The sequence below is a fragment of the Pseudomonas sp. BMS12 genome (assembly GCF_001592875.1).
Lineage (GTDB): Bacteria > Pseudomonadota > Gammaproteobacteria > Pseudomonadales > Pseudomonadaceae > Aquipseudomonas.
In genome coordinates this window covers 53,014-108,229 of the sequence record NZ_LSOF01000003.1, presented here as the reverse complement: position 1 = coordinate 108,229, position 55,216 = coordinate 53,014, and the positions used below count along the sequence as shown (strand labels likewise).

General features: G+C 65.4%; 52 protein-coding genes and 1 other RNA gene (1 of these 53 cut by a window edge). 35 read left to right on the top strand and 18 right to left on the bottom strand.

Translation table 11 applies throughout. The features are described from left to right. From AYB31_RS01565 to AYB31_RS01555, 3 genes are all read left to right on the top strand, one after another. Positions 1 to 366: the final stretch of a heme biosynthesis HemY N-terminal domain-containing protein gene (locus AYB31_RS01565; protein ID WP_068825099.1), read on the top strand. It extends 873 nt beyond the left edge of the window; 366 of the gene's 1,239 nt are visible here — the last part of the coding sequence; the start codon falls outside the window, past its left edge; it ends in the stop codon at positions 364 to 366. Between the two features lie 97 nt (positions 367 to 463). Further along, entirely contained in the window at positions 464 to 955 is a 492-nt protein-coding gene (locus tag AYB31_RS01560) for a disulfide bond formation protein B (protein WP_068825097.1), read from the top strand. Positions 956 to 1,132: 177 nt separating this feature from the next. Next, complete coding sequence (locus AYB31_RS01555; protein ID WP_068825096.1) at positions 1,133 to 1,606, top strand: Rsd/AlgQ family anti-sigma factor; 474 nt, start codon at positions 1,133 to 1,135, stop codon at positions 1,604 to 1,606. Positions 1,607 to 1,638: 32 nt separating this feature from the next. Here AYB31_RS01555 and AYB31_RS01550 read toward each other — a convergent pair whose 3' ends face one another. Next, entirely contained in the window at positions 1,639 to 2,277 is a 639-nt protein-coding gene (locus AYB31_RS01550) for an FKBP-type peptidyl-prolyl cis-trans isomerase (protein WP_068825094.1), read from the bottom strand. A gap of 111 nt (positions 2,278 to 2,388) precedes the next feature. Between AYB31_RS01550 and AYB31_RS01545 the strand changes: the two genes are divergently transcribed. Next, positions 2,389 to 3,447: an AlgP family protein gene (locus tag AYB31_RS01545; protein WP_068825092.1), complete on the top strand. Its 1,059-nt coding sequence runs from the start codon at positions 2,389 to 2,391 to the stop codon at positions 3,445 to 3,447. Here the strand turns inward: AYB31_RS01545 and AYB31_RS01540 are convergent. Next, positions 3,444 to 3,893: a TIGR02444 family protein gene (locus tag AYB31_RS01540; protein WP_068825090.1), complete on the bottom strand. Its 450-nt coding sequence runs from the start codon at positions 3,891 to 3,893 to the stop codon at positions 3,444 to 3,446. The two genes, AYB31_RS01545 and AYB31_RS01540, sit on opposite strands and share 4 nt — an antisense overlap. Before the next feature lie 39 nt (positions 3,894 to 3,932). Between AYB31_RS01540 and AYB31_RS01535 the strand changes: the two genes are divergently transcribed. The 4 genes from AYB31_RS01535 (at position 3,933) to AYB31_RS01520 (ending at position 9,036) form a co-directional block, all read left to right on the top strand. After that, positions 3,933 to 5,843: an ATP-binding cassette domain-containing protein gene (locus AYB31_RS01535; protein ID WP_068825088.1), complete on the top strand. Its 1,911-nt coding sequence runs from the start codon at positions 3,933 to 3,935 to the stop codon at positions 5,841 to 5,843. Between the two features lie 80 nt (positions 5,844 to 5,923). Next, the gene (locus AYB31_RS01530; RefSeq protein WP_068825086.1) at positions 5,924 to 6,556 is read left to right on the top strand and encodes a LysE family transporter; all 633 of its coding nucleotides are present in this window, start codon (positions 5,924 to 5,926) and stop codon (positions 6,554 to 6,556) included. Positions 6,557 to 6,688: 132 nt separating this feature from the next. Next, positions 6,689 to 8,575 (top strand): cytochrome c/FTR1 family iron permease, encoded by a 1,887-nt coding sequence (locus AYB31_RS01525; RefSeq protein ID WP_068825084.1) that lies wholly within the window; start codon positions 6,689 to 6,691, stop codon positions 8,573 to 8,575. An 11-nt stretch (positions 8,576 to 8,586) separates the two neighbouring features. Continuing rightward, on the top strand, positions 8,587 to 9,036 hold the full coding sequence (locus AYB31_RS01520; protein ID WP_068825082.1) for a YaiI/YqxD family protein: 450 nt from the start codon (positions 8,587 to 8,589) through the stop codon (positions 9,034 to 9,036). A 67-nt stretch (positions 9,037 to 9,103) separates the two neighbouring features. On the opposite strand, the gene AYB31_RS01515 is transcribed toward AYB31_RS01520, so the two are convergent. Both AYB31_RS01515 and elbB read right to left on the bottom strand, forming a co-directional pair. Continuing rightward, complete coding sequence (locus tag AYB31_RS01515; protein ID WP_068825080.1) at positions 9,104 to 9,574, bottom strand: thioesterase family protein; 471 nt, start codon at positions 9,572 to 9,574, stop codon at positions 9,104 to 9,106. A gap of 105 nt (positions 9,575 to 9,679) precedes the next feature. Further along, positions 9,680 to 10,345 (bottom strand): isoprenoid biosynthesis glyoxalase ElbB, encoded by a 666-nt coding sequence (elbB, locus tag AYB31_RS01510; protein WP_068825078.1) that lies wholly within the window; start codon positions 10,343 to 10,345, stop codon positions 9,680 to 9,682. A 161-nt stretch (positions 10,346 to 10,506) separates the two neighbouring features. Here elbB and AYB31_RS01505 point away from each other — a divergent pair, with 161 nt between their 5' ends. The 3 genes from AYB31_RS01505 (at position 10,507) to ppk1 (ending at position 15,085) form a co-directional block, all read left to right on the top strand. Continuing rightward, positions 10,507 to 11,736 carry a sterol desaturase family protein gene (locus AYB31_RS01505; protein WP_068825076.1) on the top strand — a complete coding sequence of 410 codons (1,230 nt, stop codon included), beginning with the start codon at positions 10,507 to 10,509 and terminating at the stop codon, positions 11,734 to 11,736. 117 nt (positions 11,737 to 11,853) lie between these two features. Next, on the top strand, positions 11,854 to 12,861 hold the full coding sequence (hemB, locus tag AYB31_RS01500; protein WP_068825074.1) for a porphobilinogen synthase: 1,008 nt from the start codon (positions 11,854 to 11,856) through the stop codon (positions 12,859 to 12,861). A gap of 19 nt (positions 12,862 to 12,880) precedes the next feature. Continuing rightward, positions 12,881 to 15,085 carry a polyphosphate kinase 1 gene (gene ppk1, locus AYB31_RS01495; RefSeq protein WP_068825072.1) on the top strand — a complete coding sequence of 735 codons (2,205 nt, stop codon included), beginning with the start codon at positions 12,881 to 12,883 and terminating at the stop codon, positions 15,083 to 15,085. Positions 15,086 to 15,477: 392 nt separating this feature from the next. Here the strand turns inward: ppk1 and ppx are convergent, their stop codons facing one another. After that, complete coding sequence (ppx, locus tag AYB31_RS01490; protein ID WP_068825070.1) at positions 15,478 to 16,980, bottom strand: exopolyphosphatase; 1,503 nt, start codon at positions 16,978 to 16,980, stop codon at positions 15,478 to 15,480. Positions 16,981 to 17,266: 286 nt separating this feature from the next. Between ppx and trxA the strand changes: the two genes are divergently transcribed. The 4 genes from trxA to AYB31_RS01470 all read left to right on the top strand — a co-directional run bounded on the left by trxA (position 17,267) and on the right by AYB31_RS01470 (position 21,792). Beyond that, positions 17,267 to 17,593, top strand: a complete 327-nt coding sequence (trxA, locus tag AYB31_RS01485; RefSeq protein WP_068825068.1) for a thioredoxin TrxA — start codon at positions 17,267 to 17,269, stop codon at positions 17,591 to 17,593. 237 nt (positions 17,594 to 17,830) lie between these two features. Next, entirely contained in the window at positions 17,831 to 19,090 is a 1,260-nt protein-coding gene (rho, locus tag AYB31_RS01480; protein ID WP_068825066.1) for a transcription termination factor Rho, read from the top strand. A 121-nt stretch (positions 19,091 to 19,211) separates the two neighbouring features. Continuing rightward, complete coding sequence (gene ubiD / locus AYB31_RS01475) at positions 19,212 to 20,678, top strand: 4-hydroxy-3-polyprenylbenzoate decarboxylase (protein ID WP_068825064.1); 1,467 nt, start codon at positions 19,212 to 19,214, stop codon at positions 20,676 to 20,678. A 145-nt stretch (positions 20,679 to 20,823) separates the two neighbouring features. Further along, positions 20,824 to 21,792 carry a CDP-6-deoxy-delta-3,4-glucoseen reductase gene (locus AYB31_RS01470; protein ID WP_068825062.1) on the top strand — a complete coding sequence of 323 codons (969 nt, stop codon included), beginning with the start codon at positions 20,824 to 20,826 and terminating at the stop codon, positions 21,790 to 21,792. 51 nt (positions 21,793 to 21,843) lie between these two features. Here the strand turns inward: AYB31_RS01470 and AYB31_RS01465 are convergent, their stop codons facing one another. Next, positions 21,844 to 22,824: an NADPH:quinone oxidoreductase family protein gene (locus tag AYB31_RS01465; protein WP_068825060.1), complete on the bottom strand. Its 981-nt coding sequence runs from the start codon at positions 22,822 to 22,824 to the stop codon at positions 21,844 to 21,846. Between the two features lie 160 nt (positions 22,825 to 22,984). Between AYB31_RS01465 and AYB31_RS01460 the strand changes: the two genes are divergently transcribed. Further along, positions 22,985 to 23,392: a flagellar basal body-associated protein FliL gene (locus tag AYB31_RS01460; protein ID WP_068825058.1), complete on the top strand. Its 408-nt coding sequence runs from the start codon at positions 22,985 to 22,987 to the stop codon at positions 23,390 to 23,392. Here AYB31_RS01460 and AYB31_RS01455 read toward each other — a convergent pair whose 3' ends face one another. Next, a complete protein-coding gene (locus tag AYB31_RS01455) occupies positions 23,393 to 25,255 on the bottom strand; it encodes a sensor domain-containing diguanylate cyclase (protein WP_068825056.1) in 1,863 nt (620 codons plus the stop codon). A gap of 51 nt (positions 25,256 to 25,306) precedes the next feature. Beyond that, positions 25,307 to 25,756 carry an EVE domain-containing protein gene (locus AYB31_RS01450; RefSeq protein ID WP_068825054.1) on the bottom strand — a complete coding sequence of 150 codons (450 nt, stop codon included), beginning with the start codon at positions 25,754 to 25,756 and terminating at the stop codon, positions 25,307 to 25,309. Between the two features lie 200 nt (positions 25,757 to 25,956). Here AYB31_RS01450 and AYB31_RS22100 point away from each other — a divergent pair, with 200 nt between their 5' ends. Next, complete coding sequence (locus AYB31_RS22100) at positions 25,957 to 26,085, top strand: hypothetical protein (RefSeq protein WP_269085680.1); 129 nt, start codon at positions 25,957 to 25,959, stop codon at positions 26,083 to 26,085. Positions 26,086 to 26,135: 50 nt separating this feature from the next. Here AYB31_RS22100 and AYB31_RS01445 read toward each other — a convergent pair whose 3' ends face one another. From AYB31_RS01445 to AYB31_RS01430, 4 genes are all read right to left on the bottom strand, one after another. Further along, positions 26,136 to 26,735, bottom strand: a complete 600-nt coding sequence (locus AYB31_RS01445) for a 5-formyltetrahydrofolate cyclo-ligase (protein ID WP_068825052.1) — start codon at positions 26,733 to 26,735, stop codon at positions 26,136 to 26,138. Between the two features lie 8 nt (positions 26,736 to 26,743). Then, a non-coding RNA gene (gene ssrS, locus AYB31_RS01440) (6S RNA) lies at positions 26,744 to 26,922 on the bottom strand. A gap of 34 nt (positions 26,923 to 26,956) precedes the next feature. Beyond that, positions 26,957 to 27,271: a cell division protein ZapA gene (locus AYB31_RS01435; protein WP_068825050.1), complete on the bottom strand. Its 315-nt coding sequence runs from the start codon at positions 27,269 to 27,271 to the stop codon at positions 26,957 to 26,959. After that, the gene (locus AYB31_RS01430) at positions 27,268 to 27,477 is read right to left on the bottom strand and encodes a TIGR02449 family protein (protein ID WP_068825048.1); all 210 of its coding nucleotides are present in this window, start codon (positions 27,475 to 27,477) and stop codon (positions 27,268 to 27,270) included. Before AYB31_RS01430 ends, AYB31_RS01435 begins: the two co-directional genes overlap by 4 nt. Before the next feature lie 157 nt (positions 27,478 to 27,634). Here AYB31_RS01430 and AYB31_RS01425 point away from each other — a divergent pair, with 157 nt between their 5' ends. The 10 genes from AYB31_RS01425 (at position 27,635) to gcvP (ending at position 39,974) form a co-directional block, all read left to right on the top strand. Beyond that, positions 27,635 to 28,189, top strand: coding sequence for a YecA/YgfB family protein (locus AYB31_RS01425; RefSeq protein ID WP_068825046.1), 555 nt, complete (start codon positions 27,635 to 27,637; stop codon positions 28,187 to 28,189). Between the two features lie 13 nt (positions 28,190 to 28,202). Further along, a complete protein-coding gene (gene pepP / locus AYB31_RS01420) occupies positions 28,203 to 29,537 on the top strand; it encodes a Xaa-Pro aminopeptidase (protein ID WP_068825044.1) in 1,335 nt (444 codons plus the stop codon). A 4-nt stretch (positions 29,538 to 29,541) separates the two neighbouring features. Continuing rightward, positions 29,542 to 30,726, top strand: coding sequence for a 2-octaprenyl-6-methoxyphenyl hydroxylase (gene ubiH / locus AYB31_RS01415; protein ID WP_068825042.1), 1,185 nt, complete (start codon positions 29,542 to 29,544; stop codon positions 30,724 to 30,726). A 9-nt stretch (positions 30,727 to 30,735) separates the two neighbouring features. Next, a complete protein-coding gene (locus AYB31_RS01410) occupies positions 30,736 to 31,218 on the top strand; it encodes a DUF4442 domain-containing protein (protein ID WP_068825040.1) in 483 nt (160 codons plus the stop codon). Between the two features lie 9 nt (positions 31,219 to 31,227). Then, positions 31,228 to 32,445 (top strand): 2-octaprenyl-3-methyl-6-methoxy-1,4-benzoquinol hydroxylase, encoded by a 1,218-nt coding sequence (locus AYB31_RS01405; protein ID WP_068825038.1) that lies wholly within the window; start codon positions 31,228 to 31,230, stop codon positions 32,443 to 32,445. A gap of 102 nt (positions 32,446 to 32,547) precedes the next feature. Further along, positions 32,548 to 33,549 (top strand): extracellular solute-binding protein, encoded by a 1,002-nt coding sequence (locus tag AYB31_RS01400; protein ID WP_068825036.1) that lies wholly within the window; start codon positions 32,548 to 32,550, stop codon positions 33,547 to 33,549. Between the two features lie 100 nt (positions 33,550 to 33,649). Next, positions 33,650 to 35,269, top strand: a complete 1,620-nt coding sequence (locus AYB31_RS01395) for an ABC transporter permease (RefSeq protein WP_068825034.1) — start codon at positions 33,650 to 33,652, stop codon at positions 35,267 to 35,269. A 169-nt stretch (positions 35,270 to 35,438) separates the two neighbouring features. Beyond that, a complete protein-coding gene (gcvT, locus tag AYB31_RS01390) occupies positions 35,439 to 36,521 on the top strand; it encodes a glycine cleavage system aminomethyltransferase GcvT (RefSeq protein WP_068825033.1) in 1,083 nt (360 codons plus the stop codon). An 84-nt stretch (positions 36,522 to 36,605) separates the two neighbouring features. Beyond that, positions 36,606 to 36,995, top strand: a complete 390-nt coding sequence (gene gcvH, locus AYB31_RS01385) for a glycine cleavage system protein GcvH (RefSeq protein ID WP_068825032.1) — start codon at positions 36,606 to 36,608, stop codon at positions 36,993 to 36,995. Positions 36,996 to 37,097: 102 nt separating this feature from the next. After that, entirely contained in the window at positions 37,098 to 39,974 is a 2,877-nt protein-coding gene (gcvP, locus tag AYB31_RS01380) for an aminomethyl-transferring glycine dehydrogenase (protein WP_068825030.1), read from the top strand. A gap of 277 nt (positions 39,975 to 40,251) precedes the next feature. Here the strand turns inward: gcvP and AYB31_RS01375 are convergent, their stop codons facing one another. Further along, the gene (locus tag AYB31_RS01375; RefSeq protein WP_068825028.1) at positions 40,252 to 40,560 is read right to left on the bottom strand and encodes a DUF2388 domain-containing protein; all 309 of its coding nucleotides are present in this window, start codon (positions 40,558 to 40,560) and stop codon (positions 40,252 to 40,254) included. A 340-nt stretch (positions 40,561 to 40,900) separates the two neighbouring features. Here AYB31_RS01375 and AYB31_RS01370 point away from each other — a divergent pair, with 340 nt between their 5' ends. The 5 genes from AYB31_RS01370 to AYB31_RS01350 all read left to right on the top strand — a co-directional run bounded on the left by AYB31_RS01370 (position 40,901) and on the right by AYB31_RS01350 (position 49,192). Next, the gene (locus AYB31_RS01370; RefSeq protein WP_082805171.1) at positions 40,901 to 43,204 is read left to right on the top strand and encodes an Orn/Lys/Arg decarboxylase N-terminal domain-containing protein; all 2,304 of its coding nucleotides are present in this window, start codon (positions 40,901 to 40,903) and stop codon (positions 43,202 to 43,204) included. A 53-nt stretch (positions 43,205 to 43,257) separates the two neighbouring features. Continuing rightward, positions 43,258 to 45,555, top strand: coding sequence for an Orn/Lys/Arg decarboxylase N-terminal domain-containing protein (locus AYB31_RS01365; protein WP_068825026.1), 2,298 nt, complete (start codon positions 43,258 to 43,260; stop codon positions 45,553 to 45,555). Between the two features lie 70 nt (positions 45,556 to 45,625). Further along, positions 45,626 to 46,957 (top strand): putrescine-ornithine antiporter, encoded by a 1,332-nt coding sequence (gene potE, locus AYB31_RS01360; protein ID WP_068825024.1) that lies wholly within the window; start codon positions 45,626 to 45,628, stop codon positions 46,955 to 46,957. 39 nt (positions 46,958 to 46,996) lie between these two features. After that, the gene (locus AYB31_RS01355) at positions 46,997 to 47,911 is read left to right on the top strand and encodes an amino acid ABC transporter substrate-binding protein (RefSeq protein ID WP_068825338.1); all 915 of its coding nucleotides are present in this window, start codon (positions 46,997 to 46,999) and stop codon (positions 47,909 to 47,911) included. A 297-nt stretch (positions 47,912 to 48,208) separates the two neighbouring features. Then, on the top strand, positions 48,209 to 49,192 hold the full coding sequence (locus AYB31_RS01350; RefSeq protein ID WP_442961783.1) for an acetoacetate decarboxylase (ADC): 984 nt from the start codon (positions 48,209 to 48,211) through the stop codon (positions 49,190 to 49,192). Between the two features lie 175 nt (positions 49,193 to 49,367). Here AYB31_RS01350 and grxC read toward each other — a convergent pair whose 3' ends face one another. Together grxC and AYB31_RS01340 are read right to left on the bottom strand one after the other, a co-directional pair. After that, positions 49,368 to 49,622: a glutaredoxin 3 gene (gene grxC, locus AYB31_RS01345; RefSeq protein ID WP_068825020.1), complete on the bottom strand. Its 255-nt coding sequence runs from the start codon at positions 49,620 to 49,622 to the stop codon at positions 49,368 to 49,370. Positions 49,623 to 49,635: 13 nt separating this feature from the next. After that, positions 49,636 to 50,154, bottom strand: coding sequence for a carboxymuconolactone decarboxylase family protein (locus AYB31_RS01340; RefSeq protein WP_068825018.1), 519 nt, complete (start codon positions 50,152 to 50,154; stop codon positions 49,636 to 49,638). Between the two features lie 129 nt (positions 50,155 to 50,283). On the opposite strand from AYB31_RS01340, the gene AYB31_RS01335 reads away from it, so the two are divergent. Continuing rightward, a complete protein-coding gene (locus tag AYB31_RS01335) occupies positions 50,284 to 51,108 on the top strand; it encodes an AraC family transcriptional regulator (protein WP_068825016.1) in 825 nt (274 codons plus the stop codon). A gap of 63 nt (positions 51,109 to 51,171) precedes the next feature. On the opposite strand, the gene AYB31_RS01330 is transcribed toward AYB31_RS01335, so the two are convergent. Further along, positions 51,172 to 52,050, bottom strand: a complete 879-nt coding sequence (locus AYB31_RS01330) for a LysR family transcriptional regulator (RefSeq protein ID WP_068825336.1) — start codon at positions 52,048 to 52,050, stop codon at positions 51,172 to 51,174. Positions 52,051 to 52,157: 107 nt separating this feature from the next. On the opposite strand from AYB31_RS01330, the gene AYB31_RS01325 reads away from it, so the two are divergent. Next, the gene (locus tag AYB31_RS01325; protein WP_068825014.1) at positions 52,158 to 53,153 is read left to right on the top strand and encodes a zinc-dependent alcohol dehydrogenase family protein; all 996 of its coding nucleotides are present in this window, start codon (positions 52,158 to 52,160) and stop codon (positions 53,151 to 53,153) included. An 84-nt stretch (positions 53,154 to 53,237) separates the two neighbouring features. Continuing rightward, positions 53,238 to 53,981 carry a hypothetical protein gene (locus tag AYB31_RS01320; protein ID WP_068825012.1) on the top strand — a complete coding sequence of 248 codons (744 nt, stop codon included), beginning with the start codon at positions 53,238 to 53,240 and terminating at the stop codon, positions 53,979 to 53,981. A gap of 99 nt (positions 53,982 to 54,080) precedes the next feature. Here AYB31_RS01320 and AYB31_RS01315 read toward each other — a convergent pair whose 3' ends face one another. Continuing rightward, positions 54,081 to 54,605, bottom strand: a complete 525-nt coding sequence (locus AYB31_RS01315; protein WP_068825010.1) for a ProQ/FinO family protein — start codon at positions 54,603 to 54,605, stop codon at positions 54,081 to 54,083. A 123-nt stretch (positions 54,606 to 54,728) separates the two neighbouring features. Next, positions 54,729 to 55,202, bottom strand: a complete 474-nt coding sequence (locus tag AYB31_RS01310) for a nuclear transport factor 2 family protein (protein WP_068825008.1) — start codon at positions 55,200 to 55,202, stop codon at positions 54,729 to 54,731. Positions 55,203 to 55,216 lie beyond the last annotated feature (14 nt).

Below are 55,216 nucleotides of genomic sequence, written 5' to 3'. Positions count from 1 at the left end.
GCTTTGTACAAGGCCCTCAAGCGTGGGTATGACCGCCGCCTGATGCATCTCTACGGTCAGCTGCGTGGGCGCGATCCGGCGCGACAACTGCAAACCGCCGAGGAGCTGCTCAAGCAGCACCCACAGGATACGGTGCTGCTGCTCAGCCTGGGTCGCCTGTGCCTGGTCAACGGCCTGTGGGGCAAGGCCCGCGAGTATTTCGAGATCAGCCTGGAATTCGAGCGCGGTAGCGAGGCCTGTGCCGAGCTGGCCCGTCTGCTGGCCAGCCAGGGCGAGATCGAGCGCAGCAATGAGCTGTTGCGGGAAGTGCTGGCCCAGCAAGGTCAGCAGCTGCCGGCCTTGCCGCAACCCGCCGCGAACTCCTGAACGGAGCTGCTGCGGCAGTCCGGCCGTGCGGCGCCTTGAAAGGCCGCGCGGCTTTCCTCTACCGTAAGCGCCTTTCTCGCCCCGCAGCGGAGTCATCATGGCGCCGGCCAATCCACGCTTGCTGTTCCTGCTCGCCTTTTTCGGCTGCGTGGCGCTGCTGGGCGGTGCCTTGTATCTGGAGCATGGGGTCGGTCTGAATCCCTGCCCGCTGTGCATCGTCCAGCGCATCTTTGTCATCCTCGTTGGCCTCACCTGTCTGATCGCCGCCATCCACGCACCGCAGCGCACCGGGCGCCGTGCCTATGCCGTGCTGGTGCTGCTGCTTGCCGTCGGCGGTGGAGCCACTGCCGCGCGCCAGGTGTGGCTGCAGGGCGTGCCTGCCGACCAGCTGCAGGCCTGCCTGCCGAGCCTGGAATTCATGATCCAGGCCTTGCCATTGCAGGACATCGTCAGCCTGGTGTTTCGCGGCACTGCAGACTGCGCCGAAGTGACCTGGACACTGTTTGGCCTCAGCCTGCCGGAATGGAGTCTGCTGGCCTTCCTCGGTATCGCGCTGTTCGCTCTGTTTCAGCTGCTGCGCCGGGGCTGATCGGGCCCGGACGTTTTTACCGATCAGCATGACTTGATGCCTGCGCCGAGTGGGCATACTCTGGCCCTACGTTTCGCCAGTAATCCGGCGAGTCGTCCCCCGAGAATTCGCGAGCTGACAATAAAATGTCTCGGGGCTGGCGTATTCAGCATTCACCAGTAGGGAAGTGAGGACATCATGCTCGAGACCTGCCAGAACGCCCAGGAGCGCTGGGGTGGCGTGCACCAGTTGATCGACCGCTGGTTGCAGGAACGTCATGAACTGGTCAGCGCCTTTGCCGCGCTGAATGATGCATCGCAAGCGTCTGCAGCCAACACCGCTGCCGTACAGCGCTTCTGCGAGATTCTGGTCGACTATGTGTCCGCCGGACATTTCGAGGTTTATGAGCAGCTCAATGGCGAGGCCAAGGCCTTTGGCGATCAGCGGGGCCTGGAGCTGGCCAAGCAGATCTACCCGCGCATCGAAGCCATCACCGAAGTGGCGCTGGCGTTCAATGACCGCTGTGATAACGGCGATTGCCGCGATACCACCTCCCTCAGCAGCGAATTGAAACGTCTCGGGCAGATGCTGCACGAACGCTTCGAGCTGGAAGACTGCCTGATCGAAGTGCTGCACAACGCCCATCAGCAAGCGGCCGCGGCGCCGCTCTGATCCCTCGGCATGAGCTCACCCCGGTGGTGGGCTCAGTTCGCCACCTCCAGTAGCTCAACCTCGAATACCAGCGGCGCGTTTGGCGGTATCAGATCGCCGGCACCTTCTTCGCCATAGGCCTGTGCGGCCGGTATCACCACGCGCCAGCGTGCACCCGTCGGCATCTCCTGCAGGGCTGTCTGCCAGCCGGGAATCAGTGCCGCCAGGCGAAACCACTGCGGACCTTCGCTCTGGTCGAACAGGCTGCCGTTGGCCAGTTCGCCACGGTAGGTGACCTTCACCCGGCTGCCGGCGCTTGGTCTGACGCCCTGTCCGCCGCGCAGCTCGCGCACCAGTACACCGCCAGCCAGTTCGCGCACGCCGTAGATGGATTTCTCCTTCGCCAGGAAGCGTGCCTGGGCCTGCTCGGCTTGCGTCTGCCGATGCTCTTGCAGCCGTTCTTCGTGGTCTTGCAGCAGGTGGTCGATGCGTGCCTGTGGCAAGCGCAGCGGTTCGTTGCGATAGGCCTGCTGCAGTCCTTCGAGCAGGGCATCTAGCTGCAGGTCGGGGACCTCTGCGCGCAACCGTTCGCCCAGTCGTGCGCCCAGGCTGTAGGCCAGGTCGTCATTCTGCTGGGCAGCATTGGCCAGCGGTTGGGTCAGGCACAGAAGCAGCAGTGCACGGCGCAGCATTGGGGTTCTCCGGAGTGGATGGCGACGATTCTTTCTGTTGCCGGTGACGGCTAGCGACCGGCGAGTCAGGCGTCTAGTATGGGGGCACCAACGTCCGTTAGGAGGCACGTCATGCCGGCCAACAACAAGAAGTCCGTTACTACCCCTTTGCATCTGCTGCAGCAACTTTCCCACAGCCTGCTTGAGCATCTGGAAAAGGCCTGTACCCAGGCGCTGACAGACGCGGAGCAGATGCTCGCCAAGTTGGAGAAGCAGCGCGGCAAGGCCCAGGAAAAACTGCACGAGGCGCGCGCCAAACTGCAGGATGCGGCCAAGGCCGGCAAAGCCAAGGCGCAGCAGAAGGCCAAGGCCGCTGCCAGCGAGCTGGAAGAGCTGCTCGAAGGCCTGAAAGCACGGCAGACCGAGACCCGTGGTTACATCGCGCAACTCAAGCGCGATGCCCAGGAAAGCCTGAAGCTGGCCCAGGGCGTGGGCAAGGTGCGCGAGGCTGCCGCCAAGGCGCTCGATAGCCGCGCCGCCAGCAAGCCGGCCGCCAAGGCGCCGGCCAAGCCCGCGAGCAAACCGGCCGCCAAACCGGCGGTGAAGAAAGTCGCTGCGGCCAAACCAGTCGCCAAGCCGGCGGCCAAGCCTGCTGCTAAAACGGCCGTGAAGCCCGCTGCCAAGACTGCGGCAAAACCGGCTGCGAAAGTGGCCGCCAAACCTGTCGCCGCCAGGGCTGCCAGTGCGGCCAAACCCGCCGCGAAACCTGCGGCCAAACCTGTAGCCAAGAAGGCGGTAGCAGCTGCCAAACCTGCGGCGAAGCCCGCAGCCAAGGCCCCGGTGAAGCCTGCAGCCAAACCTGCTGCCAAGGCTGCCGCGAAACCGGCAAGCAAACCTGTTGCGGCCAAGGCTCCGGCCAAACCCGCAGTCAAGGCCCCGGCCAAGGCGCCGAGCAAAGTGGCGGCCAAGCCTGTGGCGAAACCTGCTGCCAAGCCGGCGGTGAAAGCGCCAGCCAAACCTGCCGCCAAGCCGGTAGCGGCCAAGCCCGTCGCCAAGCCTGCAGCCAGGAAGCCGGCGGCCAAACCCGCTGCCAAGCCGGCAGTGGCACCTGCGGCAGTGGCCAGCCCGGCGCCAGCGGCTCCCGCTGCGCCAGCTGCCAGCGGCAACGGCAGCACCCCGCCCAGCGCTTAAGGCAAGTCGGCCGCGGCGCGTAGTCGATGCAGCGCGTCGCGGTCTTCGCTCAGCAGCTCCAGCCAGGCGCATTCCTGCGCTCTTGCTGGCGCTGCCCAGTTCTCCGTCAGCCTTTCCAGTCGTCGCAGCAGCTCCTGCTCGGCTTCCAGTTCAGTCACTTTGATGCGCTCGCGCAGGCTCGTCAGCTGCGGATCGTCGGCGGCTGCCGTGCGCCAGCTCTGGCGCAGTTCGCGCAGCGGGCGTACGACGTCGCGCTGCCAGGGTAGGCTGATGGCCTGTAGTTGTTGCAGGCGCGGTTCGCTCGCCGCAGCCCCGCGCCGTTCCAGCCAGAGCGCACAGAGCAGCAGGCATACATCCACCCCTTGCTCCTGCAGGCGCAGGCAGATCGCCTCGACACCGGGGCGGGCGTAGCAGGCGTTGGCGAAACTCCATAGATCAGACGGCATGCGGCGCTCCTGGCGAAGCTGGTAGACTCCGCCGCCATTATGATCCGACTCCAGAACCTCACTCTACAGCGTGGTCCGCAACGCCTGCTCGAAGGCGCCGAGCTGACCCTGCACGCCGGCCAGAAAGCCGGCCTGATCGGTGCCAATGGCGCCGGAAAATCCAGCCTGTTCGCCCTGTTGCGCGGCGAGATCGGTCCCGATTCGGGCGATTGCAGCCTGCCGCCCGACTGGCGCATCGCGCATATGCGTCAGGAGGTCGATACCCTCGAGCGCCTGGCGGTGGACTATGTGCTCGACGGCGATATTCACCTGCGCCAGGTACAGCGCGACTTAGAGGCGGCCGAGGCGGCCCATGACGGCAGCGCCATCGCCCGTCTGCACAGCGAGCTGGACAGCGCCGACGGTTACACGGCCGATTCCCGGGCGCGCAAGCTGCTGGCCGGCCTCGGTTTCAGCAATGAGCAGATGGAGCGCCGTGTCGGTGACTTCTCCGGCGGCTGGCGCATGCGCCTGAACCTGGCCCAGGCGCTGATGTGCCCCTCCGACCTGCTGCTGCTCGACGAACCGACCAACCACCTCGACCTCGATGCCATCCTCTGGCTGGAAGAGTGGCTGAAGAGCTATCCCGGCACGCTGCTGCTGATCTCCCACGACCGCGACTTCCTCGATGCCGTGGTCGACCATGTGGCGCACCTCGAGCAGCAGAAACTGACGCTCTACCGCGGCGGCTATTCGGCCTTCGAGCGCACCCGCGCCGAACGCCTGGCGCAGCAGCAGCAGGCGTACGAGAAGCAGCAGGCGCAGCGCGCGCACATGGAGAAGTACATCGCCCGCTTCAAGGCCCAGGCGACCAAGGCGCGCCAGGCGCAGAGCCGGATCAAGGCGCTGGAACGCCTGGAAGAACTGGCGCCTGCGCATGTCGACTCGCCATTCGACTTCGTCTTCCGCGAGGCCGAGAAGATTTCCAGCCCGCTGCTCGACCTGGCCGATGCGCAGCTGGGCTATGGCGACAAGGCGGTGCTGCAGCAGGTCAAACTGCAGCTGGTGCCGGGCGCGCGTATCGGCTTGCTCGGCCCCAACGGCGCGGGCAAGTCGACTCTGATCAAGACCTTGGCCGGCGAGCTGGCGCCGCTGGCCGGACGCATGGCCCGGGGTGAAAACCTGGCCATCGGCTACTTCGCCCAGCATCAGCTCGACTCGCTGGACGCCAAGGCCAGCCCGCTGCTGCACCTGCAGCGTATCGCTCCTGGCGAGCGCGAGCAGACCTTGCGCGACTTCCTCGGTGGCTTCGATTTTCGTGGCGCCCGTTGCGACGAGGCGGTGCAGAATTTCTCCGGTGGCGAGAAGGCGCGCCTGGCGCTGGCCCTGATTGCCTGGCAGAAGCCCAACCTGCTGCTGCTCGACGAGCCGACCAACCACCTCGACCTGGAAATGCGCCTGGCCCTGACCATGGCGCTGCAGGAGTTTGCCGGGGCGGTGCTGGTGGTGTCGCACGATCGTCATCTGCTGAAAAGCACGACCGACGAGTTCCTGCTGGTCGCCGATGGTCGCATCCAGCCATTCGATGGCGATCTCGACGACTACGCCCGTTGGCTGGTCGACTTCCGTGCTCGCCAGCAGCCACAGGCCGCGGCCGCGCCGGCTGGCGACAAGACCGACAAGCGCGCTCAGCGCCAGGCCGCTGCGGCGCTGCGTCAGCAGCTCGCGCCGCACAAGCGTGAGGCGGAAAAGCTGGAGAAGGAGCTGGGCAAGCTGCACGAGCAGCTGGCCAAGGTCGAGCAGCGCCTCGGCGACAGCGCTGTCTATGAAGCGGCTCGCAAAGACGAGCTGCGTGAGCTGCTGGCCGAGCAGGCCAGTCTGAAAGCGCGTGAAGCTGATCTGGAAGAGCGCTGGATGCTGGCGCTGGAGCAGTTGGAAAACCTCGAACAGCAGCTGGCTCAGGCCGACTGACGGAGCCCGCGCCGCGCTGGGCGCCAGCGCGGCAAGCGGGTAGGCTAGTGCCTCTGTCCGATTCGCTTGAGGTTGCCCACATGGCCCTGCAGACCTGGCTCGCTTTCTTCGTCGCCTGTTGGGTGATCAGCCTTTCTCCCGGCGCCGGCGCCATTGCCTCGATGTCCAGCGGCCTGCGCTATGGCTTCTGGCGCGGCTATTGGAATGCCATCGGCCTGCAGCTGGCGCTGTTGATGCAAATCGCCGTGGTGGCTGCCGGTCTAGGTGCCGTGCTGGCAACCTCGGAGCTGGCCTTCAGCCTGATCAAGTGGTTCGGTGTCGCCTACCTGGTCTACCTCGGCTGGAGGCAGTGGGTCGCCGCACCGGGCGAGATCGCGACCGCCGATGGCGAGCGCCCCTTGGGACGGCCGCTGACCCTGATGCTGCGGGGTTTTCTGGTCAACGCCAGCAACCCCAAGGCAATCATCTTCATCCTCGCGGTGCTGCCGCAGTTCCTCGACCCCCAGGCGCCGCTGCTGGTGCAGTACCTGCTGATGTCGGCGACCATGGTGGCGGTCGACCTGGTGGTGATGGCCGGTTATACCGGCCTGGCTGCGCGGGTGCTGCGGGCATTGCGTTCGCCACGCCAGCAGCGCCTGCTCAACCGCACCTTTGGTGGCCTGTTCGTGGCCGCCGCTGCGCTGCTGGCCATGGTGCGTCGCGCTGCTGCCTGAATGACGACAAGTCCCGGGGCTGTCCTGAACAGACTGTTCGGCGGATTGTTACTGCGTATTTCAGTTTTCTCTTGAGCTGAATCGTTAGGAAGGTAACAATTAATGCCACCCATTCTTGTTTGGGATTGATTGATGTCTGTTATGCGTTCTTCCCTGTCCTGGTTGTTGCTGCCCCTGTTTGCTCTGCTTAGCCTGCCTGCCCTGGCCGAGCCGGAGGGAGCTGCCCAGGCCCTGCACCTGCTCAGCTATGTTGCGGCTGACTATCCGGCCACGGTCGCCTCTGGCGAGGTGATCGACAGCGGCGAATACACCGAGCAGCTGGAGTTTCTCGGTGTGCTGCAGGGGCTGGTTGTGGCCCTGCCGGCCAAGGCTGGCCGCGATGAGCTGGCCAGCGGTGTTGAAGCGCTGCGTGCCGCGGTGCAGCAACGCCAGCCTGGCGAGCAGGTATCCGGCGAGGCGCGTCGCCTGGGAGCGCAGTTGACGCAGCTGTACCAGCTGAGCCTGACCCCGGTGATCACTCCTGACCCTAGCCGTGGCGCCCCGCTGTTTGCCCAGCACTGTGCCATCTGTCATGGCGACACGGGTGCGGGCGATGGCCCGGCGGGTCTGGGGCTGGAGCCGCCACCGGCGAACCTGCGCGACGCTGCACGGCTCGACCAGCTAAGCCTGTATGACCTGTACAACACCCTGGGACTGGGCGTGGAAGGCACCGACATGCCTGCCTTCGCCGACCAGCTGGACGAACGCCAGCGCTGGGATCTGGCCACCTACATCGCCGGCTTCACGGCCGCGCCGAGCAGCACCGGCAGCGGCTTCTCCATGGCCGAGCTGGCCAGCCGCACGCCGGCCGAAGTGGTGGCTGCCGGTGGTGACGGCGCCGCTTTCCGCGCCCAGCGCGCCAAGCCGGTGATGCAGCAGCGTGGCCCGCAGGAGCTGATCGGTTACACCCGAGCAACTCTGGAGCGCAGCCTGCAGGCCTACCGTGCTGGTGACCACGAGCAGGCCTATGACCTGTCCGTGGGTGCTTATCTGGAAGGTTTCGAGCTGGTGGAAAGCGCCCTCGACAACCTCGACGCCAAGCAGCGCAAGACCACCGAGCGGGCCCTGATGGCTTACCGTCAGGCCGTGCAGGACGGTGCCAGTGTCGCCCAGGCCGCTCAGGCGCTGGAGCGGGCCAAGCTCGAACTGGCCAAGTCGGCCGAGTTGCTCGGTGGTGGCGCCATGGACGCCTCACTGACCTTCGTCTCCAGCTTGCTGATCCTGTTGCGTGAGGGGCTGGAAGCCATCCTGGTGCTGGCGGCAATCCTCGCCTTCCTGCGCAACACCGGCCAGCAGCAGGCGGTGCGCAGTGTGCATGCTGGCTGGGGCCTGGCCATTGTGGCCGGCTTCGGCACCTGGGCCCTGGCGGCTTACCTGATCGATGTCAGTGGTGCCCAGCGCGAATTGCTGGAAGGTGCGACGGCGCTGTTCGCCAGCGTCATGGTGCTGTGGCTCGGCGTGTGGATGCACGATCGCCGGCATGCCGCCGCCTGGCAGGACTACATCAAGAGCAGCCTGGTCGGCGGCGGTGGCCGCTTCGGCTTCGCCGTACTGGCCTTCTTCTCGGTCTATCGCGAATTGTTCGAAGTCATTCTGTTCTACGAAACCTTGTGGCTGCAGGCCGGGCCGCAAGGTCACGGCATGGTGATTGCCGGTGCTGGCGCTGCGCTGGTGCTGCTGTTGGGGCTGGCCTGGGTGATCCTGCGTGGCTCTCGCAAGCTACCGCTGGCGACCTTCTTCAGTGCCAACGCCGTGCTGCTCTGCGTGCTCTCGGTGGTCTTCGCCGGTCATGGCGTGGCGGCGCTGCAGGAAGCGGGCGTGCTCGGTACACGACCGGTGGCGTTCTTCGAGTTCGATTGGCTAGGTATCCACCCGGACGCCTACAGCCTCTCGGCACAGACATTGGCGCTGCTGGCCATCACAGTGCTCTATGGGCGCAGCTGGCTAGGTGAGCGCCGCCGCCTGGCGCAGGCCAAGTGAGCGAGCGGGCCATGCGTGTCTGGATCGATGCCGATGCCTGCCCCCGGCTGGCGCGCGACCAGGTGGTGAAGTTCGCCCTCAAGCGCGGCATTGAGGTGGTGCTGGTGGCGGGCCAGGCCGTGGCGCGGCCGAACTTCGCCTGTGTCCGGCTGGTGGTGGTGCCCAGCGGCCTGGATGCCGCCGACGATTACCTGGTCGAGCACGCGGTGCCCGGTGAGTTGGTGATCTGCAGCGATATCCCGTTGGCCGACCGTCTGGTGAAGAAGGGCGTCGCAGCGCTTGATCCGCGCGGGCGCGAGTTCGACGAACGCAACATGGGCGACAAGCTGGCCACACGCAATCTGTTTGCCGACCTGCGCGACCAGGGCCAGATGGGCGGGGGACAGGCCGCCTACGGCGACAAGGATCGCCAGGCCTTCGCCAATGCCCTCGATCGCATTCTCACTCGCCTGATGCGCTGATCCGTAGCGGGCGCATAACGACAGGTCTTCCCCAACCCGCTCCCGACGGGAGAGGGGGTTTACAGCATCAACCGCACAGATAGGTGCCGGTACCCACCGCCACCAGCACACCTTCGTCGTTATGCAGCTCGCTGCGCACCACCGCCACCTTGTTGCCGGAGCGCAGCAGCACCGCCGTGGCGGTGAAGGTCTGGCCGCGGCCGGGGCGCAGGTAGTCGATGCGCAGGTCGATGGTGCCCAGCTTGGACAGGCGCGTCATGCGCTCGGCCTGGCTCAGGTGCTGGTGCTTGTCGACGGCGCCGATCAGGGCCATGGCGCCACCGGCGACATCCAGAATCGATGAGATCACCCCGCCGTGCAGGATGCCTTGGACGAAATTGCCGATCAGCTCGGCCTTCATCGGCAGATCCATCACCACCCGCGCGCCGCTCAGCTCGACGATGCGGATGCCCAGTACCTGATTGAAGGGGATGCGCTGGAAGAAAGCTTCCACGCCCTGGCGCTGCTCTTCGGAGAGCTGGAAAACCGGTTCACTCATGCTGCGCTCCTGCGGCTCGATATGCCGGCCAAACTGACGCAGCCAGGCAGCGCTGAACAGGGGCGCGGCACAGGTGCCGCGCGAAATGGCGGGATTGGCGCAGGCTCAATGCGGCTGTGCCAGCTCCAGCACCCGGTCGACCAGCTTGTTGATACCGGAGGCGGCCTCGGCGATGGATTGCGCGAGCATGTAGGCCGGCGTGGTCACCAGCTTGTGCTTTTCATCCTCGACGATGTCCTCGACCGTGCACTCGACATGCTTGCCGCCCATGGCAACCAGGGCTTCGGCAGCTGGATCGTCTTCCGCTCCCAGGGTGCAGCTGACCCCTTCGCCGAAGATCTTGGTCGCCAGGGCCGGCGAGATGCAGATCAGGCCGATTGGCTTACCCGCCTGGGCGAAGGCCTGGGCGGCAGCCAGTACATCCGGCTGCACGCTGCAGCCAGCACCCTCGACGGCGAAGTTGGAGAGGTTCTTGGCGACGCCGAAGCCGCCCGGCAGGATCAGGGCATCGAACTTGTCGACCTGCAGTTCGCGCACGTCGGCCACGTCGCCGCGGGCGATGCGCGCGGCCTCGGTGAGGACATTGCGGCTCTCCGGCATTTCCTCGCCGGTGAGGTGGTTGATCACGTGCATCTGCGCGATATTCGGTGCGAAGCACTGCACCTGGGCGCCACGCTGGTCCAGACGCAGCAGGGTTATCACGCTCTCGTGAATTTCCGCGCCGTCGTAGACGCCACAGCCGGAGAGGATGACTGCGACTCGTTTCTGCATGCTGTTCTCCATGAGGTAGCAGGGATTTGCCTGCAGTTTTACTCGCCGGCCAGGGCGCCGTCGAGTGTCGCCATATGTCGCCCAGGCTGGCATTGCGCGTCGCGAGCACCGGCCTGAGCAGGTCTAGGCTCAGCATAGGTCAACCTCTGCCGTGCCGAACCATGAATCTGATCCTGCTTGCCGTGCCTTTCTTCTTCCTGCTGATCGCCGCCGAACTGTTGGCGGACCGCCTGCGTGGGGTGCGCAGCTATCGCCTGGCCGATGCCCTCAACAGCCTCAGTGCCGGTGTGTTGTCCCAGGCCAGTGGCCTGCTGAGCAAGGCCATCGCCGTGCTCGGTTATGCCTTCGCCTACGAATACCTGCACCTGCTCGAATTGTCGGACGAGCTCTGGGTCTGGGTGCTGGCCTTCGTCCTCTATGACTTCTGCTACTACTGGAACCACCGCTTCGGTCATGAGCGCAATGTGTTCTGGGCCTCGCACGTGGTGCATCACCAGAGCGAGGAGTACAACCTCTCCACGGCCCTGCGCCAGACCAGCACCGGCTTCCTGCTGAGCTGGATCTTCTACCTGCCGATGGCCGTGCTCGGCGTGCCGCCGCTGGTGTTCGTCAGCGTGGCGGCGCTGAACCTGCTGTACCAGTTCTGGGTGCACACCCGGCATGTGCCCAAGCTGGGCTGGTACGAGTGGTTCTTCGTCACGCCGTCCAATCATCGTGTGCACCATGCGCAGAACCCGGTCTACATGGATCGCAACTACGGCGGCGTGTTCATTCTCTGGGACCGTCTGTTCGGCACTTTTCAGGAGGAGCTGGAGGAAGAACCGGTGGTGTTCGGTGTGACCGTGCCACTGCAGAGCTGGAACCCGCTGTGGGCCAACCTGCAGTTCTACGTGCAGTTGTGGCGTGACGCGGTGCGTGCCGGTTCCTGGTGGGACAAGCTGCGCATCTGGTTCATGCCCACCGGCTGGCGTCCGGCGGATGTCGCGGCGCGCTACCCGATGGTGAAGCAGGACCTGAGCCGCTTCCGCAAGTTCGAGGTGCCTCTGGCGCGCCGGCACAAGGTGTATGCCGCGCTGCAGTTCGCCATCTATGTGCTGGGCGTCAGCGGGTTGCTGGCGGTGGCGGCGGAGCAGCCGCTGGCGGTGCTGTTCGGCGCCTGGCTGTGGGTGGCCTTCGGTCTGTACTGCATCGGCGCCTGGCTGGAGAACCGGACGTTTGCCCGCTGGCTGGAAGTGGCGCGGCTGTTCGCCAACCTGGCCGCCCTGGCCTGGGCGCAGCAGGTCGGCCTGCTGGAGGAGGGCGGCCTGTCCTGGATGCTGCTGGCGGCCTGGAGTCTGGCCAGCCTGCTCTGGCTGTTCTGGCCAGCCTCGCGGGCTGCGCGCGTCGCCTGAGCGCGTGACACGGAACTGCGGCCCGCCGTCGCAGTCTGGGAGTGGCAGTCATTATTTGGTCATAATGGCCGGGTATAACTGTCACACTCGCCCGCTGTGCGGGTTCTGGAGTCCGTCGTGAGCTTTGCCAACCGCCTGTTTCCCGCCACTCGCCTGCGCCGCAACCGTCGTGACGAGTTCTCCCGCCGCCTGGTGCGCGAGAATGTGCTGACCACCAACGATCTGATCCTGCCGGTCTTCGTCCTCGATGGCGAAAACCGCCGCGAAGCCATTCCTTCAATGCCGGGTGTCGAGCGCCTGTCCATCGACCTGCTGCTGCAGGAAGCCGAACGTTGGGTCGAGCTGGGTATTCCGGCTCTGGCGCTGTTCCCGGTGACACCGCTGGAGAAGAAGTCTCTCGACGGGGCCGAGGCCTGGAACCCGGACGGCATCGCTCAGCGCGCCATCCGCGCCCTGCGCAGCAAGTTCCCGGAGCTGGGAGTGATCAGCGATGTGGCTCTGGACCCCTTCACCACCCACGGCCAGGACGGCATCCTCGACGCCGATGGCTACGTGATGAACGACATCACCGTCGATGCCCTGGTCAAACAGGCGCTGTCGCATGCTGAGGCGGGTGCCCAGGTGGTGGCGCCTTCGGACATGATGGATGGGCGCATCCAGGCGATCCGCGAAGCGCTGGAGCTGGCCGATCACGTCAACGTGCGCATTATGGCCTACTCGGCCAAGTACGCCAGCGCCTACTACGGCCCGTTCCGCGATGCGGTGGGCTCCGCTGCCAACCTCGGCAAGGCCAACAAGGCCAGCTACCAGATGGACCCGGCCAATAGCGACGAGGCGCTGCACGAAGTGGCCACCGACCTGGCCGAAGGCGCCGACATGGTCATGGTCAAGCCGGGCATGCCCTACCTGGACATCGTCTGGCGAGTGAAGGACGCCTTCAAGGTGCCAACCTTCGCCTATCAGGTCAGCGGCGAGTACGCCATGCACATGGCGGCCATCCAGAACGGCTGGCTGTCCGAGGCGGTTATTCTCGAGTCGCTGACCGCCTTCAAACGCGCCGGTGCCGATGGCATCCTCACCTATTTCGCCGTGCGTGCGGCTGAACTGATCAACACGGGGCGCTGACGCCCCCAGGAAATCTGCGATGAATACCGAGGGATTGAGCAAGACCGACCTGCAGCAAGCCGCCGAGCAAGCGCTGCCGGTCGACGTGGTGGCCGAGCAAACGCCAGTGGAGCCCGAGCCGGCCCCCGCGCCCGCACCGCCACCACCGGTCCCCGGGCTGGACGACAGCGTCCTGTACATCCATCGCGAGCTGTCCCAGCTGCAGTTCAATATCCGCGTGCTGGAGCAGGCGCTGGACGAGTCCTACCCGCTGCTGGAGCGCCTCAAGTTCCTGCTGATCTTCTCCAGCAACCTCGACGAGTTCTTCGAGATCCGCGTCGCCGGCCTGAAGAAGCAGATCAACTTCGCCCGCGAGCAGGCCGGTGCCGACGGTCTGTTGCCGAGTCAGGTGCTGGCGCGCATTTCCGAGATCGCCCACGAGCAGGTGGGGCGCCAATATGCCCTGCTCAATGACGTGCTGCTGCCGGAGCTGGCCAAGCACCAGGTCAACTTCATCCGCCGCCGTCACTGGACGACCAAGCTGAAGACCTGGGTGCGCCGCTACTTCCGCGACGAGATTGCGCCGATCATCACGCCGATCGGCCTCGATCCGACCCACCCCTTCCCGCTGCTGGTGAACAAGAGCCTGAACTTCATCGTCGAGCTGGAAGGCGTCGACGCCTTCGGTCGCGACTCGGGCCTGGCGATCATCCCGGCGCCGCGCCTGCTGCCGCGCATCATCAGGGTGCCGGAGGAGATTGGTGGGGCAGGGGACAACTACGTGTTCCTTTCTTCGATGATTCACGCCCACGCCGACGATCTGTTCCAGGGCATGAAGGTCAAGGGTTGCTACCAGTTCCGCCTGACCCGTAACGCCGACCTGTCGGTGGATACCGAAGATGTCGAGGACCTGGCCCGCGCCCTGCGCGGTGAGCTGTTCTCCCGTCGCTACGGCGATGCGGTGCGCCTGGAAGTGGCCGATACCTGCCCGAAACACCTGTCGGACAACCTGCTCAAGCAGTTCAACCTGGCCGAGAGCGAGCTGTACCGCGTCAACGGCCCGGTCAACCTGACCCGCCTGTTCAGCATCACCGGGCTGGAGAGTCACCCGGAGCTGCAGTACACGCCATTCACTCCGGTGATCCCCAAGCTGCTGCAGAACGCCGAGAACATCTTCAGTGTGGTCGGCAAGCAGGATGTCCTGCTGCTGCACCCCTTCGAGTCCTTCACCCCGGTGGTCGACCTGCTGCGCCAGGCCGCGAAAGACCCGCACGTGCTGGCGATCAAGCAGACCCTGTACCGCTCCGGGGCCAACTCGGAGATCGTCGATGCACTGGTCGAGGCGGCGCGTAACGGCAAGGAGGTCACTGCGGTGATCGAGCTGCGCGCGCGCTTCGACGAGGAATCCAACCTGCAGCTGGCCAGCCGCCTGCAACAGGCCGGTGCGGTGGTGATCTACGGCGTGGTCGGTTTCAAGACCCACGCCAAGATGATGCTCATCCTGCGTCGCGAGAATGGCGAGCTGCGCCGTTACGCGCATCTCGGCACCGGCAACTACCACGCCGGCAACGCCAAGCTGTACACCGACTACAGCCTGCTCACCGCCGATGTGGCGCTGGGCGAGGACGTGTCCAAGCTGTTCAACCAGCTGATCGGCATGGGCAAGACCCTGCGCATGAAGAAGCTGCTGCACGCGCCCTTCACGCTGAAGAAGACTCTGCTCGACATGATCGCCTTCGAGACCCAGCAGGCCAGCGAAGGCAAGCCGGCGCAGATCATGGCCAAGTTCAACTCGCTGACCGACCCGAAAGTCATTCGTGCGTTGTACAAGGCCAGCCAGGCCGGGGTGAGGATCGATCTGGTGGTGCGCGGCATGTGCTGCCTGCGCCCGGGCATTCCCGGCGTTTCGCACAATATCCAGGTGCGCTCGATCATCGGCCGCTTCCTCGAGCACACGCGGGTGTTCTACTTCCTCAATGGCGGCGAGGAGAAGATCTACCTGTCCAGTGCCGACTGGATGGAGCGCAATCTCGACAAGCGTGTTGAGACCTGCTTTCCGGTGGAAGGGCGCAAGCTGATCCTGCGGGTGAAGAAGGAGCTGGAGTCCTACCTCACCGACAACACCCAGGCCTGGGTGCTGCAGCCCGATGGCCGTTACCTGCGTACCAGCCCGAGCGGCAACGCCAACCCGCGCAGCGCCCAGGCGGGCCTGCTGGAGAAACTCACGGCGCTGCAGGTGCGCTGACTCTCACGCTTGCCAACAAAAAGCCCCGCCAATGCGGGGTTTTTTGTTGGTGATGATGTCACCGTCACCTGTTTTCACCGTAACGCCGTGCTGGTGGGCGTGGCGCGTAACTCGCTGTGGGCTCCTCTCAGCCCTGCGTGGGAGGGGCCTTGGCCTCGACACGCCGCGCGCAGTGATATCGCGGTCATAGCGGAGTGCCGCCCAGTCACGCCGGCAGGGGCGAACTGGTACGGCGGCGCAGATTCTTGTGGGAGTGGCTTCGGCCGCGAATGGATGCGCTCGGACGCGGCTAAGGCGGGACGGCCTGGCACATTCCCGACGGACCCCATAGGCACCAGCACATAGAGGATAAAGCGCCTTTCATCGGCGCTGTCCTCGCTACGCGGGCATGCTCAGCGTACGGTCAGGCTGAAGCCGATGCGCGTCAGCCAGTTGGCTTCCTGCTCGAAGTCGGCCTGGGTCAGCGGGTTGGCTGCCAGCCAGCCTTCGGGGAAGGTCAGGTCGAGGCTCTGCGGGCCCGCGGTGAGCTGCACCTTGGGCGATGCCTGGGTGCCGCGGATGTGGTGGAAGAGAATGGCGAAGCGCAGCAGCACGCACAGGCGCTGCAGCTGCACGCCGTCGGCACCGAAATCGGCGAACTTGTCCTTGGGGATGTTGCGACGGTGACCGCGTACCAGCAGGGCCAGCATCAGCTGATCCTTGCGCGAGAAGCCGGCCAGGTCGGAGTGTTCGATCAGGTAGGCGCCGTGCTTGTGGTACTGGTAGTGGGCGATGTCCAGGCCGATCTCATGCACCCGCGCGGCCCACTGCAGCAGGTCGCGATGCCAGTCCTCGTCCAGCTCCCAGGCCTGGGCTACCTCTTCCAGGGCCTGCAGAGCCTTGCTCTCGACCCGCGCCGCCTGCTGCAGGTCGACGTGGTAGCGCTCCATCAGCGCGCCCAGGGTGCGCTCGCGCACGTCTTCGTGGTGGTGGCGGCCGAGCAGGTCGTAGAGCACGCCTTCGCGCAGGGCGCCTTCGGAGTGATCCATGCGCTGCAGGTCGAGGGCGTCGAAGATGGCTTCGGCGATGGCCAGGCCGGCCGGGAAGATCTGCCGGCGATCCGGCTTGATGCCATCGAAGTCGATTTTTTCCACGTCGCCGAGCTTGAGCAGCTTGCGCTTGAGCCAGGCCAGGCCGTCCGGATTGATCTCGCCATTGCCCAGGCCGCCGGCCTTGATCGCCAGGCCCACGGCACGAATGGTGCCGGAGGCGCCGACCGCTTCCTGCCAGCCCAGGCGCTGCAGGCCCTGCTCGATGGTCATCAGCTCCAGGCGCGCGGCGGTGTAGGCCTGGGCATAGCGTGCCGCGGTGATCTTGCCGTCCTTGAAGTAACGCTGGGTAAAGCTGACGCAGCCCATCTGCAGGCTCTCGCGCAGCAGCGGCTCGAAGCGCTGGCCAACGATGAATTCGGTGCTGCCGCCGCCGATATCGGCGACCAGGCGCTTGCCGGGGGTGTCGGCGATGCTGTGGGATACGCCGAGGTAGATCAGGCGCGCTTCCTCGCGACCGGAGATCACCTCGACCTCATGGCCGAGCAGTTCGTCGGCGCGGCGGATGAACTCGTCGCGGTTGCGCGCTTCGCGCAGGGCATTGGTGCCGACGATGCGCACGGCCCCCTGGGGCAGGCCCTGGATCAATTGGCCGAAACGGCGCAGGCAGTCGAGGCCACGCTGCATGGCTTCCTCGCTGAGCAGGCGCTCGTCGTCCAGACCGGCGGCCAGCTGCACCTTTTCACCCAGCCGTTCGAGGATGCGGATCTCGCCGTGGTCGGCCTTGGCCAGCACCATGTGGAAGCTGTTGGAGCCGAGGTCGATGGCGGCGATCAGCGGGAAACTCTCGACGTGGGCTTGGGGCATGGTGGCGATATCTCGTTCTACATTCCGCGCCATCGTGCCATGACTGGGCGGATGAGCCAACGCATACGGATGTCGCATGCCCGCGAGGCGCGGCCGGGCCGGCGCAAAGGCGTAGCGGCTGCAGATTCGTGCCGCCGTTCTGCGTAACGGCGTCGCCTTCGCCACTCGGGCGATTGAGGCATACCGGTGAGGGTTATTGAGAGGCTCAATCGCCTGCGGCTTTCAGCGCTGGCCGAGGCGGGCTATCATGGCCGCCAGTTTTTCGCTTCCGACCCGGAGACTATTCATGAGCGAGTTCATCACCCACGTCAGCGACACCAGCTTCGAAGACGACGTGATCAAGGCCGAAGGTCCGGTCCTGGTCGATTACTGGGCCGAGTGGTGTGGTCCGTGCAAGATGATCGCGCCGGTACTCGACGAGATCGCCCAGACCTACCAGGGCAAGCTGAAGGTCTGCAAGCTGAACATCGACGAGAACCAGGAAACCCCGCCGAAGTACGGCGTGCGCGGTATCCCGACCCTGATGCTGTTCAAGAACGGCAATGTCGAGGCCACCAAGGTTGGCGCCCTGTCCAAGTCGCAACTGGCCGCTTTCCTCGACGCCAACATCTGAGGCGTCTGCCGTTGTAGATCAAAGCCCCGCACATTGCGGGGCTTTTTCTTGATGCGGGCTAGACTCTGCGCAAGAGCCGGTGTTACATTCGGGCCTGCAACGGGTTCCCCGTTGTCTCCCAAGCCGCCGCCGACGCACTCTTCCCGATAAGATCGAGCGATCCAGTCGCCTTCCTCGCCGCGCGGCCAGCAAAGCCCAGTGCTTTCCTTCCCTCCTCTACATACCTACGTCATTCCTATGAATCTGACCGAACTCAAGCAAAAGCCGATTGCCGAACTGCTGGACATGGCCGACCAGGCTGGTCTGGAAAACATGGCCCGTTCGCGCAAGCAGGACATCATCTTCGCCCTGCTGAAAAAGCACGCGAAAAGCGGCGAAGAGATCTCCGGCGACGGCGTGCTGGAGATTCTCCAGGACGGCTTCGGCTTCCTGCGCTCCGCGGACTCCTCCTACCTGGCCGGCCCGGACGACATCTACGTCTCGCCCAGCCAGATCCGCCGTTTCAACCTGCGTACCGGCGACACCATCATCGGCAAGATCCGCCCGCCGAAAGAAGGCGAGCGTTACTTCGCCCTGCTCAAGGTCGACACCATCAACTTCGACCGCCCGGAAAACGCCAAGAACAAGATCCTGTTCGAGAACCTGACGCCGCTGTTTCCGACCAAGCGCCTGACCATGGAGGCCGGCAACGGCTCCACCGAGGACATCACCGGTCGCGTCATCGACCTCTGTGCGCCGATCGGCAAGGGTCAACGCGGCCTGATCGTCGCCCCGCCGAAAGCGGGCAAGACCATCATGCTGCAGAACATCGCGGCCAACATCACCCGCAACAACCCCGAGTGCTACCTGATCGTCCTGCTGATCGACGAGCGCCCGGAAGAAGTGACCGAGATGCAGCGCACAGTGCGCGGTGAAGTGGTCGCCTCGACCTTCGACGAGCCGCCGACCCGCCACGTGCAGGTTGCGGAGATGGTGATCGAGAAGGCCAAGCGCCTGGTCGAGCACAAGAAGGACGTGGTCATCCTGCTCGACTCCATCACCCGCCTGGCGCGTGCCTACAACACCGTGATCCCGAGCTCCGGCAAGGTGCTGACCGGTGGTGTCGACGCCCATGCCCTGGAGAAGCCCAAGCGCTTCTTCGGCGCCGCTCGTAACATCGAGGAAGGCGGCTCGCTGACCATCATCGCCACCGCGCTGGTGGAAACCGGCTCGAAGATGGACGAGGTGATCTACGAGGAGTTCAAGGGTACCGGCAACATGGAGCTGCCGCTGGATCGCCGCATCGCCGAGAAGCGCGTATTCCCGGCCATCAACATCAATCGCTCGGGCACCCGTCGCGAAGAGCTGTTGACCGGCGAGGAAGAGCTGCAGCGCATGTGGATTCTGCGCAAGCTGCTGCACCCGATGGACGAGATCGCCGCCATCGAGTTCCTGACCGACAAGCTGAAGGACACCAAGACCAACGAAGAATTCTTCCTCTCCATGAAGCGGAAGTAATTCGGGCGTGGCACAAAAAGGCCGGGGAAACCCGGCCTTCGCGTATCTGCGGCCTTCTGAATAACCGAGTTCGGCGCTAAACTTTGCGCCCCGACCTGCGCGCCCCACACGAGGCTTCTGCATGCAGTATCGCGACCTGCGCGACTTTATCCGCGAGCTGGAAAGCCGCGGCGAACTCAAACGCATCCAGACTCCGGTTTCTCCCGTGCTGGAGATGACCGAGGTCTGCGACCGTACCCTGCGCAAGGGTGGCCCGGCGCTGCTGTTCGAGAAGCCCGCCGGGTTCGATATGCCGGTGCTCGGCAACCTGTTCGGCACGCCCAAGCGCGTGGCCTTGGGGATGGGCGCCGAGGATGTCGGCGAGCTGCGCGAGATCGGCAAGCTGCTGGCCTTCCTCAAGGAGCCCGAGCCGCCCAAGGGGCTGAAGGACGCCTGGAGCAAGCTGCCGATCTTCAAGAAGGTCATCAGCATGGCGCCCAAGGTGCTCAAGGACGCGCCCTGCCAGGAGGTGATCGAAGAGGGCGACGACGTCGACCTGAGCAAACTGCCGGTGCAGACCTGCTGGCCGGGCGACGTGGCGCCGCTGATTACCTGGGGCCTGACCATCACCCGCGGGCCGAACAAGGAGCGGCAGAACCTCGGCATCTATCGCCAGCAGGTGATCGGCCGCAACAAGGTGATCATGCGCTGGCTCAGCCACCGCGGCGGTGCCCTGGATTTTCGCGACTGGTGCGACAAGCATCCGGGCCAGCCCTATCCGGTCTGCGTGGCCCTCGGAGCTGACCCGGCGACCATCCTCGGTGCGGTCACCCCGGTGCCGGATACCCTCTCCGAGTATGCCTTCGCCGGCCTCCTGCGCGGTCACCGCACCGAGCTGGTCAAGGCCATCGGCTCTGACCTGCAGGTGCCGGCCAGTGCCGAGATCGTCCTCGAAGGGGTGATCCATCCGGGCGAGACGGCGCCGGAAGGCCCCTATGGCGACCACACCGGCTACTACAACGAGGTCGATACCTTCCCGGTATTTACCGTTGAGCGGATTACCCGCAGAAAGCAGCCGGTCTATCACTCGACCTACACCGGCCGTCCGCCGGATGAGCCGGCGATCCTCGGCGTGGCGCTGAACGAGGTGTTCGTACCGATCCTGCAGAAGCAGTTCCCCGAGATCACCGACTTCTACCTGCCGCCGGAAGGCTGCTCGTACCGCATGGCGGTGGTGACCATGAAGAAGCAGTATCCCGGCCACGCCAAACGGGTGATGCTCGGCGTGTGGAGTTTCCTGCGCCAGTTCATGTACACCAAGTTCGTCATCGTCACCGACGACGACGTCAACGCCCGCGACTGGAACGATGTGATCTGGGCCATCACCACGCGCATGGACCCCAAGCGCGACACGGTGATGATCGACAACACGCCGATCGACTACCTCGATTTCGCCTCGCCGGTTTCCGGCCTCGGCTCGAAGATGGGCCTGGATGCGACCCACAAGTGGCCGGGCGAGACCAGTCGCGAGTGGGGCCGGGTGATCGAGAAGGACCCGGCCGTGGTCGCGCGGGTCGACGCACTGTGGCAAGAGTTGGGCATCGACTGATGAACGCATCATCTGCTGCTGCGCTCGATTGGGCTGTGTTGAAAGGCCGCTCGGGCTGCTCATTTACTCGGTGTAAACTCCGCGCCCTCGCGCCCTTTCGCCTTGCCCATCCTTCGCTCGCGACGCAGCTGAAGGCATTCATGTCATGAAGGTCACCCTGCAACCTTCGGGCGCGGTGCTCGACGTGCATGGCGGTGAGCGCATCCTCGATGCCGCGCGGCGCCTCGGCTACGACTGCCCGCAGAGCTGCCGCAACGGCAACTGCCATATCTGTGCGGCGTTGCTGGTGGAGGGTAAGGTGCGTCAGAACGGCGCCGAGCTGGACCATGGCGAACTGTTCACCTGCCTGGCCGAGCCGCTGCAGGACTGTGTGCTGCACTGGGACGGTGTGCTGGCGCCTGGCGAGCTGCCGGTGCGGACTTTCGCCTGTCAGGTGCTCGAGCTGGTCGACCTCGGCGGCGACGTCTGCTGTGTGCGGCTGCGTGCTCCGGCCGGCAAGGCGCCGCGCTATCACGCTGGGCAGTATCTGATGCTGCAGCGCGACGATGGCGAATGGTCGGCCTTCTCCCTGGCGTCGGCACCGACCAGCGGGCGCGACCTCGAACTGCATATCCTCACTCGTGAAGAAAGCACGCAGCAGCTGCTGGCCCAGCTGCGTCGCACTCGTCTGGCGCGGGTGCAGATGCCGTTCGGCGATACCCACCTGGCCGAATTGCCGCCGGGGCCCCTGGTGCTGCTCGCAGCAGGCACCGGCATGGCGCAGATGCACAGTCTGATTGAACACTGCCGGGCCAGCGGCTTTGTCCACCCGGTGCACCTGTACTGGGGCGTGCGCCAGCCCGAGGATTTCTACCACCTGGACAACTGGGCGGCCTGGGAGAAACAGCCCGGTCTGCATCTGCATCAGGTGGTCAGCGATACCTGTGGCTGGGCCGGGCGCTGCGGCATGCTGCACGAGGCAGTGTGCGAAGACTTCGCCGAACTCAAGGCGCTGCATGTCTATGCCAGTGGCTCGCCGGCGATGGTTTACGGCACCCTGGATGCCCTGGTCGAGGCGGGCATGGGTGCGCATCAGATGCGCGCCGATGTGTTTGCCTACGCGCCACGTGAATAAAAGCGCAGGCACAAAAAAGCCGCCCTCGGGCGGCTTTTTTCATCGGGGCGCCTAGCGCACCTGCACCACCACCTTGCCCACGGCCTTGCGCTGGCCCAGGTAGTCGATGGCCTCGCCACCGCGTGCCAACGGGAAGGTCTGCGACACCAGCGGCTTGAGCTTGCCCTCGGCATGCCAGGCGAACAGCTGCTGGAAGTTGGCGGCGTTGTCCTGCGGCTGGCGCTGGGCGAAGGAGCCCCAGAACACGCCGATCAGTGCGGCGCCCTTGAGCAGCGGCAGGTTGGCCGGCAGCGCCGGGATGCCTCCGCCGGCGGCGAAACCGACTACCAGGAAGCGGCCGTTCCAGGCCATGGAGCGGAACGCTTCTTCGAAGAAGCTGCCGCCGACCGGATCGTAGATCACGTCCACGCCCTGGCCGTTGGTGAGCTTCTTCAGCTCCTCCTTCAGGCTCTGCTCGCTGTAGTTGATCAGGTGATCGGCACCGGCCTTGCGCGCCACTTCCAGCTTCTCCGCGGTACTCGCTGCGGCGATCACGGTGGCGCCCATGGCCTTGCCGATTTCCACGGCGGCCAGGCCGACGCCACCGGAGGCGCCGAGTACCAAGAGGGTTTCGCCCGGCTGCAGGTTGGCGCGCTGCTTGAGCGCGTGCATCGAGGTGCCGTAGGTCATGCCGAAGCCGGCGGCGGTGGTCAGCTCCATGCTGGCGGGCACGGGCAGCACGTTATAGGCGCCTACCGCGACCTCCTCGGCGAAGCCACCCCAGCCGGTGAGGGCCATGACCCGGTCGCCGGGCTTGAGGTGGCTGACCTTCTCGCCGACCGCCTTGACCACGCCGGCAGCCTCGCCGCCCGGCGCGAAGGGGAAGGGCGGCTTGAACTGGTACTTGCCTTCGATGATCAGGGTGTCGGGGAAGTTGACGCCGGCGGCGTGGACCTCGATCAGCACCTCGTTCTTCTTGGGTTCCGGGCTGGGCAGGTCATCCAGTACCAGGCTGGAGGCGGGGCCGAAGGCCTTGCAGAGAAGGGCTTTCATCGCGGTGTTCCTTGGGTTCGGGGACTGTCCGGCAGTGTAGGTGGCGGTGCCGCTCGGTCAACGAGCATGGTTCAGTCTGATGCAGGCCCATAAGCATCGGGCTTGGGCAGGCGGGCCGCTATGGCTATGCTAGGCCGCATCTGCCGTCGAGGAATGCCCCGTGAAGAAAACCATTGCCCTGCTGTTCGCCCTGCTCCTGCCCTGTTTCGCCCAGGCCAGTGGTGGTGGCGAGGAAGAAAGCGCCGAGCCCAAGGTGGCTTATGTCAGCCTGGTTCCTGCCCTGGTCGGCAACTTCGGCGAGGGGCCCAAGCTGAAGTTCTACAAGGCCGATATCGCTCTGCGCGTGACCGGCAGCGAGGCCGAGGAGAAGGTCGAGCATCACGAGCCGCTGATCCGCAATCAGCTGGTGATGCTGTTCTCCCAGCAGACCGAGGCCAGCATGGCCGACGAGAACGCCAAGGAAATCCTGCGCCAGGAGGCACTCAAGCAGGTGCAGACGGTGCTTGAACAGGAAGAGGGCAAGCCGTTGGTCGAAGACCTGCTGTTCAACAACCTGATCATCCAGTGATCAGGCCGGGGCGCGACCGCTGCTCTTGTCGGTCTCGCTCCACACCCGGGTGCAGTTGCGTCCTTCGTGCTTGGCCCGGTACAGGGCCTGGTCGCTGCGCGCAATCAGGCCCGCCGGTGACTCTTCGCCGACCGGCTCGGCCACTGCCAGGCCGATGCTCAGGGTCAGGCGGCCCGCCGGGCAGGCTGGATGGGCGATCCCCAGGCTGGCGACCAGCTCGTGCACGCGTGCCGCGACATGCTCACCACCGTCCAGGCCGGTGTTGGCGAGGATGATGGCGAACTCCTCGCCGCCATAGCGACAGGCCACATCGCCCTCGCGTTGCAGGCTTTCCTGCAGCACACCGGCGACCTGGCGCAGGGCATCGTCGCCGGCCAGGTGACCGAGGCTGTCGTTGAAGGTCTTGAAGTGGTCGATATCCAGCATCAGCAGGGTCAGCGGTGCACCGATACGGCGCAGGCGGCGCCATTCGCTCTGTAGCTGCTGATCGAAGAAACGGCGGTTGTACAGGCCGGTCAGGCCGTCCTGCTGCGACAGGCGCTGCAGGCGGGCCTCGAGCTCCAGGCGCTCGCTGTTGTCGCGGGACACGGCGATCAGGTACTCGCGCTCGCCCAGGCTGACCAGCTGCGTGTTGATCTCGGCCGGTTGGCGACTGCCGTCGCGGCGGCACAGCTCGCGCTGGAATATCCGCGACTGGTTGTCCCGTTGCGCGCTGCGCACCTGTTTTAGCCAGGCATGAAACCCGGGGATGAGTTGTTCGGGGTTGTCGCGCAACAGCTGGGTGAACTGCTCGGCGCGGTAGCCGAGGGCCGAGTAGGTGGCCTGGTTCATGTGCAGCAGTTCGCGGTTGGCGGTATCGAAGATGAACAGGCCATCGTGGCTGGAGTCCGTCAGGTCGATCACCAGCTGCAAGCGCTCACGGCTGTCGCGCAGGCTTTGCTCGATGGCCTCGCGGCGCGTGGCTTCGACCTGCAGGCGCCGGTTGGCCTGCTGCAGGGCGCCTGCGCGTCTGGCGTTTTCCAGGGCCAGGGCCAGGGCGGCGACCAGCAGCATGCCGATGGCCAGGCCGGCGCCCAGTACCACCTGGGGTAGTGGTGTGGAGAGCTGCTGCAGGAGCTTCTCGGTAGGGCTCAGCTGCAGGCTGAAGCTGTCGTTGTTGAGCAGGCTCAGCGGTACTTCGACCGCGCGATCTGGCAGCGTTCCCGGACGCTCGCGGCTGTACAGGCTGTGGCCGTTTTCCAGCAGGCGCAGGCTGAAGTCGTTGCGGTCGAGATGGTTGAGCAGCTCGTCCATCAACGGCTCGACACGAAAGACCCCCTGCAGGAAACCGTCGAACTGCCGCTGGCCCTGTGTGCCTGTCAGGTAGAGTGGTGTGTAGAGTACGAAGCCGCGGCCGCCCTGCACCAGCTGGAAGCTGTTGGACAGGCGCTGCTCGCCGCTGTCCCTGGCCTGCATGGCCAGGGCGTAGTTGGGGTGTTCGGGGGTCAGGCGGAAGTCGCGCGCCGCTTCATTGCCTTGTAGGGGTAGGAGCCAGCGCATCTTCAGGTCGGGGCCGACCCATTGCACCGACTGATAGGCGGGAAAGCCGCGCAGGGTCAGTTCGGCCTCGGTGTTCCAGTCTTCGCGGTAGAGCCGCCCGAGGTTGTTCCACAGGCGGGCGATGCGGCTCAAGCTTTCCACTTCGGTGTGCAGGGTATTTTCCAGCTGCCGCGCCAGGGCGGTGGCCTGGAAGCCTACCCGCTCGTTCAGGCGTTCTTGCTGGCTCTGCTCCAGCTGGCGCCAGAGCATCAGGCTGGCGCCACACAGCACCAGCAGTAGGAGGACCAGCGCCAGGCGCGCCGGCCAGACGGAGTGTGCGCGCATCGGTTGGCTCCCCAGGCTATGCCTTGGTCATAGCACAGCGGATGCCGCGGCTCAACGCATGGCCAGGATTGCCTGCCATTCTTCCTCGCTGACCGGCATCACCGACAGGCGACTGCCGCGTTGCACCAGAGCGAGGCCGGAGAGCGCTGCCGTTGCCTTGAGTCGGGTCAGAGACAGCACCTGGGGGAAGGCTTCGACGAATTCCACGTCGAGGGCGCTCCAGGGATTTTTCTCGCTACTGGCCTTGGGGTCGAAGTAGTGGCTCTGCGGGTCCAGCGCGGTAGGGTCTGGATAGACCGGGCTGGCAATCCGGGCGATGCCGGCGATGCCGGGCTCCGGGCAACTGGAGTGATAGAAGAAGAACAGATCACCCTCGTTCATGCTGCGCAGGAAGTTGCGCGCCTGATAGTTGCGTACGCCATCCCAGCGTGCGCGGCCGAGATGGCGCAGGTGCTTGATGGACAATTCGTCGGGTTCCGACTTCATTAGCCAATAAGGCATGAACTTTGCTCCTGTCAGCCGGTCTTTGCGTCGGGAGTGAAAATCGTTCCCGAAGCTGGCGGCCAGTTGGCGTCAAAAACTGAATGGGTCCTCACTGCTCCGCAGAGAGCAATGGCCCAGGCTAGGCGCCGGCGTACCGGCCAATAACAACACCACTACCGGTCAAGCCACGCAGTGTGCCGAAAGGGGGAGGCAACTCGATGAAACGCAAGCCAGATATATTGTGGGTCCTGGTCATACTGTTCAGCCTGGGTATGGTTACGACAGGTTACACCCAGAGCCTCTGGGACCGTCAGGGCGACCTGCCGGCCAGCCAGAGCGAGCGCTGATCCAGTTCGAAGTCTGCCGCAGGGAGCGCGGCGGCCTCGAGTCTTTCGTCTCATACGTACCAGTCCCTATCCGTCACGACGCCTGTCAGTCGGATATCCCAGCTGGCCAGGGGTAACCTGTCCACCCGCTGGCAGTCATGTGCCACTCCCAAAAGCGTCGGCTTGTGCCAATTTTTGCGCAATTTGCGGTAGGCCAGGCAGCGGTCATAGAAGCCTCCGCCCATGCCGAGGCGCCCGCCATAGGCATCGAATCCCACCAGTGGTAGCAGTATCAGGTCCAGCGTCCAGGCTCCGCGTTGTCGCGCGCGGCGTAGGGCGGGTTCCTCGATGCGGAAGCGATTGCGGATCAGTTTTTCGCCAGGCTCCACCCGCTGAAAGCACATACGGGTGTGTGGCCAGCTCGCGAGTACCGGCAGGTAGGTCGCCTTGCCGCGCTTCTGCGCTTCGCGCAGCAAGGGACGCGGGTCGATCTCGCCGTCGCTGGGTAGGTACAGGGCAATGTGGCGGGCGCGGCGGAACAGCGGATGCTGGGCCAGCTGGCGATAGAGGGCGCAGGCGGCCTGCTGCTGTTGCCGAGGGGATAGATGCCGGCGGGCCTGGCGCAGCTGGCGGCGCAAGGCCGGGCGGGACAGGTCAGAAGCCAGGATCATGGAATTCGGGACTCCCCGGCGGTGCCGCTGTCGGGTTAGCCCTTGAACCCGAAAGTTCAAGGTGGAGATTGCAGGAGGCGTTAAGGCTTTCCGTCAGGCGGACATGCACACCGGCCCCACTGGCAACCCCCGTGGTTGTGCGTATCGGCTCAGGGACATCACCGACTGGCCAACACTCCAGGGAGCTGGCCGGCAGTATACCCCATAAGCCCGTGACGAGGTCAGAGCAGGCCGCCATCCGGATCGGCGGCCAGGGCGCTGTCGACCCGATCCAGCAGGTCGCGTACCCGCTCGCGGGTGTGGTCGGCTTCCTGGTCCAGGCGCTGCTGTTTGTGCAGCAGGTCGTGGGTGATGTTCAGCGCAGCCATCACGGCGATGCGGTCGGCGCCGATGACTTTGCCGCCGGAGCGGATTTCGCGCATCTTGCCATCCAGGTAGCGGGCGGCGCTTTCCAGGTTGGCACGCTCCTCCGCGGGGCAGGCGATGCAGTATTCCTTGTCGAGGATGTGCACGGTTACGGTGTTCGGCTGGGTCATGTGTCCTGCTCCAGGGCTTTCAGGCGCGAAATCATCGCTTCGACCTTGAGCCGGGCCATTTCGTTCTTTTCGATTAGATGGGCGCGTTCCTCGCGCCAGGCCTTCTCACTGGCCAGCAGGGCACGGTTCTGCGACTTGAGCTGCTCGACGCGCTGAACCAGGAGTTCCAGCTTGCGTGAGAGGGCTTGCAGTTCGGCGTCTTCCATTGGCTCCACCAAGGCTTGTGAGTGTCGGCACTATATAGGATTGCGGGGAGGGGGCGACAAGCGGGCCGCGACAACGTGGCGGTGGAAACCGCGGCGCGCAGGCCCTAGGATACGAGGCTTCCATTCTAGAGATTGCGCGGTTCAGCGCCTAGTTGCTATGTCCATTTCGAATTCCCCCTACGCTGCCTTCGCCGCCCTGCTGGCGAGCACCGGCAAACCCGTTTCCCCTGCCGAACTGCACGGCCTGCTGCTGGGCCGCAGCTGTGCCGGTGCCGGCTTCGAGCCCGATGCCTGGTTGAGCGATGCCATCGAACTGCTGGGCGCCGAGCCGGCCGATAACGTGCGCCAGGCTCTGATCGGCCTGCAGGAAATGGTCAAGGGTGAGCTGGGTGGCCAGGATGTCACCGTGGTGCTGTTGCTGCCGGGCGACGATGCGCCGCTGGCCGAGCGGGCCAAGGCCCTGGGTCAATGGTGCCAGGGCTTCCTCGATGGTTTCGGCATGGTGGTCGGCAATGCGCCGCTGAGTGCCGAGTCCATGGAAGTGCTGCAGGATCTTTCCGCCATTGCCCAGGTGCAGAGTGGCCTGGAGGAGTCCGAGGATGGCGAAAGCGATTACATGGAAGTGATGGAATACCTGCGGGTCGCCCCGCTGCTGCTGTTTGCCGAATGCGGCAAGGCCGCCGAACCCGCCCCGAAACCGTCCCTGCATTAAGGACTCGCTCGCCATGGTCAGCATCCCCAAGTCGGAATACGCCCGTCGGCGCAAGGCGCTGATGGAGCAGATGGAGCCCAACAGCATCGCCATCCTGCCGGCGGCGCCGGTGTACATCCGCAACCGCGATGTCGAGCACATCTATCGTCAGGACAGCGATTTTCAGTACCTCAGCGGCTTCCCCGAGCCGGAAGCGGTGCTGGTGCTGATTCCGGGCCGTGCCCATGGCGAATACGTGATGTTCTGCCGCGAGCGTGATCCGGAGCGTGAGCTGTGGGATGGCCTGCGAGCTGGCCAGGACGGCGCGATCAGCACCTACGGTGCGGATGACGCGTTCCCCATCGGCGATATCGACGACATCCTCCCGGGCCTGATCGAGGGGCGCGAGCGGGTCTACTACGGCATCGGCCGCAACCAGGAGTTCGACCACCGCCTGATGGAGTGGATCAACGTGATCCGCTCCAAGGCGCGCCTGGGTGCCACGCCGCCTAATGAGTTCGTCGCCCTCGACCATGTGCTGCACGACATGCGCCTGTACAAATCGGCCAATGAAGTGAAGGTGATGAAGGAGGCGGCCGAGATCAGCTCCCGCGCCCATATCCGCGCCATGCAGGCCAGCCGTGCGGGCCTGGCCGAATATCACCTGGAAGCCGAGCTGGACTACGAGTTCCGCAAGGGGGGGGCGAAGATGCCGGCCTACGGCTCGATCGTCGCCGCCGGTCGTAACGCCTGCATCCTGCACTACCGCGAGAACGATGCACCGCTGAAGGATGGCGATCTGGTGCTGATCGACGCCGGCTGCGAGATCGACTGCTACGCCAGCGACATCACCCGCACCTTCCCGGTCAGCGGCACCTTTTCCCCCGAGCAGAAGGCCATCTACGAGCTGGTGCTCAAGGCCAACGAAGAGGCGTTCAAGCACATTGCGCCGGGCAAGCACTGGAACGAAGCCCACGAGGCCACCGTGCGGGTCATCACCGCCGGCCTGGTCGAGCTCGGCCTGCTCGCAGGCGAGGTCGACGAGCTGATTGCCGCCGAGGCCTACAAGCCCTTCTACATGCACCGTGCCGGCCACTGGCTGGGCATGGACGTGCACGACGTCGGCGAATACAAGGTCGGCGGCGAGTGGCGCGTGCTCGAACCGGGCATGGCGATGACCGTCGAGCCGGGCATCTATATCGCCGTGGATAACCAGGACGTGGCCAAGAAGTGGCGTGGCATCGGCGTGCGCATCGAGGACGACGTGGTGGTGACCAAGACCGGTTGCGAAGTTCTCACCACCGGCGTGCCGAAAACGGTTGCCGAGATCGAGGCGCTGATGGCCGCCGCGCGCGAGCAGGCCGCCTGAAATCATGAGCCGAGTACAGCTGGCCATCGTGGGTGGTGGTCTGGTTGGCGCCAGCCTGGCCCTGGCGCTGCAAGCCGGGGCCAAGGCGCGGGGCTGGAAGATCGTGCTGATCGAGCCCTTCGCTCCCGGTGATGCCTACCAGCCCAGCTACGATGCGCGCTCCAGTGCTTTGTCCTATGGCAGCCGGCAGATATTCGAGCGCCTGGGCCTGTGGCCGGCGCTGGCCGAGCGGGCAGAGGCGATCAGCCAGATCCAGGTGTCCGATCAGGGTCGTTTCGGCGCGACCCGCCTGAGCGCCGCGGACGAAGGCGTGCCGGCGTTGGGCTATGTGTTGGAGAATGCCTGGATGGGCCACTGCCTGTGGCGTGCTCTGGACCCGCAGGTGGTCGAGTGGCGCTGCCCTGCGGAAGTCGTGGGCATGGAGGCTCTTGGCGATGGCTATCGTCTGCAGCTGAACGACGGTGCCAGCCTCGACTGCGACCTGGCCGTGCTGGCCGATGGCGGGCGTTCCGGTCTGCGCGAGCAGCTGGGCATCGCCGTGCGCCACACGCCCTACGAGCAGTGCGCGCTGATCGCCAATATCACCCCGGCCGAGGCCCATGCCGGCCAGGCCTTCGAACGTTTCACCGAGCAGGGGCCGCTGGCCCTGCTGCCGTTGCCGGACAATCGCTGTGCACTGGTCTGGACCCGTCCGCCGGTGGATGCCGAGCGCTTGCAGCAGTTGCCCGAACGCGAGTTTCTCGGTGAGTTGCAACAGGCCTTCGGTTATCGGCTCGGCGCGCTGCGCAAGGTCGGTGCCCGCCACGTCTACCCGCTGGCACTGGTGGAGGCGGCCGAGCAGGTGCGCCCGCACCTGGTCATCCTCGGCAATGCCGCGCACAGCCTGCACCCGGTGGCGGGGCAGGGCTTCAACCTGTCGTTGCGCGATGCCCAGGCGCTGGCCGAGACGCTGCTGGAAAGTCCCGCCGAGCCTGGTGACTTCGCCAGCCTGCAGCGCTATCTGCAACGTCAGCAGCAGGATCAGGCGCTGACTGTCGGCTTCTCCGACCGCGTGACCCGGCTGTTCGGTCGCGGCGAGTCGCTGCTGGTCGCCGGTCGTACCCTCGGCCTGCTCGGTCTCGATCTGTTGCCGCCAGCCAAGCGCTGGTTTGCCCGCCAGGCCATGGGCCTGGGAACTCGTAGTCTGTGAGTCTGCACGATGAGTGAAAAGAAACTGGCGCGCCGCGCCCGCCTGCTGCGCCTGGGGCTGAATCTCTACCCACCGTACATTGGTGCCGGGGTGCGCGTGCAGCAGATCAGCCCGGACTGTCGTCAGGCACGGGTGAAAATGACCCTGCGCTGGTACAACCGCAACTTCGTCGGTACCCAGTTCGGCGGTTCGCTGTACAGCATGGTGGACCCCTTCTACATGCTGTTGCTGATGCCGTTGCTGGGCGACGACTACATCGTCTGGGACAAGGCCGCCAGCATCGACTTCGTTACCCCGGGCAAGGGCCCGGTGTACGCCGACTTCCGCATCGACGATGCCCTGCTGGCGGAGATCCGTCAGCGCACCGCCGCCGGCGACAAGTACCTGCCCGAGTTGCACGTCGAGATCCGCGACGGCGAGGGCACCCTGGTCGCCACCGTGCACAAGACCCTCTACGTTCGCCTCAAGCCGCGTGCCCGTCAGGCCGCCTAAGGACAGCAGATGCAAGCGGACCTGATCATCGTTGGTGCCGGCATGGTCGGCAGCGCCCTGGCGCTGGCCCTGGAACACAGTGGCCTGGAGATTCTGGTGGTCGATGGCGGCTCACTCAGCGTCAAGCCCTTCGCCGCCGATGGCGCCTTCGAACCGCGGGTCAGCGCCCTGTCTGCCGCCAGTCAGCGCATTCTCGAACGCCTCGGCGCCTGGGAAGGCATCGCCGCCCGCCGGACCTCGGCCTATCGCGACATGCGCGTGTGGGACGGCTCCGGTACTGGCAGCGTGCATTTTTCCGCCGCCAGCGTGCATGCCGAAACCCTCGGTCACATCGTCGAGAATCGCGTCGTACAGGACGCCCTGCTCGACCGACTGCACGACAGCCAGCTTGGCCTGCTCGGCAACGCCCGCCTGGAGCAGCTGCGTCGCAGTGGCGATGGCTGGCTGCTGACCCTGGCCGACGGCCGCGAGCTGCGTGCCCCGCTGCTGGTGGCCGCCGATGGCGCCAACTCGGCGGTGCGCCGCCTGGCCGGCTGCGCCACCCGCGAGTGGGATTACCTGCACCACGCCATCGTCACCAGCGTACGCTGTGCGCGGCCGCACCAGGCCACCGCCTGGCAGCGCTTCACCGACGACGGCCCGCTGGCCTTCCTGCCGCTGCAGCGCGGCGGCGACTCGCACTGGTGCTCGATCGTCTGGTCCACCGTGCCGGCCGAGGCCGAGCGCCTGATGGCGCTGGATGATCAGGCGTTTCGTCATGAGCTGGGCAAGGCCTTCGAGTGGCACCTCGGCGAGGTCACCCAGGTCGATCCGCGCGTCTGCATTCCGCTGCGTCAGCGCCATGCCAAGCGCTATGTGGAGAGCGGCCTGGCCCTGATCGGCGACGCTGCGCACAGCATCCATCCGTTGGCCGGGCAGGGCGTCAATCTCGGCTTCCTCGATGCCGCCGTGCTGGCCGAAGTGCTGCTGCACGCCATCGAGCGCGGCGAGCAGCCGAACGACGTGCGCGTGCTCAGCCGCTATGAGCGTCGGCGCATGCCGCACAACCTGGCGATGATGGCGGCCATGGAGGGCTTCGAGCGTCTGTTCCAGGCCGACCCATTGCCGATTCGCCTGCTGCGCAACAGTGGCCTGAACTGGGTCGACGAGCTGCCGGATGCCAAGGCCCTGTTCGTCCGTCGTGCGCTCGGCCTGGTGGGCGACCTGCCGCCGTTGGCGCAGGCCTGACAGGCCAGCAATATCTGGTTACGGCTGGCCTGCGAGTTTCGTTGAGAAGCTAAATAGCATTCACTATTATTCGCCTCTTTCGATACGACTAGAGGCGTCCTCATGCAGTTCCGTTCCGGTCTTCTGGCAACCCTAGCCCTTTCCACCCTGGCGGGCACCGTCCAGGCCGCCGACGAAATCGTGGTCTACTCCGCGCGTATCGACGAGCTGATCAAGCCGGTGTTCGATGCCTACACCGCCAAGACCGGCACGCCGATCAAGTTCATTACCGACAAGGAAGCGCCGCTGCTGGCGCGCCTCAAGGCCGAAGGGGCGAACACCCCGGCCGACCTGCTGATTACCGTGGATGCCGGCAACCTCTGGCAGGCCGAGCAGGAAGGCGTGCTCAAGCCGCTCAAATCTTCCGTGATCGAAGGCAACATTCCCGCGCAGTACCGCTCCAGTACCGGTGCCTGGACCGGCCTGTCGCTGCGTGCGCGCACCATCTTCTATTCCACCGAGCGAGTGCAGCCGAGCGAGTTGTCGACCTACGAGGCCCTGGCCGACAAGAACTGGGAAGGCCGTCTGTGCCTGCGCACTAGCAAGAAGGTCTACAACCAGTCGCTGACCGCTACCCTGATCGAGGCCCATGGCGCGGCCAAGACCGAGGAAATCGTCAAGGGCTGGGTCAACAACCTGGCTACCGACGTGTTCGCCGATGACACCGCCCTGCTGCAGGCCATCGACGCCGGCCAGTGCGATGTGGGCATCACCAATACCTATTACTACGGCCGCCTGCACAAGCAAAACCCGGCGCTCAAGGTGAAGCCGTTCTGGCCGAACCAGGCTGATCGTGGCGTGCACGTCAACCTGTCCGGCGCTGGTGTCACCCTGCACGCGCCGCATGCCGCCGAGGCGCAGCAGCTGCTGGAGTGGATGACCGGGCCGGAGGCGCAAAGCCTGTTCGCCGATGTTAACCAGGAATACCCGGCCAACCCGGCGGTCAAGCCGTCCGCCGAAGTGGCCGCCTGGGGTGAGTTCAAGGCCGATAGCGTTCCTGTCGAGGTGGCCGGCGAGCGTCAGGCGGAAGCGACCATGCTGATGGATCGCGCCGGCTGGAACTAAGCCGCGATTGGCTGCGCGGCGCTCAACCGCGACGCGACACCGTTATACTCGACGCCCCGGCCTGTCCGGGGCGTTTCGTTTTCGCCTGCCAGGAGTCTGCGTGAGCCATCCCGTCCAGCGCCGCTGGTATCCCATCGCCTGTGCCATTGCCGCTCTGGTGCTGTTGCCACTGTCGGTGCTGTTGCTGTCCTGGCACCAGGTCGACAGCGAGATCTGGGCTCATCTGTGGCAGACCCAGATGCCACGCCTGCTGGGCAATACCCTGCTACTGGTCGGCGGTGTCAGCTGTGGTGTGCTGCTGCTCGGCGTCAGCCTGGCCTGGCTCACCAGCCTCTGCGAGTTCCCGGGCCGGCGTTGGCTGGACTGGGCGTTGATGCTGCCGTTCGCCATTCCCGCCTATGTGCTGGCCTTCGTCTTCGTCGGCCTGCTGGACTTCGCCGGACCGTTGCAGAGCCTGGCCCGAGACTGGTTCGGCAGTGGCATCCGCTTCCCTCGGGTGCGCTCCAGCTGCGGGGTGATCGTGGTGCTGGTGCTGGTGTTCTACCCCTATGTCTACCTACTTGCCCGCGGCGCCTTCCTGGCCCAGGGCAAGGGCCTGATGGAGGCGGCGCGGGTACTCGGCCTGTCGCCCTGGCAGGCCTTCTGGCGCGTGGCCCTGCCGATGGCGCGGCCGGCCATCGGCGCCGGCCTGGCCCTGGCGATCATGGAAACCCTGGCCGACTTCGGCGCCGTGTCGGTGTTCAACTTCGATACCTTCACCACCGCCATCTACAAGACCTGGTACAGCTTCTACAGCCTCTCCAGCGCCACCCAGCTGGCCAGCCTGCTGCTGCTCGTCGTGCTGCTGGTGCTGTATGGCGAACGTCGCGCTCGCGGCGCCGCCCGTCCGGCCAACGAGCGGCCGCGGGGTAAACCCCTCTATCACCTGCAGGGTTGGAAGGCCGTGGCGGCCTCAGGCTGGTGTGGCCTGGTGTTCGCCTGTGCCTTCGTCGTGCCCATGCTGCAGCTGCTGGTGTGGTTCTGGCAGCGCGGCCGCTTCGACCTGGACGAGCGTTACGTCGGCCTGATCCTGCATACCCTCTACCTAGGCGGACTGGCGGCGCTGATCACCGTGGCCGTGGCCCTGCTGCTGGCCTTCGCCCGGCGCCAGGCGCCGACCCGGCCGATGCGCACGCTGGTCAGCACCGCCAACCTGGGTTACGCGCTGCCCGGCTCGGTGCTGGCGGTGGCGATCATGCTGGCCTTCAGCTGGCTGGATCGGGAGATGGTCATCCCGCTGTCGAGTTGGCTCAGCGGTGCCGGCAAGCCGCTGCTGCTGGGCAGCCTGTTCGCCCTGCTGCTGGCCTACCTGGTGCGCTTCATGGCGGTGGCCTACGGGCCGCTGGAAAGCAGCCTGGCGCGTATCCGCCCATCCTTGCCGCAGGCTGCGCGCAGCCTCGGCGTGGGTGGGCCGGCGCTGTTCTTTCGCGTCTACCTGCCGTTGCTGGTGCCCGGTGCGCTGTCCGCCGCGCTGCTGGTGTTCGTCGATGTGCTCAAGGAAATGCCGGCCACCCTGCTGATGCGCCCCTTCGGCTGGGACACTCTGTCGGTACGCATCTTCGAGATGACCAGCGAGGGTGAGTGGGCGCGCGCGGCGCTGCCGGCATTGACCCTGGTGCTGGTCGGCCTGCTGCCGGTGATCGGCCTGATCCGCCGCTCCGCCCGCCAGCCCGGACACTGATATCGGTTGTCCCGAAAGTCAGGAAATTCGGGCATGACCAATTGGTCGGAGTGTGGCGTGACCAGTCGCATTAGCGGGGCTACAATGCGCGCCTGCTTACGCAGCCGTCCATGATTCCCGTGCCCATTGCCAACGTCTGGCCGGGCCGGGCCCGCACAAGGAGCTATCCATGGGACAGCGTACACCCCTGTATGAACAGCATCTGGCGCTGGGCGCCAAGATGGTCGATTTCGGCGGCTGGGACATGCCGTTGCACTATGGTTCCCAGGTCGAGGAACACCACCAGGTGCGCCGCGACTGCGGCGTGTTCGACGTCTCCCACATGACTGTGGTGGATATCACCGGCCCGCAAGCCAAGGCCTGGCTGCAGCACCTGCTGGCCAACGATGTGGAACGCCTGAAGACCCCGGGCAAGGCGCTCTACAGCGGCATGCTCAACGAGCGCGGCGGCGTGGTCGACGACCTGATCGTCTACCTCACCGACTGGGGCTACCGCATGGTGGTCAACGCCGCCACGCGCGACAAGGATCTGGCCTGGATGCAGGCGCATACCGCCGGCTTCGAAGTCACCCTGAGCGAGCGCCCGCAGCTGGCCATGCTGGCCATCCAGGGCCCCAACGCCCGGGCCAAGACCGCCGAGCTGGTCAGCCCGGCGCGTGCCTCGCTGATCCACGAACTCAAGGTGTTCCAGGGCCTGCCGGAAGGCGACTGGTTCATCGCCCGCACCGGCTACACCGGTGAAGACGGTCTGGAGATCATGCTGCCGGCTGCCGAGGCTGCCAGCTTCCTCAGCGAGCTGGTCGGCGCCGGTATCGCGCCGATCGGCCTGGGCGCCCGTGACACCCTGCGCCTGGAAGCCGGTATGAACCTGTACGGCCAGGACATGACCGACGACGTGTCCCCGCTGGCCGCCAACATGGCCTGGACCATCGCCTGGGAGCCGGCCGAGCGCGACTTCATCGGCCGCAGCGCCCTGGAGAGCCAACGCGCCGCCGGCGACCAGCCGAAACTGGTCGGCCTGGTGCTGGAAGAGCGTGGTGTGCTGCGCGCCCACCAGGTGGTCCGGGTCGAGGGCATCGGCGAGGGCGAGATCACCAGCGGCAGCTTCTCGCCGACGCTGAACAAGTCCATCGCTCTGGCCCGCGTGCCGGCCGCCACTGGCGATCGCGCCGAGGTGGAGATTCGTGGCAAGTGGTACCCGGTACGGGTGGTGCAGGCCAACTTCGTGCGTAACGGTAAAGCGGTTATCTGATTTGCATGGCGCGGGGCAGAGCCCGCGCCAGCTGCTAAATTTTCCGGGCGGACGTTCCGCCCATTGATTTCGAGGATTATCCCCATGAGCAATATCCCCGCCGATCTGCGTTACGTCGCCAGCCACGAGTGGATCCGCCTGGAAGCCGATGGCTCGGTGACCGTGGGCATTACCGATCATGCGCAGGAAGCGCTGGGCGACGTGGTTTACGTCGAACTGCCGGAAGTCGGCAAGCAACTGGCCAACGGCCAGGAAGCCGGCGTGGTGGAATCGGTGAAAGCTGCTTCCGACATCTACGCTCCCATCGCCGGTGAAGTGCTGGCCGTCAACGAAGCCCTGGCCGACGCGCCGGAGCAGGTCAATGGCGAGCCCTACGAGGCCTGGTTCTTCAAGCTGCAGCCGAGCAACCCGGCCGAGCTGGAAGGCCTGCTCGACGCCGCCGGCTACCAGGCCGTCTGCTCCGCCGATGCCTGAGGCTGATGGCCGCGTCTAGCACGCGGCCTGTCGCCAGCAATCACGAATTTCGCTTGCGAGCCTCGATCCGTCGAGGCTCTGTCATTTTTCGAGAGCCCCACCATGTCCCAGACGCCCCGTCTCGACCAACTGCAACAGCCCGATGCCTTCCTTCGTCGCCACCTCGGCCCCGACGCCCGCGAGGAGCAGGCCATGCTGGCCGCCCTCGGCCTGGCCAGTCGTGAAGAGCTGATCGTGCAGACCGTGCCGCCAGCCATTCGCCTGAACCGCGAGCTGGACCTGCCGGCGGCACTGGACGAGCAGGGCGCCCTGGCCAAGCTGCGCGGCTACGCCGAGCAGAACCAGCTGTGGACCAACCTGATCGGCATGGGCTACCACGGCACCATCACCCCGACCGTGATCCTGCGCAACCTGCTGGAAAACCCGGGCTGGTACACCGCCTACACCCCCTACCAGCCGGAAATCGCCCAGGGCCGCCTGGAGTCGCTGCTGAACTTCCAGCAGCTGACCATCGACCTGACCGGCCTGGACCTGGCCAGTGCCTCGCTGCTCGACGAAGCCACCGCCGCCGGTGAGGCCATGGGCCTGGCCAAGCGTGTGGCCAAGAGCAAGAGCAACCTGTTCTTCGTCGACGAGAACTGCCACCCGCAGACCATCTCCGTGGTGCAGACCCGTGCCGAAGGCTTCGGCTTCGAGGTCAAGGTCGGCGCGCTGGACGAGCTGGCCGGCCTGGAAGTGTTCGGTGCCCTGCTGCAGTACCCGGATACCCACGGTGAAATCCGCGACATCAAGCCGCTGATCGAACAGCTGCATGCACAGAATGCCCTGGCCTGTGTGGCGGCTGACCTGCTCAGCCTGCTGCTGCTGACCCCGCCGGGCGAGCTGGGTGCCGACGTGGTGCTCGGTTCGGCCCAGCGCTTCGGCGTACCGATGGGCTACGGCGGCCCGCACGCGGCCTTCTTCGCCACCCGCGACGCCTTCAAGCGCGCCATGCCGGGTCGCATCATCGGCGTCTCCAAGGACGCCCGAGGCAACACCGCGCTGCGCATGGCCCTGCAGACCCGCGAGCAACACATCCGCCGCGAGAAGGCCAACTCCAACATCTGCACCTCGCAGGTGCTGCTGGCCAACATGGCCAGCTGCTACGCCGTGTACCACGGCCCGCAAGGTCTCAAGCGCATCGCCCAGCGCGTACATCGCCTGACTTGCGTACTGGCCGCCGGCCTGGAGCAGAAAGGTGTGCAGCGCGACAACCAGTTCTTCTTCGACACCCTGACCCTGGATGTCGGCGGCATGCAGACCGCCATCCTCGAGTCGGCCAAGGCCGCGCGCATCAACCTGCGCATCCTCGGCCGCGGCAAGCTCGGTGTGAGCCTGGATGAAACCAGCTCGGCCGAGACCGTCGAGCAGCTGTTCGCCATCTTCCTCGGTGCCGACCACGGCCTGTCCGTGGCCGAGCTGGACGCCGGCGAGGTGCCGGAAGGTATCCCGGCTGCGCTGCAACGTACCTCGGATTATCTGACCCACCCGGTGTTCAACAGCCATCACAGCGAAACCGACATGCTGCGCTACCTCAAGCGCCTGGAGAACAAGGACCTGGCGCTGAACCAGGCCATGATCCCGCTGGGTTCCTGCACCATGAAGCTGAACGCCACCAGCGAGATGATCCCGGTGACCTGGCCGGAGTTCGGCAACCTGCACCCCTTCGCCCCGCGCGAGCAGGCCGCCGGCTACAAGCTAATGATCGACGAGCTGGAAGCCTGGCTGTGCGCCATCACCGGTTTCGACGCCATCTGCATGCAGCCCAACTCCGGTGCCCAGGGCGAATACGCCGGCCTGCTGGCGATCCGCAAGTACCACGAGAGCCGTGGCGAAGGTCACCGCGACATCTGCCTGATCCCGGCCTCGGCCCACGGTACCAACCCGGCCTCGGCGCAGATGGTCACCATGCGCGTGGTGGTGGTCGAGTGCGACGCCGCCGGCAACGTCGACATGGCCGACCTCAAGGCCAAGGCGGCCGAGGCCGGCGACAAGCTGTCCTGCCTGATGATCACCTACCCGTCCACCCATGGCGTGTACGAGGAAGGCATCCGTGAGATCTGCGAGGTCGTGCACAGCTTCGGCGGCCAGGTCTATATGGACGGCGCGAACCTCAACGCCCAGGTCGGCCTGGCGCGTCCGGCCGACATCGGCGCCGACGTGTCGCACATGAACCTGCACAAGACCTTCTGCATCCCGCACGGCGGTGGCGGCCCGGGCATGGGCCCGATCGGTGTGCGCGCACACCTGGCGCCGTTCGTCGCCAACCACCCGGTGGTCGAACTGCAGGGCCCGAACCCGCAGAACACTGCGGTCAGCGCCGCGCCCTGGGGCAGCGCGAGCATCCTGCCGATCAGCTGGATGTACATCGCCATGATGGGCCCGCAACTGGCCGACGCCACCGAGACGGCGATCCTCAACGCCAACTACCTGGCCAGCCAGCTCAAGGACGCCTTCCCGGTGCTCTACAGCGGCCGTAACGACCGCGTTGCCCACGAGTGCATCCTGGATCTGCGTCCGCTCAAGGCCGAGACCGGCATCAGCGAGGAAGACGTGGCCAAGCGCCTGATGGACTACGGCTTCCACGCCCCGACCATGAGCTTCCCGGTACCGGGCACGCTGATGATCGAGCCGACCGAGAGCGAGTCCAAGGAAGAGCTGGATCGCTTCATCGAAGCCATGCTGAGCATCCGTGGCGAGATCGCCAAGGTTGCAGGCGGCGAGTGGCCGGCGGAGAACAACCCGCTGAAGAACGCGCCGCACACCCTGGCCGACGTGATCGGCGTGTGGGAGCGTCCGTACAGCATCGAGGAAGCGGTGAGCCCCACCGCCCATACCCGTGCGCACAAGTACTGGCCGGCGGTGAACCGCGTGGACAACGTCTACGGCGACCGCAACCTGTTCTGCGCCTGCGTGCCGATGGACGACTACCGCGAATAAACCCGCGTCATGACTCAAGCATGCCGCCTCCGGGAGGCATGCGAGTCGGGTCCGAAGAACGCCGCGCTCCTCTTGCAGGGGCGCGGCGTTTTTTATGGCTCTGTCCCCGTGACCTGTTGCCGCTGTAACACCGACCTGGTGGGAGGCCTGTCCTCAGCTGCTCTCGCAGGTGCGTCAGGTACGGAGCCTGGTGGTGCCGCGGGGCAGGCTTTTGTGGGAGCGGCTTTAGCCGCGATGAGACCGACATCAGAGTATCGCGGCTAAAGCTCAGCCCCCCTCAGTCCGGCTGGCTCAGCAGGATGGCCCGGGCCAGCTCGGCATCGCTGGCCTGCAGCCCTGGCTTGGCGTCACGCAGCTGGCGCAAGGCCGACTCCAGATAGGCGCCGCGAATCCTGCCGCCGCTGGCAACAAAGGCGCCGGCGTCCTCCTGGGCGGGCAACAGCAGTTTGTGATCCTTGAAGGTCGAGTAGGTGGACGCCGTGGTGGCGCCCGAGGAAAGGATCTGGCGCAGGGTGTCGTCGGCGCTGGCGGGCAGGCTGAGCAGGCCGGCGAGGACGAGGCAGGTGCTGGGCAAGAAGTTGCGCATGGCGGCGGTCTCCAGTTGTCAGGTCTGTTGCTTGGAGAGCACGGCTGCGGGGCAGGTTCAACCTGAATGACTGTCGGCTCTGCTCCACGAGGCAACGGCCACTGGCACGCCAGTCCGCTCGTCCGGCCGCTCTAGAACGGGCGCTTGATGTCGAGTTGCCAGTACGGTCAGGAAAATTGCCAGTGTTGTAAGCACTGCTAGGCTCATTGATCTAGCGCACCTGTTTGCCCGCTCGGTGGTGGCAGAGTGCTGACTGGCAGAGCGGGCGGACTTGTACCGATCAGGGGGCAGGCGCCAGCTGGAGTCGCCGGAATGGATTTCCTACAAGGAGGCGGCTGTCATGATCGGGCGTACCAATAAACCGTTGAAGATGCGTGTGCTGCTGGTCGATGACGACCTGGGGGCGCCAACCAGTGCCCGCGGGCGGGTGCTGGGTGAGCTGGAAGAGGAGTTTCGCCAGCGCAATACCGAGCTGGTCAAGGCCACGTCCTACGAGGATGGCCTGGCCTCGGTCACTGCCGACGCAGGGCTGCACTGCATCTGTGTCGACTGGACGCTGGGCCGCAACGACGCCGACAGCCATGCCCAGGCGCTTGAACTGCTGCGTACCATCCGCAATCGCAACGAGCGGGTGCCGGTGTTCCTGACGGCCGATCGCAATGCCAAGAAGAGCATCACTGTCGAGGCCATGGGCCTGGCCGACGAATTCATCTGGATGCTGGAAGACACCGCACCCTTCATCGCCGGGCGGGTGGTGGCGGCGATCCAGCGCTATCTGGACCACCTGCTGCCGCCGTTCACCGATGCGCTGATCCGCTACACCATGAAGGACGAGCACTCCTGGGCCGCACCCGGCCACCAGGGCGGCATCGCCTTCACCAAGTCGCCGGTCGGGCGGGTGTTCTTCGACTTCTTCGGCGAGAACCTGTTTCGTGCCGACAGTGGCATCGAGCGTGGCAACCTCGGTTCGGTGCTCGACCACAGCGGCCCGGTGGGCGAGTCCGAGGCATTCGTTTCGCGCATCTTCGGCTCCCACGCCAGTTACTCCGTGCTCAACGGCACCTCGGGTTCCAACCGCGCCATCTTCATGGCCTGCGTCGGCGAGAACCAGTTCGCCCTGTGCGACCGCAACTGCCACAAGTCCATCGAGCAGGGCCTGGTGTTGACCGGCGGCCTGCCCATCTACATGACACCGACCCGTAACCGCTACGGCATCATTGGCCCGTTGCTGCCGGAGCAGTTCGATCCGCAGCGCGTCGAGGCTGCCAGGGCCAGCCACCCGCTGCGGGCTCAGGCCAAAGGCAACAAGCCGGTCTACGCGGTGGTGACCAACTGCACCTACGACGGCATGTGCCTGCACGCCGAGCGGGCCGAAGGCATGCTGGCGCGCAACAGCGACCGGGTGCACTTCGACGAGGCCTGGTACGGCTATGCGCGTTTCAACCCGATGTATGCCGGGCGCTATGCCATGCGGGGTGATCCGGCGCAGCACCCGGCTGACGGCCCGACCGTGTTCGCCACCCATTCCACCCACAAGCTGCTGGCGGCGCTGTCGCAGTCGTCCTTCATCCATATTCGCAATGGTCGCAACCCGGTCGAGCACAGTCGTTTCAACGAGTCTTTCGTAATCCAGGCCAGTACCTCGCCGCTGTACGCCATGTTCGCCTCCAACGAAGTAGGCGCGGCGATGATGGAGGGCAGTAGCGGCTACAGCCTGACCCAGGACAGCATCCGCGAGGCGGTGGATTTCCGTCAGGCCCTGGCGCGTACCCACCGCGAATTCAGCAGCCGTGGCGACTGGTTCTTCCAGCCCTGGAACGCCCCGCAGGTGCGCGACACCATCAGTGGCCAGGTGGTCGACTTCGCCGATGCCGACCCCGCGCAGCTGGCCAGCGACCCGAGCTGCTGGGAGCTGGAGCCGGGGGCCGAGTGGCATGGCTTCGCCGGCCTGGAGAAAGGCTGGTGCATGCTCGACCCGATCAAGGTCGGCATCATGGTGCCGGGCATGGGCGCCGACGGACATCTGCTGGACAGCGGCATTCCAGCGCCGATCCTTGGTGCCTTCCTCTATCGCAACAACATCGTCGCCTCGCGCATCACCGACTTCATGGTGCTGTGCCTGTTCAGCATCGGCGTGACCAAGGGCAAGTGGGGCACGCTGATCAACGTGCTGCTGGCCTTCAAGCGCCACCATGACGCCAACACCCCGCTGAGCCAGGTGCTGCCGGACCTGCCGGCGCAGGCGCCCGAGCGCTATCGCGGCATGGGTCTGCGCGACCTGGCCGACGAGATGTTCGAGTACATGCGCAACAGCCGCATGGATGCCCTGCAGGCCCAGGCCTTTGGCAACCTGCCGACTATCGAGATGACCCCGCGCGCGGCCTTTCAGGCCCTGCAGGCCGGCGACGCCGAGCTGCTGCCACTGGAGCAGGCGGCCAACCGGGTCACCGGGGTGGGCGTGATGCCTTATCCGCCCGGCATTCCCATCGTCATGCCGGGTGAGAATCTCGGTCCGCTGGACGGGCCGTGGATCCAGTACATCAAGGCGCTGCAGGACTGGGGCAACCACTTCCCCGGCTTCGAGAAGGAAGTGGAGGGCGCCGTGCACAAGGACGGCGACTATCACTTCTGGTGCCTGAAATAGCTGCCTAAGAGCCCGTGCGCGGCATGGGCCCTGACTGACAAGGAGTGGTTTTCATGAGCTACACACAATCGCCGTTGCCCCATGAACTGGCCCAGCGCTATCCGGTGCTGATCGCCGTCAGCCGCATCCGTGAAGACAGTATCGTGTTGCGCAGTGCCCGAGCCGTGGAGCAGGTTCTCAACGCTCAGGGCCTGGACGTCGTCATGGTCAGTTCGCTGGAAGATGCCGAAATCGCCTTCCGCGCCGATCCCGCCTACTGCTGCCTGATTCTCGGCTGGGGGCTGTGCGAACAGGATCCCGAGCTGACCCAGCGTGTGCTGCAGCTGGTACGCCGGCGCACCGCGCGCCTGCCGATCATGCTGGGCATGAGCAAGTCCAATCAGAGCCGGGTGCCGCTGGCCCTGCTGGAGCATATTGATGGCTTTATCTGGCAGCCGGAAGACAGCCCCGAGTTCATCGCCGGGCGCATCGAGGCCGCCGCGCGGCGCTACCTGGACAGCATCCTGCCGCCGTTCTTTGGCGCCCTGGTGAACTTCGCCGACACCCACGAATACTCCTGGCATACGCCAGGGCATACCGGCGGCACGGCCTTCATGAAGACCGCAGTAGGGCGCAGCTTCCTCGACTTCTATGGCGAGCAGATGCTGCGCTCCGACCTCAGTGTCTCGGTCGGTCAGCTGGGCTCGCTGAACGACCATTCCGGTCCCATCGCCGAGGCTGAGAAGTATGCGGCGCGGGTGTTCGGCGCCGACTTCACCTTCTTCTCGGTGGGCGGCAGTTCGGCCAGCAACGAGATCGTGCTGCATTCGGCGGTGACCGACGGCGACGCCGTACTGGTCGACCGCAACTGCCACAAGTCGCTCAACTATGCGCTGAACATGTCCGGCGCGGTGCCGCTGTACCTGCGTCCGCGGCGCAATGCCCGCGGCCTGATCGGCCCGGTGCCGCGCAGTGAGATGACGCCGGAGGCGGTGGCGCAGAAGATCGCCGAAAGCCCGCTGGTCAAGGACAAGTCGGCCAAGCCGGTGCTGGCGGTGCTGACCAACTCGACCTACGACGGCCTCTGCTACAGCGTGCAGACCACCACTCGCGAGCTGAGCCGCAGCGTCGACCGCATCCATTACGACGAAGCCTGGTATGCCTACGCGCGCTTCAACCCGCTGTACGAGGGACGCTACGGCATGCACCGCGGCGAGCGGCATGCCGACGACGCCACCGTCACCGTCACCCATTCCACCCACAAGCTGCTGGCGGCGCTGTCGCAGGCGTCGATGATCCACATCCGCTCGGGCAAGGTGCCGGTCAAGCCGGCGCTGTTCAACGAAGCCTTCATGATGCACACCTCGACTTCGCCGCAGTACAGCATCATTGCCTCCACCGATGTGTCGGCGAAGATGATGGACGACGCCGGCGAATACCTCACCGACGAGTCCATCGGCGAGGCCATCGCCTTCCGTCAGGCCATGGTGCGCCTGGGGGATGAGGTGCGCGAGCGCGATCCGCAGGACTGGTGGTTCGGTGTCTGGCAGCCGGACGAAGTGGATGGCGTACCGTTTGCCGAGGTCGACCCGCTGGTGCTGCAACGTGGCGATGCCTGGGTGCTTAGGCCCTCGGCCAGCTGGCATGGCTTCGGCGACCTGGGCGACGACTACTGCATGGTCGATCCGATCAAGGTCACCGTGCTGACCCCGGGGCAGACCCTGGAAGGCGCGATGGAGGCCAACGGCATTCCGGCGACGCTGGTGTCGTCCTTCCTCTCCAGCCGCGGCATCGTGGTGGAGAAGACCGAACCCTACTCCATCCTGCTGCTGTTCAGCCTGGGCGTGACCAAGGGCAAGTGGGGTTCGCTGGTCGCCGGGCTGATGGAGTTCAAGCAGTGCTACGACGACAACGACCCGCTGGAGCAGGTCATGCCGAGCCTGGTCGCCAGCCACCCCGAGCAGTACGCCGGCATGGGCCTCAAGGACCTGGCGCAGGCCATGCACCAGCAGATGCTGGATACCGGCCTGCTGCATAACATGGACCAGGCCTTCACCCTGCTGCCGGACCCGGTGGCCTCGCCGCGCGACACCTACGCGCGACTGGTCAAGGGCGAGATCGAGCAGATCCCGGTGCGCGAGATGCTTGGGCGGACCGTGGCGGTGCAGATCGTGCCTTACCCGCCCGGTATCCCGCTGATGATGCCGGGTGAGAAGGCCGGCGAGGACAAGCGCGCGATCATCGATTACCTGTTGGCCATGGAGCAGTTCGATGGCCAGTTCCCGGGCTTCGAGCATGACAACCACGGTGTCGAGATCGAGCGTGATAACCATGGCCGGCTGACCTACAGGGTGTATGTGGTGAAAGCCTGATGCCCTATTGCCCCGTATCGACCGCAAGGTCGGACGGGGCGTTTGCTGCAGTCAAAAGAGGGAGTCTTCGATGGCTGAATCAAGCAAGAAAATGAGCCTCATGGGGCTCACCACGCTGGTGGCGGTGAACATGATGGGCTCCGGCATCATCATGCTGCCCTCGAGCATGGCGCAGTTGGGAGGGGTGTCGCTGCTGTCGTGGATCATCACGGCCGTGGGCTCCATGGCTATCGCCTACTGCTTCGCGCAGTGCGGTATCTACTGTCCGCGCTCCGGGGGCATGTCGGCCTACAGCGAGGAGGCGCACGGCAAGTCGGCGTTCTTCCTCTGCTCCTTCCTCTACTTCCTGTCGCTGGCCATCGGCAACGTGGCCATCGGCATCTCCGCGGTGGGTTACCTGACGCCCTTCTTCCCCTGGTTGGGCAGTGGGGCTATTCCGCTGTTCGTCGGTACCGTCGGCTTGATCTGGCTGACCACGGTGGCCAACTTCGGCGGCCCGAGCATTACCGGCAAGATCGGCGCCGTCACCGTCTGGGGGGTGATCATCCCGGTGGCTGGGCTCAGCGTAATCGGCTGGTTCTGGTTCAAGTCGGACGTGTTCAGCGCGGCCTGGAACCCCAACAACCTGGCGATCAGCGATGCCATCGGGCAGAGCATCCCGCTGACGCTGTGGGCCTTCCTCGGCATGGAGTCGGCCGCGCAGAACTCCGATGCGGTCGAAGATCCCAAGCGCAACGTACCGCTGGCCTGCCTGTTCGGCACCCTGGGTGCCGCAGTGGTCTATGTGCTGTCGACCACGGTGATCCAGGGCATCGTGCCGAATGCCGAGCTGGCCAACTCCTCGGCGCCGTTCGCCGCGGTCTATGCACAGATGTTCAATCCCTTTATCGGCCAGGTGATCATGGCGCTGGCGGTAATGGCCTGCGTCGGCTCGCTGCTCGGCTGGCAGTTCACCCTGGCGCAGACCGCCAAGAGTGCGGCTGACCAGGGCATGTTCCCGCGTGTCTTCGGCAGGGTAACCGCGCTCAACGCGCCGATCATCGGCATGGTCATCTGCGGTGTACTGCAGACGCTGATGGCCATGTCGACCATTTCGCCAAATGCCAGCGAGCAGTTCGGCAAGCTGGTCAACCTGGCGGCGGTGACCAACCTGATCCCCTACGTGACGGCGCTCTCCGGCCTGCTGGTGATCATGTACAAGGCCAAGGTCGATTCGGCGACAGTCGCCCGCAATGTCGTGGTGCTCATGGTGGCCATGCTCTATTCGTACTACGCCCTGTACGCCTCCGGTAAGGATGCGGTGTTCGGCGGCATGATCGTGATGGCCTTCGGTTATCTGTTCTACGGCTTCATCGCCAAGCGCTTCGTCGACGCGCCCAGCGCCAGCCCGGCCAAACCCTAGGTGCAGCGCAAGGACATCCGCATGAATGGGGAACAGGATATGAAAGTGATTTCGGTTAGATTCGCCAGTCTGCTCTTCGCCTGCCTGGCCGTGCTCCTGCCGGCCTGGGCCAACGCCGATACGTTGGAGCGAGTGCGTGCGAGCAACAGCATCAACTTGGGCTTCATGCCGGACGCCGCGCCGTTCAGCAGCCAGCAGGGGCAGCAGGTCGATGGCTACAGCGTCGAACTCTGCCGCCAGGTGGCCGGCAAGCTGAAGACCGCGCTTGGCCTGAGCGAGCTGCAGGTGCGCTTCCAGCCGGTGAGCTACGGCAAGTGGCTGGACGCGGTGAAGTCGGGGCAGGTCGACCTGTTCTGCACGCCGTCACCGGCGACGGCCAAGCTGCGCCAGGATGTCAGTTTTTCCGTGCCGATCTATACCGGTGGGCTCGGCGTGCTGGTGTCCAGCGAGGCCCCGGCCTCGTTGCTGGCGGTACTCAATGGTGAGGTTGCCCACACCGGGCCGACCTGGCGCGCGACCTATAACCGCGGCCTGGCCAATCACACCTTCGCGGTGGTGAAGGGCGGTGTCAGCGAGGCCTGGGTGCTCGACAAGCTGCGCCTGCTCGGGGTGATTGCCTCCGTGAAATCGGTTGCCACCTATGAAGAGGGCGTGCAACTGGTGGCAGACGGCGAGGCCGATGCCTTCTTCAGCGAACGCATGCTGCTCAAGCAGTATCTGCAGAAGATGCCCGGTGGTGAGCGGTTGACGGTGCTGGAGCGCATCTTCGACTTCGTGCCGGTGAGCCTGGCCATGGCCCGGGGTGACGAAGACCTGCGCCTGCAGGTGGATGTGGCCCTCAGCGAGCTGTATCACTCGGGCGAGCTGGCGCAGATCTACCGCAAGTACCTGGGCGAGCCTGGCGAGATGGCCAGCACGCTGTTCAAGGTCTACCCACTGCCGATGGACCACTAGCGCGGCGCCGCACAACGCCCCGTTCCGGGGGCGTTGTGCATCAGCCGAGCGCGCGGTAGCTCATGTGCCAGCCCAGGCGTAGCGTCTGCCCGTTGTGCAGCAAGCCGGGTCGGCCTTGCCCAGGCGGCCACTGCGGCTGGATGCGGGCTTCGAACTGGTCGAGCGGGACAGCGCCCGAATCGGGTCGCTTGACATTAAAGTTAAGTTAAACGTTAGGGTCTCTCGTGCCCGCCCCGGTAGCCGTGTTCTGTAACGCGGTTTCCGGGGCGAATCACCATGACGCGGAGACCTAACACCATGAAGTTCAGAAACATCGCCGGCATCGCCCTGACCGTGGCGGCTTTTTCCTCCTGGGCCGCCGAGCCGCAGCCGGCGATGGCGACTACCAGCATTGCCGGTCAGGCCGTGCCCGTAGTTGCCGGCGGCCTGTATGACCGCTATCACTCCAATCCGCCGCTCGAGGTCATCGCCGCCGAAGCGCCGGAGATCGACCTGAGCTGGTTCAGGACGTTGCCCAAGACCCGGGTCGACATCGGCTTCGAGTCCTACTCGCCGAATTTCTACTACCGCAACAGCCGGGTCACCGCGGTGTTCACCGCCGACCTGGACAAGCTGCGCTCGCTGATGCCCGCTGCCGTGCTGGAGCAGGTGCAGCCACTGCAGGTCTGGCCGGGGCGCGGCCTGGTGGCGCTGACGGCCTACGCCTATGACTACTGCGACAACGACAGCTACAACGAGATCGCCCTGTCCATCGTCACCAACAAGCCCGGCGATGCCAACCTCGGGCCGCTCAGCCTGGTCGGTCAGTCGTGGTCGAAGGACTTCTGGGGCTATGTGCTCAAGCTGCCGGTCAACACCGAGCTGGCGCGGGTGCGCGGCGTGGTCGGCTACAACCTGCCCAAGTGGCTGACCGACATCCATTACCGGGAAACCGCCGACTCGGTGGTCTTCGAGATCGTCGACAGCCAGACCGGCAAAGTCGATGTCACCCTGCAGACCGCCAAGCTCGATGACCTGTCCAGCGAGCCCGAACTGGCCACCAGCAGCTTCACCAACGTCGACCACCAGGGCGAGCTGACCTATGGCTACGCGGTGTCCCGTCAGCTCAGCCATGCCACCAGCAGCGATGGCGAGGCGGTCAAACTCAGCCTTGGCGACGGCGGCCTGTCGGCCTATATCCGTGAGCTGAAGCTGGGCAAGCTGATCAAGTACGAGTACGTGCCGGAGTTCCAGAGCGCGCTGTACGCGCCGGCGCCGCTGCAGTCCATGCTGGCTGACTGACTGTGAGGTTGCCGTCTTCAGCCAGGTCGGGGCGCCTGGGGCAGAGGACCCGCAGGCAGACTCCGCGCTGAGAGCAGCGGCGTTCAGGATGGTTCACTAGCGGCAGCCAATCCGGGTGCTGAGCCGAAACAAGCTGTGCTCCGGACGGGAACCTCGTCCGGAGCACAGGGGCGCATCAGGCGTGCAGCAGTGCATCGAGCCTGCCCTGGTGATCGAGGCTGGCCAGATCATCGAAACCGCCGACGTGCACCTCGCCGACAAAGATCTGCGGGACGGTCCGGCGCTTGGAGCGCTGCAGCATTTCCGCGAGATGCTGGGGCGATGATTCAACATTGATTTCCACGGGCGTGACGCCCTTGCTCGATAGCAGTCGCTTGGCACTCACGCAGTAAGGGCAGTGCTGGGTGGTGTAGATGATTACTTGGCTCATGGCGGTTGCCCTCCTAGTGTGCCGCCGGCGGGAAGTCGATATCGGTGGTGGCGATGTTGTTCAGGTAGTTGGTCAGGGTCAGCAGCGTGACCTGCGCTACCACCTCGACGATCTTGCTATCGCCCAGACCGGCATCGCGGGCTGCGGCGATCTGCTCGTCACTCAGCTGGCCGCGGCTTTCGGTAATCTGCAGCGCCAGCGCGGCGACCGCGCTGAGGGTACCGCTACGAGCCTGGTTGATGGCCTCATCGCTCAGGCCAGCCTTGGCGCCAAAGAAGGCGTGGGCGGCCAGGCAGTAGTCGCAGCCATTGATTTCCGAGGTGGCGAGGGCGACGACTTCACGCTCGGCGGCGCTCAGCGAGCTTTTCCCCAAAGCTTGGGCGAGGCCCAGGTAACCATTGAGTGCGGCCGGCGAGTGAGCGAGGGTCTTGAATGCGTTGGGGATGAAGCCGAGGCCTTTCTGCACGCCTTCGAGGGCAGCGCGCGAGCCGGCAGGGGCTTGGTCCAGCGAGAGAGCGGTGATACGAGTCATGGTAGTTCTCCAGTAGGGTGATTAACCGGCTTGTCGATCAAGCTTGGAGCTCATACTAGGGAGGCGGGCTTTCCTTTCGGCTTCAGATCGTCGAGCTTATGCAACAGATCGTCTAAATCTGAGCGCGCTATGGACCGACTCTCGACACTGCTCAAACACTTCAACCTGCATGCGTCCACCTTTCACCAGGGCGGCTTCTGCGGCACGACCCGGCTGTATGGGCAGCACAGCGTCGGCCACGCCCATCTGCTGCGCTCGGGTCGCCTGGCCTTCAGGGACAAGCGCGGCCAGCTCAGCGAACTGACCGAGCCCAGCCTGATCCTGGCGATGCGCCCGCAGGAGCATCAGCTGCTGGCCAGCGAAGCCGATGCTGCGGAGCTGGTGTGTGCCACTCTGCAGTTCGATGGCGGCGCCAACAATCCGCTGACCCAGGCCTTGCCGGACTTCATCATCAAGCCGCTGCGCGAATTGCACGGCCTCGACGGCACCCTCGACTGGCTGTTTGAGGAAGCCTTCGGCGACGAGTGTGGGCGCGATGTCATCCTCAATCGCCTGTTCGAGCTGATGGTGATTCAGCTGCTGCGCCACCTCCTCGCCAGCCGCAGCATCGCCTCGGGGATGATGGCCGGGTTGGCCAACGCGCAGCTGTCTCGCGCGCTCGTGGGGATGCACAACGAGCCGCAGCGCAATTGGTCGGTGGCGGAACTGGCGGATCGCTCGGGCATGTCGCGGGCGAGCTTTGCCGCGCACTTTCGCGAGACCGTGGGTATCACCCCTGCGGATTACCTGGCGAACTGGCGCATCAGCCTGACGCAGAAGCGTTTGCGCGAAGGCCGCCCCATCGCCCTGATCGCCGATGAGGTCGGCTACGAAAGTCCGTCTGCGCTGGCCCGCACCTTTCGCCGCAAGGTGGGCGCAAGCCCGAAGGAGTGGCTGCAGCAGAATCCGCCATGAGGCCTGGCCGACAGATTTGCCCGATGCGGCAATAAGTGCGGGCCCGCGCCTCATCACGGCGGCCTACAGGTGCTCCCGGAGAAAGTCGATGAAGGCCATCGTCCGCGCCGAGCGGCGTCGCTCACGGCTGAACACGGCGCTGACCGGCAACGCGGTGGTCTGGTAGTCGTCGAGCAGGCTGCGCACGCTGCCCTGTTCGAAGTCCGCGGCGAACAGCCATTCCGGCGAGAGGGAAATGCCCAGGCCGGCGAGGACCATCTCACGAATGGCCTCGCTGCTGTTGCTGGTGACGTTGCCTTTGATGGTCACATCGAGCGCTTGCGTCCTGCGGCTGAAGTGCCAGCGGTCGTAATGCTCCAGCAAGGTGAAGCCGATGCAGTTGTGGCCTGCCAGTTCGGCGGGCTCGCGGGGCAGGCCGTGGCGCTCCAGATAGGCCGGCGCGGCATAGACCCGCCGTGCGCTGGTGCCCAGGGTCACCGCCACCAGGCCTTCGCTTTTCACCACACCGATGCGGATGGCCAGGTCGATGTTCTCCATGAGCAGGTCTTCGTTGTGATCGCTCAGGCGCAGGTCGATCCGTACATCGGGATGGCGCTGCAGGAAGGCCCCGATCAGCGGCGCTATGCACAACCTGCCGTAGCTGACCGGAGCGGCGATGCGCAGCGGGCCGGCGATCTGTTCCTGGCCGCTGGCGAAGCTGCGCGTGGCGCTTTCGAGCTGGCCGAGAATCTCCTGACAGTGGCTGTAGAAGCGTTGCCCCTGGTCGGTCAGCGCCAGATGTCGGGTGCTGCGGGCGAACACGGCGCCGCCCAGATACTGTTCCAGCGCGCGGACCTGCTTGCTCACTGCCGGCTGCCCCATGTTCAGCTCCCGCGCCACCGCCGAGAACGAGCCACGCTCCACGACGCGCACGAAGATGCGCATGCTGTCGAACAGATCCATCGCCATTAGGCCTCTATGGGGAATAAGTAATATGAAAATTTAGTTTCTTATCGGAATGAAGAAGACGGAGCAACCTGTAAGCGTCCACTCACTCAGAGGTTCCCGTCATGAATCAGACCATGCTTGCCGCTATCGCCGAGTCCGCCCAGGCTCCGCTGGCCGTACACCACATTGCTCGCCCAGTGCCCGCCAAGGGGCAGGTCCTGGTCCGGGTCCACGCCGCCGGGGTCAACCCGCTCGATACCAAGATCGCCACTGGCGCCGGGGCGCACGCCCGGCAAACGCTGCCGGCGGTGCTCGGCCTGGACCTCGCCGGCACGGTCGTCGAACTGGGCGAGGCGGTCGAGGGTTTCACGCCGGGCCAGGAGGTGTTCGGCATGGCCGGCGGGATCGGCGGCGCCCAGGGCAGCATGGCCGAATACATTGCCGTGGATGCCCGGCTGATCGCGGCCAAGCCGCAGGCACTCGGCATGCGTGCGGCGGCCGCCTTGCCGCTGGTATTCATCACCGCCTGGGAAGGCCTGGTGGATCGCGCCAACGTGCGTGCCGGCCAGCGCGTGCTGATTCACGGCGGCGCCGGCGGCGTCGGCCAGGTGGCGGTGCAACTGGCCAAGGCGCGCGGTGCCGAGGTCTACGCTACCGGCTCGGCGGCGAGCCTCGACTTCATTCGTTCGCTGGGGGCCACGGCGATCGACTATCAGGCGCAGAGCGTGGAGTCCTACGTCGAGCAATACACGGCCGGCGAGGGCTTCGACATCGTCTATGACACCGTGGGCGGCAGCACGCTGGATGCGTCGTTCCAGGCCGTGAAGCCTTATACCGGGCACGTCCTGAGCTGCCTCGGCTGGGGCCAGCACAGCCTCGCGCCGCTATCGTTCAAGAGCGCCACCTACTCGGGCGTGTTCACCCTGACGCCCTTGCTCACCGGCCAGGGTCGCGAGCACCACGGGGCCATTCTGCGCGAGGCGGCCGCGCTGGCCGATGCCGGGCAACTGACGATCCGCGTGGATCAGCAGCCCTTTGCCCTGGCAGAGGTCAACGAGGCGTTTCGCCAGGTCGCGGAAGGTCGCGGCCAGGGCAAGACGGTGATCGATCTGGTGTGAGGTCTTGCCCTGCCGGTGCCAGCCGACAAGTGCTCGACTCAAGGCGGCAGGCGGATCATCAAGTTTGTGCAAGAGGACCATGAGATGAACAAGCCACAATCTGAACTGCTCGGTTGGGTGCTGGATGCCCACGGTGGCCTCGACCGTTGGCGTAAATTCAGCCGGGTGGAGGCCAACATCACTAGTGGCGGCGCCTTATGGGGAATGAAGGGCATGAAGCAGGACAGCATGTCGCGGCAGATGACGGTCTGGCTGCATGAGCAGCGCGCTTCGGTAATGCCTTTCGGGGCCCCCAACCAGCGTACGGCTTACTCTCCGGAGCGAATTGCCATCGAGACCGTCGACGGGACGCTGATTGCCGAGCGACTCGACCCGCGAAGCGCCTTTCTGGGGCATGGCGAAACGACGCCCTGGGATCCCCTGCATCGCGCCTACTTCAATGGCTATGCGCTCTGGTCCTACCTGACCATGCCTTTCCTCTTTTCCCTGCCAGGAGTGCGCACCGAAGAGGTCGAGCCCTGGCAGGAAGGGGCAGCGCTCTGGCGTCGCCTGAGAGTGCGCTTCCCCGCAGACATTGCGACCCATTGCCCGGTTCAGGATTTCTACTTTGGCGATGACTTTCTGTTGCGCCGACACGATTACTCCGTCGACGTGAGTGGTGGTATTCCCGCTGCCCAGTACGTGCATGATTACGTCAGCTCCAGCGGGTTGCTGATGCCGAGCAAACGCAGGGCCTACCGGCGAGATTCGAGCGGTCGGGCCATTGAGGAAGAGCTGTTGGTGTCGATTGACATAAGTAACGTCAATTACGTCGGCGCAGGCTTCTAGCGGGCGGAGCGGTGCGCCGCTCCTTGGCCAATCCGACTCGCGCCGCCCTGCCAGTGCTTTTGCTGGACGAGGGCGGCGAGGTGATGCTGCGGCGCAGGATTACTCCGCGCTTTCTGCCACCGGGGTGTCGGGCGTGGGCGCCACAGCCTCTTTCGGCTTCGCTTGTGCACGGCGTGCCTGCGCGCGCTGGCGCTTGGCCTGTTGCTTCGCATGCAGCGCCTGCGCCGCTGTCACCGTGCCCACGGCCTGGCCGTTCAAGTCCAGGCGCGCGGCGTTCTCGGTCATGCTCGACCAGTAGCGGCTGCCTCGGCACCAGGTCGCGAGCCCCTGCTTGAGCTGTTCGCGGGTGACACCGAGCAGCTCCAGATGTTGCTCGGCATCCTGCAGGATGCCCTCTTTGAGCGGCACCTTGGGCGCCGGGTTGACCGGGAACGCCAGGGGGAAATGCTTCTGCAAGCGCCAGATCGCCTCGACTGCAGGGTCCTGCTCACGGGCTTTGTCTTGCCGTGCGGGCGCCGGCTTGCGCGGCTTCTTAGCGTCGGTTTTCGCCTTGCTGTCGGTCTTCACCGGCTGTTTTTCGGCCCGCAGGCGGTCACGCAGTTCAGCTAATTGTTCAAAACCCATCGTTCAGTTCGCCGACTCTTGGTTGATTCGTTGCGGGCGAGTATCCCACGCGCTCGATGAAACCACCTAACCAGGCGTCGGTTCACCGCCATTGCAACCAAGAGTCGGCCTTGGGGGCCGCGCTTACAGCCCCAGTTCCGACAGCCCCGGGTGGTCGTCCGGGCGACGTCCCAGCGGCCAGCGGAACTTGCGCTCCGCCTCGCTGATCGGCAGGTCGTTGATGCAGGCGAAGCGGTGGGCCATCAGGCCGTTGTCGGCGAATTCCCAGTTCTCGTTGCCATACGAGCGGAACCAGTTGCCGGAGTCGTCGTGCCATTCGTAGGCGTAGCGCACGGCGATGCGATTGTCGGTGAAGGCCCACAGCTCCTTGATCAAACGGTACTCGAGTTCCTTGTTCCACTTGCGCCGCAGGAAGGCTTCGGCCTCGGCGCGGCTGCTGGCGAATTCCGCACGGTTGCGCCAGCGGGTGTCGGGGGTATAGGCGAGGGCGACCTTGGCGGCATCGCGGCTGTTCCAGCCGTCTTCCGCCAGGCGCACCTTGAGGATGGCGGTTTCGCGGGTGAAGGGTGGAACCGGTTGGCGAATTTCGGACGACATGGGGATGACTCCTG

Excerpts from the sequence above, each read along its gene's own strand:
- AYB31_RS01560 (WP_068825097.1), top strand. The coding sequence starts at position 464 with ATGGCGCCGGCCAATCCACGCTTGCTGTTCCTGCTCGCCTTTTTCGGC.
- AYB31_RS01555 (WP_068825096.1), top strand. The coding sequence starts at position 1,133 with ATGCTCGAGACCTGCCAGAACGCCCAGGAGCGCTGGGGTGGCGTGCAC.
- AYB31_RS01550 (WP_068825094.1), bottom strand. The coding sequence starts at position 2,277 with ATGCTGCGCCGTGCACTGCTGCTTCTGTGCCTGACCCAACCGCTGGCC.
- AYB31_RS01545 (WP_068825092.1), top strand. The coding sequence starts at position 2,389 with ATGCCGGCCAACAACAAGAAGTCCGTTACTACCCCTTTGCATCTGCTG.
- AYB31_RS01540 (WP_068825090.1), bottom strand. The coding sequence starts at position 3,893 with ATGCCGTCTGATCTATGGAGTTTCGCCAACGCCTGCTACGCCCGCCCC.
- AYB31_RS01535 (WP_068825088.1), top strand. The coding sequence starts at position 3,933 with ATGATCCGACTCCAGAACCTCACTCTACAGCGTGGTCCGCAACGCCTG.
- AYB31_RS01530 (WP_068825086.1), top strand. The coding sequence starts at position 5,924 with ATGGCCCTGCAGACCTGGCTCGCTTTCTTCGTCGCCTGTTGGGTGATC.
- AYB31_RS01525 (WP_068825084.1), top strand. The coding sequence starts at position 6,689 with ATGTCTGTTATGCGTTCTTCCCTGTCCTGGTTGTTGCTGCCCCTGTTT.
- AYB31_RS01520 (WP_068825082.1), top strand. The coding sequence starts at position 8,587 with ATGCGTGTCTGGATCGATGCCGATGCCTGCCCCCGGCTGGCGCGCGAC.
- AYB31_RS01515 (WP_068825080.1), bottom strand. The coding sequence starts at position 9,574 with ATGAGTGAACCGGTTTTCCAGCTCTCCGAAGAGCAGCGCCAGGGCGTG.
- elbB (WP_068825078.1), bottom strand. The coding sequence starts at position 10,345 with ATGCAGAAACGAGTCGCAGTCATCCTCTCCGGCTGTGGCGTCTACGAC.
- AYB31_RS01505 (WP_068825076.1), top strand. The coding sequence starts at position 10,507 with ATGAATCTGATCCTGCTTGCCGTGCCTTTCTTCTTCCTGCTGATCGCC.
- ppk1 (WP_068825072.1), top strand. The coding sequence starts at position 12,881 with ATGAATACCGAGGGATTGAGCAAGACCGACCTGCAGCAAGCCGCCGAG.
- ppx (WP_068825070.1), bottom strand. The coding sequence starts at position 16,980 with ATGCCCCAAGCCCACGTCGAGAGTTTCCCGCTGATCGCCGCCATCGAC.
- trxA (WP_068825068.1), top strand. The coding sequence starts at position 17,267 with ATGAGCGAGTTCATCACCCACGTCAGCGACACCAGCTTCGAAGACGAC.
- rho (WP_068825066.1), top strand. The coding sequence starts at position 17,831 with ATGAATCTGACCGAACTCAAGCAAAAGCCGATTGCCGAACTGCTGGAC.
- ubiD (WP_068825064.1), top strand. The coding sequence starts at position 19,212 with ATGCAGTATCGCGACCTGCGCGACTTTATCCGCGAGCTGGAAAGCCGC.
- AYB31_RS01470 (WP_068825062.1), top strand. The coding sequence starts at position 20,824 with ATGAAGGTCACCCTGCAACCTTCGGGCGCGGTGCTCGACGTGCATGGC.
- AYB31_RS01465 (WP_068825060.1), bottom strand. The coding sequence starts at position 22,824 with ATGAAAGCCCTTCTCTGCAAGGCCTTCGGCCCCGCCTCCAGCCTGGTA.
- AYB31_RS01455 (WP_068825056.1), bottom strand. The coding sequence starts at position 25,255 with ATGCGCGCACACTCCGTCTGGCCGGCGCGCCTGGCGCTGGTCCTCCTA.
- AYB31_RS01450 (WP_068825054.1), bottom strand. The coding sequence starts at position 25,756 with ATGCCTTATTGGCTAATGAAGTCGGAACCCGACGAATTGTCCATCAAG.
- AYB31_RS22100 (WP_269085680.1), top strand. The coding sequence starts at position 25,957 with ATGAAACGCAAGCCAGATATATTGTGGGTCCTGGTCATACTGTTCAGC.
- AYB31_RS01445 (WP_068825052.1), bottom strand. The coding sequence starts at position 26,735 with ATGATCCTGGCTTCTGACCTGTCCCGCCCGGCCTTGCGCCGCCAGCTG.
- AYB31_RS01435 (WP_068825050.1), bottom strand. The coding sequence starts at position 27,271 with ATGACCCAGCCGAACACCGTAACCGTGCACATCCTCGACAAGGAATAC.
- AYB31_RS01430 (WP_068825048.1), bottom strand. The coding sequence starts at position 27,477 with ATGGAAGACGCCGAACTGCAAGCCCTCTCACGCAAGCTGGAACTCCTG.
- AYB31_RS01425 (WP_068825046.1), top strand. The coding sequence starts at position 27,635 with ATGTCCATTTCGAATTCCCCCTACGCTGCCTTCGCCGCCCTGCTGGCG.
- pepP (WP_068825044.1), top strand. The coding sequence starts at position 28,203 with ATGGTCAGCATCCCCAAGTCGGAATACGCCCGTCGGCGCAAGGCGCTG.
- ubiH (WP_068825042.1), top strand. The coding sequence starts at position 29,542 with ATGAGCCGAGTACAGCTGGCCATCGTGGGTGGTGGTCTGGTTGGCGCC.
- AYB31_RS01410 (WP_068825040.1), top strand. The coding sequence starts at position 30,736 with ATGAGTGAAAAGAAACTGGCGCGCCGCGCCCGCCTGCTGCGCCTGGGG.
- AYB31_RS01405 (WP_068825038.1), top strand. The coding sequence starts at position 31,228 with ATGCAAGCGGACCTGATCATCGTTGGTGCCGGCATGGTCGGCAGCGCC.
- AYB31_RS01400 (WP_068825036.1), top strand. The coding sequence starts at position 32,548 with ATGCAGTTCCGTTCCGGTCTTCTGGCAACCCTAGCCCTTTCCACCCTG.
- gcvT (WP_068825033.1), top strand. The coding sequence starts at position 35,439 with ATGGGACAGCGTACACCCCTGTATGAACAGCATCTGGCGCTGGGCGCC.
- gcvH (WP_068825032.1), top strand. The coding sequence starts at position 36,606 with ATGAGCAATATCCCCGCCGATCTGCGTTACGTCGCCAGCCACGAGTGG.
- gcvP (WP_068825030.1), top strand. The coding sequence starts at position 37,098 with ATGTCCCAGACGCCCCGTCTCGACCAACTGCAACAGCCCGATGCCTTC.
- AYB31_RS01375 (WP_068825028.1), bottom strand. The coding sequence starts at position 40,560 with ATGCGCAACTTCTTGCCCAGCACCTGCCTCGTCCTCGCCGGCCTGCTC.
- AYB31_RS01370 (WP_082805171.1), top strand. The coding sequence starts at position 40,901 with ATGATCGGGCGTACCAATAAACCGTTGAAGATGCGTGTGCTGCTGGTC.
- AYB31_RS01365 (WP_068825026.1), top strand. The coding sequence starts at position 43,258 with ATGAGCTACACACAATCGCCGTTGCCCCATGAACTGGCCCAGCGCTAT.
- potE (WP_068825024.1), top strand. The coding sequence starts at position 45,626 with ATGGCTGAATCAAGCAAGAAAATGAGCCTCATGGGGCTCACCACGCTG.
- AYB31_RS01355 (WP_068825338.1), top strand. The coding sequence starts at position 46,997 with ATGAAAGTGATTTCGGTTAGATTCGCCAGTCTGCTCTTCGCCTGCCTG.
- AYB31_RS01350 (WP_442961783.1), top strand. The coding sequence starts at position 48,209 with ATGAAGTTCAGAAACATCGCCGGCATCGCCCTGACCGTGGCGGCTTTT.
- grxC (WP_068825020.1), bottom strand. The coding sequence starts at position 49,622 with ATGAGCCAAGTAATCATCTACACCACCCAGCACTGCCCTTACTGCGTG.
- AYB31_RS01340 (WP_068825018.1), bottom strand. The coding sequence starts at position 50,154 with ATGACTCGTATCACCGCTCTCTCGCTGGACCAAGCCCCTGCCGGCTCG.
- AYB31_RS01335 (WP_068825016.1), top strand. The coding sequence starts at position 50,284 with ATGGACCGACTCTCGACACTGCTCAAACACTTCAACCTGCATGCGTCC.
- AYB31_RS01330 (WP_068825336.1), bottom strand. The coding sequence starts at position 52,050 with ATGGATCTGTTCGACAGCATGCGCATCTTCGTGCGCGTCGTGGAGCGT.
- AYB31_RS01325 (WP_068825014.1), top strand. The coding sequence starts at position 52,158 with ATGAATCAGACCATGCTTGCCGCTATCGCCGAGTCCGCCCAGGCTCCG.
- AYB31_RS01320 (WP_068825012.1), top strand. The coding sequence starts at position 53,238 with ATGAACAAGCCACAATCTGAACTGCTCGGTTGGGTGCTGGATGCCCAC.
- AYB31_RS01315 (WP_068825010.1), bottom strand. The coding sequence starts at position 54,605 with ATGGGTTTTGAACAATTAGCTGAACTGCGTGACCGCCTGCGGGCCGAA.
- AYB31_RS01310 (WP_068825008.1), bottom strand. The coding sequence starts at position 55,202 with ATGTCGTCCGAAATTCGCCAACCGGTTCCACCCTTCACCCGCGAAACC.